This is a genomic window from Pigmentiphaga litoralis, from assembly GCF_048632615.1.
Lineage (GTDB): Bacteria > Pseudomonadota > Gammaproteobacteria > Burkholderiales > Burkholderiaceae_B > Pigmentiphaga > Pigmentiphaga litoralis_B.
Genome location: NZ_CP184480.1, coordinates 57,672 through 114,193 on the forward strand (window position 1 = coordinate 57,672; position 56,522 = coordinate 114,193).

The following is a 56,522-nucleotide window of genomic DNA, read 5'->3' on the forward strand; positions in this document are numbered from 1 at the left end:
ACTGCTGGAGCGGATGAGCCTCGCTCGGAGGAACTGCACCAGTAAGCCGGTTACTGATGGGGCAAACTTCGATGCAGATACTTTTGGCGGACAAGAGCTCCAACAGCTCAGGATCTTTGCCTGCCGCTGTCCCATGGCCAATGCGATCTGCGTCAAATAGCTCAACGGCCGTGCGGACGTTCTCCACGCGGCCTGTTTCACCAGCATGGATCGTGACTCCGAGTCCAAACTTATCTTTGGCATTCCGAAAAAGCGAAGGCAATTCCGCCGGATATGCGATTTCTTCGTCTCCAGCTAGGTCGAGCGCGATCACGTCTCTCGGCTCACCAAGGTCTTGGTAAGCCTCCAGAAGGCTAGCTAAACTAACTGCGCTATAGTCGCCTCGCGTCACTGTGAGGATCAAGCCCCGACGGATTCCATGGCGTTGTGCAGCTTCACCAGTTGTGACGATAAGACGCTCTAACGCCTGTGCGGGGGAACACTTTTGGAGCGTCGCAAGGTACAAAACGCTGCTTCGAAGTTCAACGAAGCGCACGTTGTTTTCCGCCAGGCCCTCTAAGACCGCGAGGGTCAGTCGATCAAGATTCTCGCGCTTCTTTGGAAGCAGTCGCAAAACTTGCCAAGGCCTCAAATACTCAGCCAAAGAGAGGCAGGGCGTTGTCCGGACGAGGTCTTGCGCAAAGTCAAACCCCGCTGGAAGCACGGTGCATTCGTCCGCGAGAATTTGTCGGATGGTCGACGTTGGAATCGCCCCGTTTAAGTGCACATGAAGTTCACCTCGGTCAGGCCCGCCCGCAACAACACCTTCATCTGCCTCCTCGACCGAGAGGGCATCGTCCAGCATCCCGGGTAAGTCAAGTTGCCGTTCAGCCAATCGTCGTCTCCACCTACTTATCAAGCGCTCCGCTCATCTCAGCTCGCGGGCCCTTATTTCGTGTCGTAACGGGTTCGGGAAAGCTGCTAAATGCCCAGGTCTAAGTGCGAAGGGAACCCACTTTAAATTTGTTGTGGTTATGGAACGCGCAGTGCCTATTGCGCGCCGTCAATTAGCAGCGGCTACACGCACTCGGCGTCACCAAAGGCCCAGAAGCAGCTCGACTCGAAGCAATAACTAGTACAAATGGTTCGCAGACGAAATTTTAGCCGCTAAAATTTTTCGGCGCGTAGGGAAGCTTTGGGACATAAACGCCAACTTAGTAGGTAGATACCGATAACCCTGTGCCCGCGCACAAAGTTCGAATACTGTCTTGATAGGGGATATCGGCATAAGGTGGGCCTTCCTTGCATCACTCCCGATTCAACAAGTTTGAAGAGCGCTTTAGCTGCTAAATTTCGTCCGCCGGATGCAAGTAGCGCTAGCGAAAAGTACCGTACATACTGATCAAGTATGTACGGTTAGAACCGATGAAATGCTTTATGCTTTAGACCGAGGCATAAGACGCGAAACGGCGAACCATAAGCTGCGAGAGCTATGAACTTCTTCCTACTGATAGCACGCCCTGTCACGGGTAAGGCCTGAGGCATGGTCATAGGGCGCCCCCTTCGTAAGCACAAGCTCGACGGCACGCCTTACTTCAGGCGAGAAAAGGTAGAGACTGAGATTCAAGCCATCGCTGGAATGAGTGCCGCAGAACTGGAGCGTCGTGCTGACCTATGGCAGGTTAGCGCCCCAGGGTACGTCTCCTCCGAAACGTTGCTGTACGTCGTGCGCAACGCGGCCCCCGGCGCCCACCGCGAGAAACTGACCGAGAAGCTTCTACTCCGTGTTGCCCGCCGAGTTCCCTCAGTCGCCAACGCCGACGGAAAAACGGTCTCGATGACCAGGATGAACATCCGCGAGGCCGTCCGCGATAACTTCGTTGACTTGCTACTCAGCGACCGAAACCAGTACGACGACCGCCTCGACTACTACGAAGTCAACTTCAATGGCGCGGTCGCGGCAGATCGTCGCGACGCCAACGACCGCCACTGGAAGCACGAAAACCGGACTGCTGAGCTTGAAACCGAGGACGGCGAGGTATCGGTGCAGGTTGAATCAGCAGTCGGTTACTCCACCCCATTCGACTCGGATGAACTCGACAAAAAAAATTACCGGCTTTTCCTAGATGAGGCGATTGAAAGCCTACCTGAGTTGCAAAGGAGGATCGTTGTGATGTGGCGCCAAGATATTCCCATTGAGTCCAATGACCCCTCGGTCGAGTCCATCAGTAAGGTCGTAGGGAAATCGGAGAAGACCGTCCGCACGCATCGTGACAAGGCCTTTGCGTCCCTGAAGCTGCGCCTTGAGCGCAAGGGGATGAGGTAATGGCTAAGCAGGCACAAATCACTGAGGGCGATGTGCTGAGGGCGTTCGCCATGGACTTTGAGCCAGGAACTGGTGTTCTGCAGCGATACCTCGCACAGTATCCCGGGCATTCCTTGGCCCTGGTAGACCTTTCCATGGAGCTCATGCGCGAGGTCGCTGACGATGGTCCGCCTGGTGCCACGGAGTTTGAACTTGTCGCGGCAGGCATGTCTCGGCTCCGGGAAACCGTGGTCACGCTGGAGGCACTGCAAGCTGGCCCTGCCAAGATTTTCACCGAGGCCATCGAAATGCTGGCTCTTCCCTTGCAGGTTGGCCTTGCGTTCAAAGAACGTCGAATAGTCGTCGCGACCTTGCCCCAGCGCATGGCCGCAAAGATGGCTGAGGCGCTGAAGACATCGACCGAGACGCTAATCTCGTATCTTGCGCTTCCTGCGATAGCCCCCATGGCTCGGGCAAGGAAGTCCACCGTCAGACCAACATCCCCTGAGAAGGTCTCCTTCGAAAAGGTTCTGCGAGACGCCGGCCTTGACGACCCGCACATTGCCGATCTGCTCCGTGAGGAGCAGCCATGGACCCTATAGAGCTGGGTCGGCAGCATGCTCGACGGCTACACGATGAGGCCGTGCTGCGCGGGGGTAATCCGTGGGTACCGTATAAATTCGCGGTCAGCATAGCCAAGAACCTCGGCATCAAGGTCGAGACCTGTGCTCCCGATAGTTCGCTGCTGGACGGTGGACGGGCCTCCTTTGACCCAGACATTCCCCTCATCATCCATGAGGCCAAAGGGTCGCTTTTCGACCAAGCATTTCTGGTTGCGCACGAAATCGGGCATGCACAACTTGGCGATGGCGAAGGGGAGCGCCAACCCACAAGCAATATCGACCCGGCCCGGACCTCGGAAGCCGCACCCATCGGAATGGACCGCGTTGTCGATTACAGCCGGCGGCAACGGCGGGAGGTCCAGATGGACCTCTTCGCGCGAGAGTTACTGCTCCCAAGACACGTGGTGATCGACCTGCACGTGGTGCAGGGCCACACATGTTCCACCATAGCAACTCGCCTTGGGGCTCCGTTTGAAGTCGTCGCGCAGCAGATGCTGGACGCCCTGCTGCTTCCCGCTTTCCCGGTCCCCGCCGCAGCAAACCTAGTCGAAATCCCCCTGAACAAGAAGCAGGAAACCGCCGCCACCCACCGCGGTGCCGCGTTTCTGCTCCAGGCCGGGCCAGGCACGGGCAAGACACGCACACTGGTTGCCCGCGTCGAAAGCCTACTCGACGAAGGCGTTGATCCCAGGCGAATCCTGCTACTGACCTTCTCGAACAAAGCCGCGGGTGAGATGGCCGAGCGGATCGCCCAAAAGCGCCCGCAGGAGGCAGCCGCGCTGTGCATCGGTACATTCCACAGCTTCGGACTAGACATCCTCAGGCGGTTCAACGACAGGTGCGGACTGTCCACGAACCCTCGGCTGATGGACCGTACTGAGGCCGTTGAGTTGCTTGAAAATGAGTTCCCGCGGCTCGGCCTAAAGCACTACCGAAACCTATATGACCCGTCGCAGACGGTAGCCGACATCCTGACCGCGGTCTCCCGAGCCAAAGACGAGGTCGCCAACCCGCAGACTTACCTCGCCCTGGCTCAGACGATGCGTGCGGCTGCGACCGACCCTGCAACTACCGAAGCAGTTGAACGGGTTGAAGAGGTTGCGAGGGTCTACGCGCGCTACGAGGAAATCAAGGCCGCCTCTGGATGCGTCGATTTCGGGGACTTGATCATGCAACCGGTTCTTCTGCTGGAGCGCGATGAAGCTGTCAGGACCCAGCTCCAGAGCGACTACGACCACGTGCTGGTTGACGAGTACCAGGACGTGAACCGAAGCAGCGTGCGGCTCCTGACGGCACTCAAACCCACCGGGGAGAACCTGTGGGTGGTCGGGGACGCCAAGCAGTCTATCTACAGGTTTCGGGGGGCCTCGTCGTTTAACATGGCTCGGTTCGGGCGCGAGGATTTCCCGGAAGGTATCCGAGACGACTTGGACATCAACTACCGCTCGACGTCAAAAATCGTAGGCGCCTTCTCTACCTTCGCGGCGACCATGAGCGCCGCTGATGGCCCCACCGCGCTTGAGGCTGACCGTGCCGCCGACTGCGCGCCACCTGAAGTCATCACGGTTTCCGAAGGCTCGCTCCTGACCTCGGCGCTGGCCGACAGCATCGAGCAATTCCGGGCAGCAGGCTTTCGGTACCGCGATCAGGCAGTTCTGTGCAGGGGCAACGACAGGCTGTCCGACACCGGGCAGGAGCTTGAGCGCGCCGGCGTGCCCGTGCTGTTCCTGGGCAGCCTCTTCGAGCGCACCGAGATAAAGGACCTTGTTGCGGTTCTCCTGCTCCTCGTGGACAAGCGTGCCATGGGCCTTGTTCGCACTGCCTGCTGGCCAGAGTTCGCAATGACGTTCGAGGACGTCATACGGGTGTTTGAGCACCTTCGAAGTACCGAAGCTCAGCCTGGCGCTTGGCGGGAAGGAGCGCCGGATGTCACTCCAGCCGGGCAGGCCGCGCTGGCTGATTTGAGTGCAGCGCTGAACGGTTTCGACGCCTCGTCACAACCATGGACAGTGCTTGCGACTCTCCTGCTCGACCGAACCAGGCTGCCCGCGCGCATCGCCTCGTCCGCCAGCGTCCTTGATCAGGCCCAGGGCATCGCCATCTGGCAGTTCATGAACTTCGCGCGAGTCCAGCCTAAGGGGCAAGGGCTTCCGATCCAGCGACTGGCCGACCGTGTGCGCAGGCTGCTCCGCCTCCGGGACGACAGGGACCTCAGGCAACTGCCCGCGGCAGCTCAGGGCATTGATGCCGTGCGCCTGATGACGATTCATGGCGCCAAGGGCTTGGAGTTTCCCGTGGTCCACATGGTGGGCGTGAATCAGGACTCCATCCCCGGCGCTATCCGACCCTCCAAGTGCCCACCGCCGACCGGTATGGTCACCGGAGGAGAGGGCAACCCGGACGAAATCGCACGGGCCGCGCACAACGAGGAGCAAGAGTGCCTTTTCTACGTGGCGATGTCTCGGGCGAGGGACCATCTAATGTTTTATGGCGCCACGGCGAAGTCCAACGGCACTTCTAGACCGCTGTCAAAGTTTCTTGACCGCATTGGTGCCGTTAGCCGGCGACTGGTCACGCCATTGACGGTCCTGCCTCCGGCCCCGGATGTCGCACCAATACCGCTGGTATTCTTCGGTACACCGCGCTTCAGTTCCGAGGCAGTCTCGCTCTATGAATCATGTGAGCGACGGTTCCTCTACACGCATCTGCTGCAAGTCGGCGGCCGTCGACGCATGAGCGCCTTCATGCTGATGCACGAGGCAATCCGGGAGGTCTATCGCAAGGTCGTCGCCCAAGAGGCTGCGTCGACCGGCCAATGCGAGGCGCTTCTCGCGGAGGCATTCGTCACCCAAGGGCTTCACGAACATGGGTACGTCGAGGACTATCGGGCCATTGCCAACACGATGTTGGGTTACTACTTGGATTCCCGGGTTGGTGCCGAGGTTGAAGCGCCCACCGCGCTGCGCATTACTTTTGACAACCACGAAGTGGAGGTCAGGCCTGACGAAGTCCTGATTCGCGACGGCGTTCGAACGCTGCGCCGGGTCAAGACCGGACACGCTTCGAGCCAGGAAGGCAAAGACGTAGGCGCCGCCGCATTCGTACTAGCGGCCCGTGCTGCCTTTCCAGATGCGGTCGTGGAGCTGGTTTCTCTGGCCGATGCCGAGGCAACGCCTTTGGTTTTTTCAGCCAAGGTGCTCAGCAACCAGCAGGTCAAACTTGGCAACATCCTGCGTGACATCCGCGGAGGAAACTTCCGGGCCAAGGCGTCAGACATGACCTGCCCTAACTGCCCGGCCTTCTTCGTGTGCGGCGCCGTGCCGCCAGGCACTCTCTCGAAAAACTTCTGAAGAAAGTTTACCGGCGACGGCCGGTGGGTCCGATTAAAGGGTTGTAAGCGAAAAAAACCTCGCCCCAGCAACCACAAGGACCTTATGAAACACCCTAATTTTGATGACGTTGGCGACGCGATCCGTGAGGACCGTCCTCTGCACGAGGCTGCCGCCTACCGCATTCGCTTTGGCTTAGAAGGCCTGAACTTCCGTCACATCGACGTGTCGGACCCGGTTCCCACCGGCAGGCAGATTCTCGACAGCGCCGGCCTCGACCGTCGCGCTGACTACCTGCTCTTCGCGCTCTTGGACTCGGGCGATTTCGAGGACGTCCGGCTGGATGAAATGGTGGACCTACGCGGCAAGGGTGCTGAGCGCTTCATCGCGTTCAAGTCCGACCGTGACTTCAAGTTCAAGCTGAACGACCGCCAGATGGCCTGGGGCCGCGACGAGTTGCCCGGCAGCGTTCTGTACGACTTGGCCGATCCGTCGTCCGACGAGGCTGTCTTTCTCGAGGTTCGGGGCGGTGAAGACCGGCTGATCGAACCCGACGACCGCATTAACCTCGCCGAACCCGGCATTGAGCGGTTCATCACTGCCCCGCGGCCGAACAAGGGCTACGTCATCGTGGTCAACGCCGTCGAGGAAACGGTGCCGTACAAGAATGTCACCTTTGAGCAGGTCGTCAAGCTATCCCATCCGAACGCGCCGGTGGAGACCAACGTCAAGTTCTCGATGACGTACCGCAATGCGGCCTCGCTCCCCCATGCCGGTGAACTCGGCGAGGGCGGCTCTGTGGAAGTCAAGAAGCATGGGAGCATCTTCAATGTCACGCGAACTGTTCAGTCTTAATCCGGACCTGGCCCGTCTCCGCTCCGAAGGCTACTTCGTCCGCATCGAGGGCAACCTCCTGGTGATGCGGGAGGTTCCCTACGTTGACGACCAGCGCCGCGTGCGCACCGGTACGTTGGTGTCTGGCCTGGACCTGGCCGGTGACCAGACCCGACGGCCTGAGACACACGTGATCCACTGGGACGGCGACTTCCCGTGCAACGCCGACGGCACGCCATTGCCTGCGATTTCGCATCAGTCGCCGAATACCAACCTGGGGTACGGCCTGACGGCGCAGCACAGCTTTTCCAACAAGCCTCCCGAGGGCTATCTGGACTACTACGCCAAGATGTCGACTTACGCGACCATTCTGGCGGGTCCAGCCGCAGTCCTGCAGCCTGGCATCAGCCCCCGGGTGTTCTGTGGCACCGATGACGATGAACAGATCAGCGTCTTCAACTACCTCGATACGGCCTCCGGACGGGTCGGCCTGGGAGCCTTGGCCGCTAAGCTGGAGAACGAAGTCATTGGCATCCTGGGGACCGGCGGTACGGGTGGCTACATCCTTGACCTGGTCGCGAAGACGCCAGTGAAGGAAATCCGGTTGTTCGACGACGATGACTTCCTGTCGCACAATGCATTCCGCGCGCCCGGGGCACCTTCGCTGGAGGAACTGCGGGACGCACCAAAGAAGGTCCGCTACCTTAAAGGCATCTACGAGCGGATGCATCGGGGCATCGTGGCGCACTGTGTGAAGTTGGAGGCGGCAACGCTTGGCCTTCTCGAGGGCATCACCTTCGCATTCATCAGCATGGATGCGGGCGAGGAGAAGCGTGCCGTGGTCGCGAAGCTGGAGGCCCTGGGCGTGTCGTTCATCGACGTTGGAATGGGCCTAGAACTCTCCAATGGCAGCTTGGGCGGCATCCTGCGGGTGACAACCAGCACGCAGGGGAAGCGCGACCATGTCCATGCTGGCCGCATCTCCTTCGAGGGTGGCGGTGATCGGGACGTCTACGCCTCCAACATACAGGTGGCGGACTTGAACGCATTAAATGCGTGCCTGTCGGTCGTGAAGTGGAAGAAGCTCCGTGGGTTCTACCGAGACCTGGAGAACGAGCACCACAGCACTTACACCACCGATGGCAACATGCTGCTCAATGGAGACCAGCCATGATGCGCGACCAGACCCTGGAGCATCGCTTTGTCCGCAACGTCCCGCGCGAGCTGGACCCCGGCGTGCTCTACATCGCGATGGAGTATGCGACGGCAGTCCACTCGTGTTGCTGCGGCTGTGGCGACCGCGTGGTAACGCCGTTTACGCCGACCGACTGGCGCATGACGTTCGATGGTGAATCCGTCTCGCTGCATCCGTCCGTGGGTAACTGGAATCAGAAGTGCCGATCGCACTATGTGATCCAGCGAAGCCGCGTGCTGGAGGCTGGCTCATGGACAAATGCGCAGATCGAAGCGGAGCGTCTTCGCGACAAGACGGCCAAAGCAGCGCATTACCGCGAGCAGAACGAGGTGCAGACAGGCAATTCTTGGCCGACGGAGGGGGCCGCATCTACGACTTCAGCTGCCCAAAAAATCTGGTCGCGCGTCAAGTCATGGTTCGTAAGTTTACGTTAAAAACATTGCCACACGTGCCCAAAGTCATTCTCCCGATCAGCCCAAATCGGTAGATACGGCTGCAGCCATCCGGATGTCGCGGGCGCTAACCCTGCCCATAGTACGCGGTAGACCCAGCTCGTGTACTCAACAGTCAGCAGTAGAAAATGCAATTGCTGGTCGGCAGAATGAACGGAGTCAGATGATTTCAGTGGGCATTCCGCACTGGCAGGCTGGAGCAAAGAGGGTGGGATGAAGGGAAACGTCGACGCGCTAACCTTCAGCACGATGATGGCCATTGACACGCTGCTGACCGCAAGCACACGGGCTCCTCGTTGAGCCGCATACCCAACGTTGTCAGCACGGTGCATTCCGCAGGTGATGATGGTCAACGGCACTCAGGAGCACAACGACAGGTTCGCCACCGGGCCTGATTTCGTCCTGGGCATCCAGCGCCTTCGGTCTACAACAGCTGGAACTATGTACCGCCCTTCCTGGCCGGAAGAGTAGGCAATTGGGGACAAATTTATCAACCGCTAGGAATTTTCACTTCGATAACTTCTCTTGCTGGAGCGCCCATGTAAATGCACCATCGCTGCAGCACCGGAAACTATCAAAATTCTAGCCGCTGAAGTTGATTTTTCTCGCGGCCAAGCCCAAATCACACCACCGAAACGTACCGTACATACTGCCCAAGTATGTACGGTCAACTAAACCGGGCAACAACTGGCTTCTTGCGCAATGGCGCTAATGGGTCCAAACATTACTCGCTAGCCTGGAAAGCCTGCGCAAAATCGCAGCTGGCTTGAGCTGCTTCCACCAGCATATCGATGACGGTGCTGTGTCGGTCGGCCTTGTGCGCGGCCGCAAAACTCACGTCAGGCACGGGTGTAGAAACTTGTAGTGGCTCGAGCATGCCCAAGTTGATCATAGGTTGAAGACACTCTTTCGGAAGATGCGCCACGCCAAGGCCTGACACCGTCATGCCGATGATGGCGACAAGGCTGTTGCTCACAATGTGATTCGCTGAGTTGATGCCCGCCGCGCAGAACCATTCCTCGTAAAGCAAACCCGTTACCGATCGGCCACCTTGCGTCGACACGCGTTGAGCCGCGATGTCATGCACGTTAAGGCTTTTCCCGCCAAGCAAACCAGGTTTGGACATCCATGCGTTGTGGACCTTGCCCACGGTCTTTTTGGCAATTCGGCTGTCTTCGAACAGGTCCGGGAGGATCGCAATATCAAGCTGATCGTGTAGCAACTTGTTCCGAAGACTGAAACTGTCATCGACGTCGGGTTCAAACAACGTCCTCGAAAACTGCGTCTCCACCGCTGTGACAAAACGCGGCAACCAAGTCATGGCGACCAACTCGGTGACTCCAATGCGCAGATGTTGTTCGGGCTGTTCAACCTGAGCGAATTTCTCCAGCGCTGCCTCGCGCCTCTCTAGAAGGTCCTTGGCGATAACGAACATCTCTTCGCCCCTTCTAGTCAGCCTCGATGCCCTGAGCGTGCGGTCAAACATGGGGGTACCGAACGCATCTTCCAACTCGAGCAAAGCTCGGCATTGCCGGCGTCGTGATCGATGGTGCAATACGCGACAGCGCCGAGATCGAGGGCTTGGGCTTTCCTGTATTTTGCGTCGGTACCTGCCCGAACGGCCCGACGAAAAATGTTGCAGGCCGCATTGGTCACCGCATTTCGATGGGCGGTGTCGCGGTCCATTCCGGTGACTTTATTCTGGCGGACGACGATGGCGTCGTGATAGTCGAGCGAGACGAACTGGCCGCATTGATTCCTCTGGCCCACGCAAAGGTTGCTGACGAAGCTAGGCGTCTCAAGTCGATCGCCATTGGCGCCACCGCAGCCACATGGCTCGACAAGGCGCTGCGCACGGCAGGCGTGCTGGCCGAGGGAGAGGCGCTTTGACTACCAGCCCTGATCCCGTCAGCCAAGAAACCATCGTCATCACCGAAGAAAAGATCCACCCTGATGCAGTGGACCTGCTGAAGGATTTCCGCCTTTGCTACACCGGCGCGCGGTTCACGCAAGACGAACTTGTTGGCCTGGTTCGGCTCGAGCAGCCGGTCGCCATCCTCTCGCGTTACGGAAAGATCAGCGAGCCGGTGCAGTCGGCATCGCAGAAGCTCAGGGTCATCGGCCGGCATGGCGTCGGCATGGACGCAATCGACCAGGTGGCAGCGCGCCGCCTTGGCATCAAGGCCATCCCCGCCGTGGGGTCCAACAGTCAAGCCGTCGCAGAGCTGGCCCTGGGGCTAATCCTGTCCTGCGCTCGCAAAATCAGCTGGCTTGACAAGCGCATGCATGAAGGCCACTGGGACAAGCAATCCTACATGGGCTTAGAGCTGTCCGGTGCCACGCTCGGCGTCATTGGTTGCGGCTCCATCGGCGGCCGCGTAGTCCGTTTTGCGCAGGCCATCGGCATGAATGTGGCCGTCTGCGACCCGTTCAAGCAAGCAAGTCAGCTGCCCGCCGGCACCACCAAGCTGGAGTTGGAAGAACTACTGGCCGCGAGCGACGTCGTATCCCTGCATTGCCCGCTAGACGCATCTACTCGCGGCCTGCTGGACGCCCGGCGCCTTGGCCTGCTGCGCAAGGGCGCCATCGTGATCAACACCGCCCGCGCGGGCATATTCGACGAAGCCGCCATGCGCGAGCGTTTGCATGCCAAAGAGTTGTTGTTGGGTCTCGATTGCTTTCTCGACGAACCGATCGACGCCGAATCGCCCTGGTCTTTCACCCCCAATGCAGTGCTGACGCCACACGTCGGCGGTACCACCAACGGCGGCCTGCGCGGCATGGCCGTATGCGCCGCAAGAAACATCCTCTCAGTGCTTCGGTCCGAACACGGATGAAAAGGCCTTGGCCCCGAAGTGAATGGTCCGACCCGTCGTAATGGTGGACTCCGGCCTTAAGGGGGTGCCGGATCAGATTCCGACATGCCTGAGGCCATGTGGGACCAATCGTTTCGACGTGCCGCTGGCATATCACGCCCAAGCGAGACGTGCCGCACATCATGCTCCGGCTCACGAACGTCAAGTAGGGAACACCTCACGCCACCCGATCTTTCCAGGGGCGTTTTTCCGTCCAAGATCGCAGCAGCGGAAATAATTCGGCCGTAGTGCTTCTAGGCATGTACGGCCGAGTCGTTCCAACCTAAGCTGTTGTTAGCGGTCTATCCAACCAGTTCCTATGAGTGGTAATTCGACATACGACGGGTACTTGGACCCTTGCAACAGCGAGATTTCCGAAGCCGTGGGGTTCTTGCCTGGTCCTTGCGGACCCACGAGGCCAGCAGTTTCTTCTGTGCCGCCGGCTACCGAGATGCGCAGTCGATGTCCCGCCTTGAAGACGTAAGACGTCGGCCAAATGTTGACCTCGTACTGTGTTGGCGTGTCTTGCGGCACGGCAGCTGGTGCCGCCCGGGATTTGGCGCGAGCAGCGTTCAGATACCCCGCTGTGACTTGACGGGCCGAGCCGTCCGGCGCGACATCAGACACCTCAACCACGAAGTCAGGATCAGCACCTTTCAATTGTGCCCAGAAATTTAGCTTTCCGTGACCTGTCACCTCCGTCGAGACGGTGAGCGGCGCCGAAGACCAAGTCAAAACTTTCTGCTGGATAGCATGCATGTCCTCTGTGGACCGACCATTAGTCGCACTCAACAGCGTGTGCAGGAAGGGACCGGCAGAGGGAGAATATGTGACCTTTGCGGATGCAAAGCTATCTCCTGCTGCCGGCGCCTGCGCAACGATGAGACCGTCGTTAACGCTGTTTATCGAACCGCTTTTGGCAGCATTCAGATAGAGCCTGACCCGCTGCTCGTCAGGGAGCGGCCAGTCCTTCTCATACCGCCACTTGTTTGGACCTTGCACGTAGAGTAGTGCTCGACCTCTCGCTGCGTCGCCGCGATCCAAGTCGCGCAAATACCGGTCAAGCCACAATGCCTGCTGTTCTCCATATGAAAAGGGAGCCAGGTCAGCGATGGCCGTGCCGTGGGCACTCGGACCCACAACCAACATTTTCTTGGCTGTCGCAGGCAAATCTTCGTAGGCCTTGATACTTGCGGGCGATATGTAGTCGTTCCATCCGCCCGTGATCATCACCCCGAGTCCACTTTGACCAATCTTTTTGTGATCAGCATCAAGTGTCGTGCGTTCTTGCCAGAACGCGTCGTAGTTCCGATGCTGGGAGGCGAGATCAAATTCAATGCCGGCACGAGCACGCCGGCCGGGGCCAGGCAACATACCGCCTGGATACCAAAGAACGTCGTAGCAATCGCCGCAAGCCACGTGGGGAATAATCGCTTTTAACGCTGGAGGTGCTTGCCGCGCCGTCTGCCATTGAACGATTCCAAGCAGTGAAGCGCCGATCATTCCGACCTTGCCGTTGCACCACGGTTGGCCAGCCATCCACTGAACAATGTCGTATCCGTCTGGCCCAAAATTGTCATAGAGGCCTAAGGTGCCTTGGGACTTACCAGATCCACGCAAGCTGGCATGCACTCCAGCGTACCCGCGGGCGGCCATTTCGAGCACCTGTGATTCCAGCCCAGGGGTATCGATTCCATAGCCGTTCGCCATCAATACGCATGGGCGTGGACCGTCCTGCACCCCTTGAGGCAGCAATAGCCTTGCATCAACGCGAATGCCGTCGCGCATTGGAATGGTCACCGAGTCAGTTTTGATGGCGAACCGCTCGGTAGAAGTAAGAAGAGTTCCAGGCCCTTCGACCCAGCTTCTCGATTGTGTGCCAGCGCCAACTGCGCCGACATCGTCAGTGCGGGGGCTGTCATCACTGTCTCCTCCGCAAGCCGCCAGTAACGCAGTCAGCAGAACGGTCGCCAGGGCGCCGCGGAATGGCACGTATTTCGGCCGCCACGTCATCGTTGATCGTGTAGTCATTGAGTCTCCTCCGATAATGGAACGCGGCCCGTATCCGCCATGCCGTGCGACATGTCGCGAGCCACGCGGGGAGCTGCACGTCCTATCGGCATGCGTGCCATGTATTTATCGACGTATCAACTCCGTGACGCGGATGATCCGTTCGTCGCTAGCGTTCGGGGAATTCGACTTTTCCTTATGGTGCGTTCGCGGCAGCCGAACGCCAAGGCACTGATCAGTCATGGATAGCGCCATTCCCAGCAAATCTGTTGCCGTCTCATACTGCATAACTTTCATTCGGACCGCTGCCGAACATAAGATTTTGGTAGCTTGGGTCGTGAAGAAATCTTCTCGGGCACCGTACTGCACAACGAAATGGCCGGCTGACAACCCCTCGTTCAAACGCCTCGGCTCCTTGGTGATCTGGCTCAAGCTCCAGTTCGAATAGCAGGCTGCCCGCAGCGGGCGCACAGCCCGGCCTGCCGTCTCCAGCGGCGCGGCCATCGAGTTCTTCCTCGCTTGAAATGCACGTTCGGCCCGGGCCTGAGGCAGGCCACCGGTCGGGCCGAGAATCTGCTCAACCTGGTGCCGTTCGCCCTGAACGTCTCAACTACCGATCCTTTCGCAATGCCAGAAGCCCTTGAGCGTGGCAACTCGTCAATGTCGACTGAAGTACCGCTCAGGCCTTCCGCATCAAAATTTTCTCAGCGCCTCGTCATGGTGCAGATGCTCCATAAGGGTGATTGGAAGCTTGTCCTCTATCAGGTGCCATCGGCACCTTGGACGTCTTTGAAGGCTGCCACAACTTCTGAGACGACACGATTGTCTTCGTCTGCACGGCGCCAGACCATGGCGATGCGACGAAAAGGCGCTTGGCGACCTAGAGGAATCACTTTTAGGCCATAGGCCTCCAATAGCGGCTGGCGCGGCTGCGGGACCACCGTCACCCCGAGGCCCAGCGACACCATGGAAACAATGGCGTCCATGGAGCGGAACTCCCACGTGGAATTCAGCTCTGGCATCAGCGTTCTTACGTGCCGCGCGGCAACCCGTCCACCCGAAAGACTAGTGTCATAAGCGATCCAGTCGTGGGCTGCCAACAGCGCGCGCGGCGTTGTTTCTTTGGCCCCAGCCGGCGCCAACATGACATACGGCTGGCGCCTCAGTTCGAGCCAGGACATCCGAGAAGAGCCGCCGTTCTCGGGTCGCACCAGGAGGGCAGCATCAATACGCCCGGCCCGCAGTTGCATCAGGAGTTCGTCCGTGTCGTTCAACGGCGGAACCTTGATGTCCAAGGCCGGATGCCGCTCACGCAGCAAGCGAAGCGCAGGCGGCAGCAGCTCACTTTGCATGCTCGTAATCACTCCAAGACGGAATCGTCCCTCGACAACACGGGTCCGATTGACCCGCAACGCATCAATGCGATTGCTGAAGTCGGTGGCAGCGTTGGCGATCTCTACGGCGAACTCAGTGGGACGCGGCACCCGCGTACTGCGGTCGAAAAGTGGCTGCCCGAAGAACTCTTCGAGCTGCTTGATCTGCAGGCTGACGGCACTTGGCGTGCAACCGACGGCAGCACCGGCAGCCGTGAAACTGCCATGCACCAGGATGGCCCGCAAGGTGTTCAACGCAGTCAAATTCATTGAGTTCTGCTCACAATGAAATCATGAATATATCAAAACAGCTCAATGAAGACAGGTTCAGAATTCATGTCATCGAGACGCTGACCGCCGTAGACCGGCATTCCGGGAACCCGTATGACCGACTCTTTATCCCTTCAGACCATCGACCTTCGCAGTGACACTGTCACGCTTCCCACCGAGGCGATGTATCGGCGCATGGCGACTGCACCGCTTGGCGACGACGGTCTCGACGGCGACCCAACAGCACAGGAGCTGGAAGGCTTTACTGCTTCTCTGCTGGGCAAGGCAGCGGGCCTGTATGCGCCCAGCGCGACGATGGCCAACCTGCTTTCCATCTTGGCTCAAGTGCCGCGCCAGGACGTCATCCTGACGGGCTCGAGCTCACACATCTACACGGCCGAGCGTGGGGCGGCAACCTTCACCGGCGCCTTCTACCAGCCAATTCCCGATCCGAACGGTGCATTGGACCTAGCGCTGCTCGAAGCCACCTTGGCATCGACCAAGGGCAACCTCAAACCGGCTCTGGTTTGCGCCGAGACCTCGCACAACAACGAAGGCGGGTCGGTAGCCTCGCTGGCGCACATGCAGCAGGTCCACCAGATCTCTCAACGTGGCGGCGTCAGTGTGCATCTGGACGGCGCGCGTATGTTCAACGCAGCAGTGGCCCTTGGCGTGGATGCTGCAACGCTTTGCCAGCATGCCGACACCGTTTCGGTGTGTTTGTCGAAAGGACTGAGCGCGCCCATGGGCGCTGTCCTGGTCGGGCCAAAGGAAACCATACAGCGTGCCCGTCTGTTGCGAAAGCTTATCGGCGCTTCGCAGCGGCAGGTCGGTATTGCGGCAGCCGCTGGACTCGAAGGTCTGCAGTCGATGGTAGGCCGGCTGGCCGACGACCACGAAAACGCCAAAGCGCTGGGCGAGGGCCTGTCTGGTGTCGCAGGCCTGCGCATCCGACAGCCTCAAACCAACATCGTGCAGGTCGATGTCTCAGGCACTGGCATGAACGCGAAGCAATGGGAAGCCGCGCTGCGAAATCGTCATGTGCTGGTGCGCCCTTGGGGACCAGCGCTGCTGCGCTGCGTAACCCACCGCCACATCGCTGCCGATTCTATCCAGACGGCCATCGAGGCATTCACCGCCGTCGCTCGCAACGCCGGTCCGATCTAAGCACCGGACTCTTTTCGGCTTCACTCATAAAGAAGGCACCATGGATAAAAAGATTAGTTTCGAAAAGCAGTCACCCAGCTTCTACTGCGGTGACGAACTGCACGCCATCAAGCAGGCCAAGCTGCAAAAAGCCCTGGAGGCCTCCGGCTTTGACGCTTTCTTGTTTTTCAAGGCTGAAGCGGTGCGCTATGTGACCGACTTCTATGTGAAAGGCTTCCGCCCTTTCCTGGAGCCGGAGTACGTCGCCCTGGTGGTCAAGGGCAAGCCCCCTGTTGTGGGCTACATCTCTGGCAGCGATGACTTGCGCATTCGCTTCAAGTCGGACATTGAGGACGCTCGCCGCTTGCCGCATGTCTCGAAGTGGCACGAGACCATCGAGAAGATGCTTTCGGATTACGGCGTGGCCAGCGGCCGCGTGGCGACCGACGTCATGCCGCACATGGTGTTCCGGGGTCTCAGCCAAGCGTTGCCTGCGTTGGAAATCGGCGATGTGACGCCCATGTGGTTGCAGCTGACCGCCGTGAAGCATCCTCTCGAGATCGAACTGATCCGCAATGCCGTGCGAGTGGCTGACCTGGGCGCGCTGGCGGCCATCCAAGCTGTTCGGCCGGGTGTGAGCGAGCACTCGATCTCCGCCGCGGCCGTCACCGCCATGCGCATGGCTGGCTCCGAATTCGAGCCCTTTATCCCGCTAGTGGCCTCGGGTCCTAACGCGTCCATGTTCGAACGCATCGCAACCGAGAAGATCATCGGCGAGAACGAGACGGTGATCCTCGACATCGGCGCAGTGGTTAAGGGCTACACCGGTGACCTCGGCCGCACGGTGCTCAGCAGCGGCACTGCAACCGAGACCCAGCGGGCCATCTACCGTGCCACATACGAGGCCCTGCAGGAGGCCAAGAAGATGATTCGCCCGGGTGTCACCGGCAAGGCCGTGGATGCGCGCGCCCGAGAGGTCATTGCCGATCACGGCTGGGGTGACTACGTCTACACCGGCAACACCGGCCACCAACTTGGCTACGGCCTGCACGGCGAGCCGCTGGTGGACCGCCGAGTGGATTTCGTGGTTGAGGAAAACATGGTCATGTGCCTGGAGCCGCGCGTGGTGCTGCCGGACCAGCCTCACGTTGGCGGCGCTCACCTCGAAGACGTGGTGGTCGTCACCGCCGACGGCTACGAACAGATCAATACCACCCCCCACGATGAACGCCTGCTAGGTTAATTCGTCTTGGCGATCAGGAGAAAAGCATGAACCGGTTTTCGAGTGTCCGTCGCAGTATCGTCACGGCCCTGGGGGCGTCTTCCTTGGCGGCAGCCCTGCCAAGGCTCGCAATGGCGCAAGGCGAGAAGCCCTTGCAAATAATGATCGGCTATCCACCAGGCGGCAGCACGGATGCGTTCGCGCGCCTGATCTCCATGCCGCTTCAGACCGCCTTGAATGGCCGTAGCGTGGTGGTACGCAACGTGCCCGGCGCGGGCGGGCAGATCGCCGCTTCGGCACTTCTGCGGGAAGGGGCCGACGGCTCGGCCGTCCTAGCCATCAACCAGCCCGATCTCAGCCTGGCGGTGGCACGCGGCAATGCTGGCTTCAAGCTGAGCGACTTCCGCACGATCATGGCGGACCTTCATGAACCGCGCGTCTTCCTCGTGAAGAACGACAGCGGCATTGATTCCTTTGCCAAATTCGTCAGCCAGGCGAAGGCAAGTCCCGGCAAACTGGCCATCTCCGTCACCGGCGGGTCGGCCCAGGAGACCATGGCGCAATGGTTAGTGGAGCAGTTGAAGATCGACGTGCTGGTAATTCCCTACAAGGGCGGTGGGGAAGCCATCAATGCACTGCTGGCCGGAGATGTCACGGCCAATCTCGGTGATGACTTCGTGCGCTCGAACATGCGGTCCAAGACCACTGCGCTTTTCATCGGGTCGGACAAAACAAGTCCGCGTTGGCCGGAGGCACCCACCCTGCAGAGCTTGCTGACGACCTATGGCGTGTGGATGTCCTCGCCGCATTTCCTTGCGCGCTACGGCGTTTATGTGGTGTCTGCGGCGTTCGCACAAAAGAATCCCAAGGCCTACCAGGAACTCCAGCAAGCCATGCTGGCCGCTCGCAGCGGGAGCGTCTTTACAAGCTATCTCCAACAAAACAATCTCAGCGACCTGTCGCTTGGCGCCGCAGGCGAGCCCTACGAGCCGGCCTTTGCCTCCGAAATGAACGAAATCAACAAGCTCAAACGTTGACGCGGAATCAATACGTTAGCGACATCGTTGGAGAATTTATGAGGTCAGAAATACAACGGGTCGCGATTGTCTTGGCGATCACCGTGTCGGTGATCGGAAATGCGCAGGCGCAGGCTTTCCCCAACAAGCCCATCAAGATGATTTCGCCCAGCCCGCCAAGCGGCACCGATACCACGGCTCGTCTTGTCACAGCCAACGTCACTGAGTTGACCAAGTGGGAATTTTTCGTCGACACCCGCCCTGGTGCAGGCGGCAACATCGGGTTGGCCGCGGGAGCAGCAGCGCCGGCTGATGGCTATACCTTAGTGATGGGCGAAACGAGCAATCTGACCGTCAACCAGTACCTGTACAAGTCGATGCCGGTGGATCAGGAGAAACAACTGGCACCGGTGGCCCTCATTGGGACGGGTCCTCTCGTGCTGGTCACGGAGGCAGGCAGGCCGTACCGGACTTTGAAAGACGTCGTCGAAACAGCCAAGAAAACTCCCCTGACTTACGCCTCCTTCGGCAACGGTACCGTTGGCCATCTCGTCAGCGAGGGCTTCCAAAAGCAAAGTGGCGCTAGGTTCCTTCACGTTCCCTACAAAGGCGCTGGTCCGGCTATGACAGACCTGCTGGAAAAGCAGGTCGACATCTACTTTGCGTCGTTGACAGCAGCGCTGCCTTTGGTTCAGACAAGCAAACTCTGGGCCTTGGCCGCGACATCGGCAACACGGGTTGGTGCTTTGCCAAATATACCGACGCTCATCGAGTCAGGTTATCCCGATTTCGACTACTACCTGTTCTACGGTGTTGTCGTGCCCGTCCGCACGCCAGCAGACGTGTCCTGACGCTTAGCCGCAATTTCGAGCGAGCGCTGCAAACCCCTGACCTGCAGAAGGCACTGTTGGAGCGATGGATTTTTGCGCAACCCGGCAATGCGGCAGCCTTCGGCACATTCCTTAACAAGGACCGGGTCAAGTGGCAGCGGATCGTCCGCGAGTCTGGCGCCACCGTTAACTGATAAACCTAACCAATCCAAACGTGATGCAATGAAGCCTTCAATGAAAAGAATCGCAGTTCTTGGTGCTGGGATTACTGGCGTGACTACCGCATATGCCTTGGCCTTGCGCGGTTTCGACGTCACTGTGCTAGAGCGTCATCGATATGCGGCAATGGATACGTCCTTCGCCAATGGTGGCCAACTCTCAGCTTCCAATGCCGAAGTTTGGAACCATAGCTCGACCGTATTGAAAGGCATCAGATGGATGTTCACTGCGGATGCGCCGCTGCTGATCAATCCCATGCCGAGCTGGCACAAGCTCTGTTGGTTCATGGAATTCATGGCAAACATTCCCCGTTACGAGAGCAATACTGTCGCCACGGCAAGGCTAGCCATTGAAGCTCGCAAACATCTTTTTTCTTGGGCAGAAGCCGAACAGATCGACTTCGACCATAAAAAAGAAGGCATTTTGCATATCTATCGTAAAAAAGAGAGCTTTGATCATGCCGTGCGTGTTTCCAAGCTACTGGCCGAAGGCGGGCTGGCGCGTCGGCAATTGAGCCCTTCTGAGATACGGGAAATCGAGCCGACATTGGCAGGCAAATACCACGGCGGGTTTTTCACCGAAAGCGATTCCACTGGCGACATTCACAAATTTACGCACGGTCTGGCCGCCGCAGCTAAAAAGCGTGGTGTGAAGTTCATCTATGGTGCTGAAGTTGTGCGGGCAGACGCTTCCGAGCAAGGCGTGAAAATCGCCTTTACTTCTGACGGCAAGGAAGAGCAGCTGCAGGCTGACGCCATGGTCGTTTGCGCTGGCGTCGGCAGCCGAAACATCGCGAAGACGCTGGGAGACCGCATCAATGTTTATCCGGTAAAAGGCTATTCAATCACCGTGAATTTGACCGACGAATTGAGCCAGAAGTCTGCTCCTCACGTGAGCCTGCTTGATGACGAGACCAAGTTGGTGACCAGCCGGTTGGGCTTGGACAGGTTCCGGGTCGCCGGGACTGCAGAGTTCAATGGTGTCAACCGCAATATTCGGATGGACCGAATCAAGCCGTTGGTGGATTGGGTCAATCAATGCTTTCCCAATGTAAGCACTCGCAGCGTCATTCCCTGGGCCGGCCTGCGTCCCATGCTTCCAAGCATGCTCCCGAAAGTGGGAAAAGGCATTCGACAACGCGTGTTCTACAACACGGGCCACGGGCATTTGGGCTGGACGCTCTCAGCAGCTACGGCAGAGCTCATCGCTGAGGCAATCGACTCTGCGTGGACGTCAGAAAAAATTTACCGATAGTTGATCGAGCTCGCTGCGTAACCTCCCAACGAGTTGATAGTTCATGAAAATGCGCCTTCTTAATGCGACTGTCTACGAGTGACTACGCTGTGTGTGGCAGATCTTGATGTTCAGAATCACATGGCGCTAGCCTAGGCCGTCCAGACTTCCTAGCGGCAGTCATTTATCGGCGGTGGCTGACCGGCGGCCCGCAATCTATATCAGTATTTAAACGCGGGGCGCGCCACATCTGCTTCGCGCCGTATGCAACATACGCGGGCGTTAACCTCAAGGCACATGCCGTTTGGCCAACCGTAGCTGTGGAACGGAACCGTGACTTGGCTATACGGCGGTTATGTCACCCCGCGCTAATATCGTGAACGAAAGCTACATCGGCCATTAAGGGGTAAACGCAAAACGATGACCTGCCCAGTCACGCCAAGGCGATAACTGCCTCGACTTCCACTTGTGCGCCTTTCGGAAGGGCCGAAACCTGATTGCAAGCACGAGCAGGGTAGAGCGCTACAAAAAAAAGAGCTGTAAACCGCATTCAGCTCCGCGAACTCGCTTGTGTAAAACGAAGACAGTCATCTCATCGCAATTTTCGCAGTTGATGGTGGGTCAGGCGGATTCGCAGATACCGGGCTATCAGCGGCCTGCGGCAGTCCGGTATGCATGGTGTTCGCCCGACGTGGCTAGACAAATAGGGTCTAACAGTGCACGTCGGCGCGCTGACTCAAGTCGCCTTATTTGCTGTCCTATAGCTAACGACCGCGTCGCGCTCCAGAGCGCAGATAATTGACCTGCGCTCTCAGTAAGAAAAAAATTTTGTTTGTAGCGCAAGTCGTTGTCTGTATAGGGTCAACCCACCGCCGATTTCGCCGCCAGCCGGAGATGTACAGCCCGCGTTGTGGGGCCCAAGAATCAAATCGAAGCTTGCTTGCACTCAAACCCCTAGCATCGCCAGCTTAAGGCATTCAACAAAAGTCCGACCTGCGGGTGACAGTCCCCCACGCGCGGAAGTCTGGATTTCTAAATATCGTTCATTGAACTCTCGATCGATGAATGGAATGCCAACTAATGTCCGTTCCGCAAGACGTCGACGAATAGACAGCTCTCCGTAGAACGCAATAACGCCGTCCCCTGCACCGGCAAGTCCAGCAAGTGAATCCATATTATTGCTGCAAAAAACTGCCTCATAGTTCAAGCCTTGCCGACTACAGCTTGCATCTATCAGTTGGCGCACGGAGCTTTCAGCTGGCGGTAAAGCCAAGGGATAAGCAACTACCTGTGAAAGGGCCACCTGCCGAAATTGCGCCAGAGGATGCTGAGGAGAAACTATGGCGAGAACTGGTCCCGGGTGCCGAAGCTCGACGATGATCTCAGGTTCTGGCATCACACTCAATGTGATGCCAACATCAGCATCTCCGTCTCTGATCTTGCGAGCGACCTCGCCGTGGAGACAGACTTCTAGGTCGACGCGAATTCCGGCAAAACTACGCCGAAACTGCGCTATCAACTCGGGCATAAAGTCGTGAACAAGCCCATCTACGCTTGCTACCCGCACGCGCCCGACTTTGACCCCGCGTAACGCATGAATATCTGTCGTGACGCGCTCAATTTCCTGCTGCACCCTTTTTGCGTGCGACGCAAGCAATTCACCAGCCGCATTCGGAATAAGGCCCCGGGCATGTCGGTCAAAGAGAAGCGTGCCGAGCTCTGCCTCCAGTCTCGCGATCTGCCGGCTTACCGCGGAGGGGACGACATTCAGTCTAAGTGCTGCTTCTTTGATCGAGCCAGTACGCGCGACCTCGAGAAAGTAACGCACCGCCGTCTCTTGAAGAATACGGTAGGACATATCGGCATCCTTGGAATGGGGTCGAATGCCGAATCGGCAATCGACAACTCGAATAATTGCTACGATTCGAACCCTGATAGGCCGTAAGATACAGCAAGCACTCCCGCCTCTGCAAAGACATGATCCTCCACTTCGATTAGTTATTGCTGTGCTCCGAGGAGGTTAAATGCATCGCCGATCGCCATATTTACCATCAACGTCAACGCACGCAGAATGACGGCACTTCACTATTTCAAAGTCCTAGGTGAGTAAATGGAAATCGATCGAGAATCTCTGATCCGATATATTGGCGGGCAAGACGTCGCCGATCAGATGGACCACGAAGGTCGGGCAGATGCAATAGAAGGTTTTCTTTCTAAGAAACTGGACGAGGTGCTAGCAGCGAAAATAGCCTACCCAGGCTCGCCAACGGCGGACGATATCAACGGAGATATCGAGACAAGAGACTTTCGCCGGGGAGTTGGCAAAATTTTTCGAGCAATCCCGGCTCGCATTGGCAATGACGAAGATATGAGTGGAATTAAGGTGAGCAAGCTATCACCGATGCCACCCGCACCGACACTGCAAGACTTCTTCAATTTTCGGTTCGCCCCCGCTGGGCATCTACTGCAGAGTGCTGCGCTAGCTCGAAGAAAGGGTGCTTCTGAAGAAGTGATTCTTGCGTGTCTGCTGCATGACGTCGGCAATTATCTGATGAAAGCCGATCATGGTTATTGGAGCGCGCAGCTGATTGAGCCGTACGTGTCGGAAAGAGTTTATTTTGCCGTGCGCTATCACCAAGCGCTGCGTTTTTTTGCCGATCCAGAATCAAATTACGAGTATCCCAAGCGCTACTACCGGCTATTCGGCGTTGACTATGTCCCGCCGGCCCATATCTTACGAGACTACTACTTCGCGGTTAACCATCCTTGGTACCAAGACGCTCGCCAGGTCACGCTCAATGACTTCTATGCGTTCGATCCAGACGCCATAATTTCAGTGCACGAGTTTGACGACATCATTGGACGGCATTTCAGACAGCCCGAGACTGGGCTTGGGAGGGATTCGAGCCCAACAAGTCATATGTGGCGAACACTAATAAATCCTGATAGCCCACTTTAGAGAGGCTGCAGGCATTGTTCAGGAGACAACCATTCAGTTGACGTAACTCAAATCGGGGTGCCTGCCATGCGAAACGAACAATATCCTCTTTTCCGATTTTTTTCGGCGTTTGGCTAGCGTTGTTGTTAGCCATGCCTGCAGTTCAAGCTGAAGAAACTAACTGGCCCACCCATACCGTAACAATCATCGTGCCCTTCCCAGCCGGGGGCAGTCAGGATGCAATTGCCAGAATGATGGCGAAGCACCTGGAAGATGCGTTGGGAAAGACCTTCGTAGTGCTGAACCGGGCCGGCGCCGCTGGGAATATTGGCACGCGTGCAGGGGTTAAGGCCAAATCAGACGGGTATACATTCGTTCTGTCGTCGTCTGGCCCCCTTGCTAATAATCGATTTCTCTACGACGACCTCGGCTACGACCCCTCCACTGACATCTCGCCTGTCAGCCTTGTTGGGCAGTTTCCTATGTTGATAGTTTCAGGGAAGCACACAGGAGTAGAGGATTTGCAGTCGTATGTCGCCAGTGCGAACAAGGCCCCTGGGTTGGACATCGGCACTCCCGGGCCTGGTTCCATGGGTGACTTGACCGCACGACTGCTCGAGTCAACGACTCAAACAAAGCTCCTTCTAGTCCCATATCAGGGCGGTGCTCCAGCAATGAACGCAGCCATCGCCAAGGAAATTGGTTTGGCAGTGGACGTAGTCAATGCGGCCACAGTAGGAATGATCAAAGACGGGCGACTGAATGCCGTTGCGATCACTTCACGTGAGCGATTTCCTGGCTTGCCGAACCTGAAGACTGCTACCGAGCAAGGATATCCGGGCTTATCCGCAAGCGTTCATTTTGCATTAGTAGGCCCGAAAGAAGTGGCACCTGCGATCATTGTCCGTCTAAACAGTGAAATCAACAGATTCCTCTCGCTACCGTCGACAATCGAAAAGTTTTACGCGCTCGGCGCCCAACCCATTGGTGGTTCACCTCAAGCTGTCACGGACATGATCTCTGACACGATTGCACGCTGGAAGTCTATTCTTCAGCAGGCTGCGTCTTCCAAATAACCTAACCCAATTTGTTGGATCATAGAATGATCAATCCTGTTGCGGGACCTCTGCCGTTCGGGCAGAAGCCAGAGTTCCAAGTTCCTAAAGGTGCGTGCGACTGCCACGTTCACATATTCGGGCCGTACCAGAAATATCCGCTGGGCGATTCGCGTAGCTACTCACCGCCAGAGGCTCCAGTAGAAATGTTGCTCGCCCTAATGGACAGCATGAGTCTCGATCGAGCTGTCGTCGTCAACGGAACGGCCTACAACCGAGACAGCCGCATTTTGTACGACGCGTTGCAGGGGCACAGAGACCGGCTACGCGGTATTGCAGTGCTGGATCCGGACACAACGACTGACGCGGAATTGGATCGGCTGCACGCAGCGGGGGTGCGGGGCATCCGCATCAACCTGTACAAGAAGGATGGAAAGCTTGCGTATCTCGGTGGCAGCGGCATGCAGGCGTTCGATGTTCTCGCTCCGCGCATTGCAGAGCGTGGCTGGCATGCTCAGGTCTGGATCAACGTTGCAGATCTCCCAGATTTGCACTCTCATTTTTCTAAAGTGCCCATCGATATCGTCGTCGACCACATGGGACGTTTTGTGCCCAGCGCAGGCGTAGAAGAGCGTGGTTTCAGACTGCTGTGCGATTTGGTTGCAGAGGGCAACCGCTATTGGACCAAGATTTCGGGTGCCGATCGTATGACCGAGACGGGGGCGCCCTATTTGGATATTGACCCATTCGCACGCGCTTTGATTGCCGCTAACCCAGACAGGCTGGTTTGGGCATCCGACTGGCCGCATGTCAACCACGCCGCCATGCCCTTGGACGTCGACTTACTCAACCTGGTATCGCGTTGGACTGACGATGAAGTCGTCATCCGTAAGATTCTGTCAGACAACCCGCAGAGGCTGTATGACTTTGATCCGGTCAGCTAGGCGAGTTTTGTCGGAAACGCATCTGGGATACTCATGAACTTAGTCAAAGCAAGACTTCTAATCGGCGGCGAGTTGGTTGACGCATCCGACGGCAGCGAAATGACCACGGTCAACCCAGCCAATGAACGCGTTATTGGCTTCGCCGCCAACGCTGGCGCTCAGGACGTTGCGGCTGCGGTTGGCGCGGGAGAGGCGGCATGGCCCGAATGGGCGAGCATCGGTGTCGACAAGCGTAGCAGCTACATGAGAGCGTTGGCTGCAGGTATTCGCTCGCGCAAACACGAAATCGCTAAGACAGAAACGCGGGACACAGGCAACCTTTTTACAGCTATGTTGGACGATGTCGAACGTGCAGCGGCGAGAATCGAGTTTTACGCCGGGCTCGGACATGCCATTACCGGAACCACGTACCCGGCGACCCCCACGCACCTCCACCTTTCCGAACGAGAGCCATTCGGGACGGTGGGCCGAATCGTCGCTTTCAACCATCCCTTCTATTTCCAGGCGTCGCGATTAGGTGCTCCCCTGATCGCTGGTAACTCGGTCGTAATGAAGAGCCCAGATCAAGCGCCCCTGTCGGGCGGAATACTGGCTGAGATTTGTCAGCAGACCTTACCTGCTGGCGTAGTCAACATCCTGAGCGGAAGCGGTTTGCGTACCGGAGACGCCCTCGTTCGGGATCCCCGGGTGAAACGTATCGGGTTTATAGGCTCGGTAAACACGGCCCTGGCAATTCAGCGGGCTGCTGCTGAGGTAAGCATCAAACACATCACACATGAACTTGGCGGCAAGAACATGATGGTCGTGATGGCCGACGCAGATGTCGAGAGAGCGGCTGACCTAGCAATCGCGGGCATGAACTTCGAGTGGCAGGGTCAATCTTGTGGTTCAACAAGCTGCCTCATGCTGCACGACGCTGTATACGATGCCGTGATGGCGCTGGTTGAGAAAAAAATCCGACGCATCAAGGTAGGTGACCCGTTCGATGCAGATTCTGGCATGGGGCCGCTCATCAGTGCAGCGCATTACGAAAAGGTAAATGCGGCAGTTGAGAAGGGTGTTGCGCAAGGTGCAACGCTATTGGTCGGAGGGGAGCGGCCCAAGGGAAGCGCTTTCGCCGCCGGGTATTGGATTGAGCCGACGCTTTTTGCAGACGTGACAGCCGAGCATGCGCTGAGCACAGAAGAAATATTTGGCCCTGTATTGAGCGTGATGCGATGGTCCAAACCTACAGAGATACTGGAGAAAGACAATCTCGCAACCCTCGGCCTTACTGCCTCCGTCATTGGTCGGGACGTAGGAGCAGCGATCGGCTTTGCACGTAGGCTAAGGGTCGGCTATGTGTGGATCAATTGCGTGGGGCCACACTATACCGGAGTCCCCTACGGCGGATTTAAAAACAGTGGTGTTGGCCGAGAAGAAGGGCTGGAAGAAATCATGGGTTACACCGATCTTAAATCGATAAATATCTTGATCCCCCCTCTGTCCTGAGCGTAAGTGTTTGTGGTGTAGAGTGTCATTCCAGCGCATTAGCAATGACTTTAAACCAGCGTGGTGACCACCTATAGCACTCGATAACCAATTGCGCGCTGGCCCTGACGGCACGCGTGCCGATTAGCCCGGCGGCCACGGCCTGACGAGTGGTCAGCGCGGCCCGCTTGGCATCGCCCGCCAGCCGTTCTGTGTCCTCCCTGATGAATTCTTCGAAGCGGCTCATGCGCGCCCTTGCCTCATCTGCCAGCGTCTGCTGGCCGAGCATGCAATGGGCGTCCGCAGCCGATGGCGGAAACGGCTGCCTGGGATACGCGATCTCCGTCGAGTAGCGGCGGGCGCTATCCCACAGTGTTCGCCAAACGGCGCCGCCGACGCCGGCCAGCGGCTCACAGGCAAGGCTTTCTCGGCAGGTAGGCGCGCTGCCTCGCGCTTTAACAGTGCTTCATTTGCAGCGATGGCGACTGTCAGCAGTGTCTGGTCGGCGGTCTTGGTCGGGAGACTGTTCACCGCCTCTATGAGCCGCTTGACGTTGTCGGCCTTGACGGTCTGCTCGGCCGCCGCCTTAGTCGGATTTTTCGACAGGTTCTCGCGCAGGCGCTCAATCCCGGCGGCTTCTTCGCCCATCAAGGTCGCCAGGGCCTCAACCTTCTTTGTGTCGGTAGTGGTCTTCAGCGCGGCGAGAGCCTTGCCCACTGCCGTGACAGCTTTCTAGGTTGGCGTCGCGAAGATTAGACTGCACGCTTTCTCTAGCTGCTTCTGCTCAGCCGCCAGAGCGTCCTTGACTGCCTGACACGCGGCGGCGAGTTCGTCCGGTACATCAAGGCCAAATGGCCAGAATGTGACTTCATTTTTCTCGCGGATATGCACGGCCGTGCAGTCGCTATCGAAGACGCTGGCTGCAGAAAGAATGGGGTGCGGGTGGGGGCTGTCCTGCCAGCGTTCTACCGGCTGCACGATGCCGCCAACACCGTAGGTCATGCCGGCGTTCGCGACCCGGGGCGCTTGGTTGTCATAGACATTGGCCTTGATCTCCCAGCGTGCTGCGCACGGGAGGCACGCTTCAGGATTTACGCATAGCCAGACTTGCCTGCACCGTTGTCACCGTAGATGATCGTGATGCCCTTCGGCTCAAAATCGAGCGTCTGACCGGGCGCGAGGTTGTTGGCGCCGCGATCGTCGGCGACGGATATCAACGTGAGCGCGGCACCTTCACCGGGCGTGGCGGGGAGATGCGCCTTCGTCAGTGGCACAGCGACAAGTTCACCTGCAGGCGCACCGTGGCCGACCTTGCACAGCTCGCCCAGCTGGGCGACATCCTCTTGGGTCAGGCCGCCCTGCGCGATGATCCGCCGCAGGGCGCCACGCTGCCAGGGCGGGCGATCTTGCGACCATTCCAGGATCGTTTCGAGAACCGTCTTCCGCGGCGTAGCGGGCTTTTGCATTCTTGTCCCTTCCGTGGCTTGATACCACCCTTCAGCCGGCGAGTTTGACACGTTCACCCGGCAGGCCCGCCTCCGGATGCCACCACAAAGCCGTAAACTATTTAAGCGCCAATCGAAAAGTACCGTACATACTGCTCAAGTATGTACGGTAAATACGGCGTGCCCATCTTGGGGCCTTGCTAACAATGTGCCGTCCAGGTGATAGGGCGTCAGCACCGTGCCGTTGGCGCGTTGCTGTTGCCAGACATAGCGGCCACCGGGCAGCGGAATGGTGAAGCGATCGCCGAATCCGCGCACGCCATTGAGCGTGCCGAAGTAGTGATCGAAGGACCGATTTTCCTGCATCAGGACCACAACGTGCTCGACGTCCTTGATGGTTCCGGTGACGTTGTTGGCCTCTATCGCGAGGGCTTTGCGGATGCTGGGCGGAAAGGCCGCGAGCGCGGCAGAGGCGAAGCCTGCCGTGCTGGCGGCTTTGATGAATTGGCGGCGTGATGTCATGGCAAGAAGCGGATGGGGTCAGGGCGCGCAGCGCATGACTGCTTGCGGCTGGGACGGTGTGGAGTCGGTCACGGTGCAGCGAACAGGTTAGGTTGGGGCCGATATCGTAAGGAAGGTGCGCGGAAAATAGAGGCGCGCCATGACGTCGAAGTGACACGACACTGACGGCAACATGAACGAAAAACTTCGGTGACGCCTCGGAGTTGAAGCATCGCCTTGGAATAAATCGACTGCGCCATTCGTCTATGTCTTCAAACAACCAAGGAATCTTATGAACTTACGTCCTCTGTTGGCCTGTTTGTGCGCCATGTTGGTGGCTGCCGGCCCGGCCTGGGCTGCATCCCCACTTAATGTTTATGGTCCAGGCGGCCCTGCTCCTGCCATGAAGGAGGCAGCAAAGCGCTTCGGCGCGCTCCACAACATTGAGGTAAATGTCACAGCGGGTCCCACCGGCCAATGGGTGATGCAGGCCAAACAAGATGCGGACGTGATTTTCAGCGGCGCGGAAAACATGATGAGCGACTTCGCCAAGGCACTGCCAGGCGCGTTTGATCTCAAGGATGCCGAGCCGCTGTACCTGCGACCCGCTGCCATCCTCGTGCGTCCCGGCAATCCGAAGCGTATCAGCGGATTTCGTGACCTCCTGACGCCTGGCGTCAAAGTGATGGCCGTTGCTGGCGCGGGACAGACCGGACTGTGGGAAGACGTTGCGGGTCGCACGGGCGACATCGCCGTAGTCCGAGCTTTCCGCAAGAATCTTTTGCTACCCGAGGCTGCCAACAGCGCCGAGGCCCGGCAGCGCTGGATCCAGCAACCTGACATCGACGCCTGGTTGATCTGGAACATCTGGCAGGTTTCTAATCCCGATCTGGCGCAACTGGTGGAGATGGACGAGCCCTTCCGCATCTACCGCGACGCCGGCGTCGTCATTACCGGTCGCGGTGCTGCAGAGCCTGAGGCAAAAGCATTTGTGGACTATCTGAAATCGCCGGCAGGGCAGGCAATCTTTGCGAAGTGGGGATGGAAGAAGCCTTGAGGCGCCGTTGCATCCCCAGCCTGCTAAGGCTTGTTTGAGGAGGCATTCGTACCGGGAGCCACTTGCTTCTCGGTTGTTGCCGCTTCATGCGAATGCTGGCTTCCCGTTGGATCGCTGATCTGGAACGTCTTGCCGTGCTGCCATCCGTCTGCCTCTGGATCGATGGCAGGCGAAGGGATGTCCGCGCGATCAGCTTTTTTCTTGGCGCTATCGATGCCGAATCGCTTGTCGCGTGCATCGACCATGGCTGGGTCGCCTTGACCGTCGGCAGTGAACCCCATCATCAATTGCGGGACTCCAAGCGGCAAAGTCTTATCAATGTCGGTGTGCCAGGTGTGCCATGTTTTGCCATATGTCCCGACCAGCTTTTTCATGAGTTCTTTCTCGGCCACTTCCGGTATCCCTGGCGCAAGAAGCTGGCCCGACTTGACCTCGTGGACATGACTATGCCAAAGGGCTTTTTCTTCGGCAGGTAACCCCTTGAATACGTTTGCACTGACGATGTATTCCACGCCCATGATCTTCGCGTCTTTGACGTTTCCGTCATAGATCACGCACTGGATCACATCGTCGTTAAGGATGGCGCAATAGTGATGCGCCTCCATCTGTACTTTCTGATTGCCGTTGTAAAAGTGAAATCCGTCGAGGTAAGCGTTCAGCGCGTCGACGGGCGGTTTGTCCTGTAATGCCACGGCGCCAGCCTCCAAGATTTTGGTGCTGGTCGATTTTTCGGCACCAGGTGCGGCGACATTCGATTGCGTTTCCTTGTTGCAGGCAGTCAATGCTACGACCGCCAGACATGATGCAACGGACAACTTGATAAGCGACATAGGTGCTCCTGAAATGACTATCGGATTTTGCCGCCCGACGGAACGGACTTGCTGCCCAGCAAGGTTCCGTTGATCGTCAGGCCATATAAGGAATCGTCGTCGTCGTGAAACGCCTTGCGCGTCGCGGCAACGGACTCTTTGAATCGAGGATCCTGGGGTCTTTCGTGTGCGTTCATGTAATACGCAACGTCCCACGCCTGCTGATTGGATAGCATCCCACCCTGGCCAAGGGGCATGTTCGCTTTGATGAATCCTGCTGCATTGCCCAGTTGATGCATGCCAGCCCCCCAATTGAATGACTCGGGGCCCCATAAAGGAGGGAATGCCCAATGGCCACTCGCCGATTTTTGACCCTGGCCCTCTGCGCCGTGACACAACGCGCAATTGTTGGCATACACCGCCTGGCCTCGAACGTAGTCGGCTTTCTGTGCCGGGGCCGGGAGTTTTGGATAGCCTTGACCTTCCAGCTTGACGCCAGTTGGAGCATTCGAAGCCAACCAGAACATATAGGTCTGCAAGGCGGTCATGACGGGATCGCCGGCATCGGGCGCCTTCCCGTTCATGCTGAATCGAAAGCATCCATCCAACCGTTCCGCCAACGTATTGACGTGGCCGTTCTTGCTTCGGTAGGCGGGGTAAACGACATAAGCAGCCCACATCGGAGCCGAGTTAGGCTTACGGCCTGCATCCAAGTGACAGCTCGCGCAATTGAGCTGATTGCCCACAAAGGCGCTCGCGTACTTCGACGTGTTGGTAAAGATTTTCTCGCCTTCGCGCACTATCTTTCCGAATTCGTTGTTCGGGATGTCTGCCACTGCCGGGGGCTGAAAGGCAGGCGCCTTTTTCGCTGGCTCTGCACTTAGCGTGGCGGTGCTGTAAGTCAAGCCCATCATTGCCAGGCAGCAGATACCTAGCACTGATGAAAACGAACTGGCGCACACCCGCGCGCCCTTGGTTAGCACTGTCATTTCTGGCTCCCGCTCACGGCCGCGCGGGCCGAAACTGGCAAGCCGGCGTAGTAGCTCGATACAGCTTCGATGTCCTCAGCGGACAATTGGTAGGCTACCGCCGGCATGAGTCCCAACGGCAATGGGGATCGTTTACCGGTTTGCCATGCCCGCAGTTGGGCTATTAGATAGTTCTTGCTTTGACCGGCCAGTGCGGGGAACGTGGTGCCCACGCCAGTACCTGCTGGTCCGTGGCACTGGTTGCACGCGGGTATGTTTTTGTCCCACGCACCTCGCGAAGCCAGCCACTCGCCTCGTTCGGTCACAGGCCTGTCGGAATCCGCTGCCAACGCAGCAGCGTCAAATGGGTGCGGCAACGCTGAAAAATAGACGCTGACCGCCTGCCGTTCGTCGGGCGTAAGTGCTTTGGCGATCGCCTGCATGACAGGGCTGGGTCGAACGCCGTCCGCAATGTCGTTCAGCTGTTTCAGGAGATATGCCGACCCCTGTCCGGCAAGGTAGGGAAAGCCAGCGGCAGCATTGCCTTCTCCTTTTGCGCCATGACAGGAAATACAGGCGGCAGCGCCATGGGCGCCACTCGAAGCAATACGTTGGCCTTCGGTGATAACAGTCTCGGCTGCATGCGACATAGCGACAGTCAACGGCCAACACAACAACGCAATCGATATGACAAATTTGCGATCCATACGTCCCCTCTGCCTTGATATCTTCGGGTCAACGCCCTGTTATGCATTCGGGATGCGCCATCGTTCAGCATGGCGCACATCGGCTTCTGCACTCCACGATCATGCGCGGATATACGTCCAGCCGTCCGATTGCATCTTTACCAAAGCCACTATGGCCCCCTCTTCCAACACCTTCAAGGGCTCGGCAGCCGTGCGGTTTATCTTTTTCAAGGTGTTCGGGCAGACGAGTGTCTTGCTGTCGGATACCGGATTCGGGTTATCCAGGGCCGCCGCCACGGCGTCTGCATTGATGACGATGGCAACACGCACCGTCGGATCGGCAGCGATCAGGTTGTTCAGGTTGCTGCGCGCACGGGTCAGTGCTGTGGCAGTTGGCGCATGCAGAACGACTTTCATCGCGTCCCCTTTGTTTTCCGGCGTCATTGAGCGCTCCTCAAAGTTTCCGCGTCTTTGAGCGCCGATTGCAGCATCTCCTCGACACTGGGATGGTAGAACGGCATGTCGAGCAACCCTTGCAACGTTTCTTTGCGTTGCACTGCCCATGCAAGAAGATGGGCCAGATGCTCGCCATGGCTGGCAACCAGACTGGCTCCCGTAAGAACGCCACTATCCCGATCGGCATAGATACGCACCAAATTATCTTCCGCGCCCAGGATCCGGGATCGACCGTTCCCACTACCTTGCGCGGTTCCAATCACCGTGCGTGCCATGTCCAACTTGTCGTACGGTGTTCCGACAGCGCACACATCAGGATCGCTGAACACGATCGATATGAAAATCCTGCGCCCAGGGAGTGCGTCTGCGTCGATCTGCCCTTCCAGGCATTGCAGCGCCGCGCGTGCTGCGATCAGACCTTCGTCGGCAGCTTCATGCATCAGGGGCCGCGCGGGTACCACGTCACCTGCAAAGAAGATGGGCAGCGATCCGCTTTGCAAATTTCGTTCCTGAATGACAGGGTTGCCACGTTCATCGATTTGCACCCCCGCTGAAGGCAAGTCGAGATTGCCCACGTTGGGCTTCCTACCCAGTGCGGCAAGCAGGACATCCACGTCGGCATAATTCGCGCCGCAGGTCATTCGCACGGCGTCGCCTTCAAGGGCGGTGTCGACCGGGGCACCCAACCACATTTTCAACTCACCCGCAAAATGCTCTTTAGCTCGCGTGTTCACCTCTGGATCGCGGATGCCGGCGATGGATTCCTGAACATCCGCGCTGACGACTTCCACCCCCAAACGCGTCAGCGCCAACCCCATCTCGAGTCCAATCGCGCCAAGTCCCAGGATGCCGATGCGGCGCGGCAAAGTCTCGAGTTCGAACAGTGTGTCGGTCGTCAGTAGACGGCTTTCCAGTTTCTTCAACGCGTCGGGCACCACAGGGTGGGACCCAGTTGCAACGATGAATGCCGAAGCAGAAATGAGACGACCGTCGACGTCGATGGTGGTCGGATTGACGAAACGGGCGTGGCCCATGATCAAACAATCTCCGGCCCCTTTACGCGTGCGCTGGGCTGCGCCTTCGGCCAGTTTGTCACGTGTCGCCCGCGCGTGACGCCAGAGACCATCGGTCACTTCGCGCTGCGATGGCAAGTCTGGAGCAAGGTGCCGAAGCACGTTTGCCTGGTGGCCCGCATGGAGCGCCGCCTTCGACGGCATGCAGCCCACTCGCGCGCAGGTCGTGCCCAGCGGTCCTCGGTCCACCAGAAGCACGGATCGTCCGCTTCGCTTGATTTCGTTGAATGCAGTCAAGCCTGCCGTACCTGCACCGATTACGACAATGTCGACATGGGTATGGGATGAATTCATGATCGTCTCCTCAACAGGGCGAAAATACTTTTACAGGGGGCCCATGATCTGCGGCAGCAAGGCAGGGGGTATGCCGGTGCGGGACTGCACCGCTCCCTTTTCGTCACGCCATACGACTGCTGGCGTGGCATGCAGGCCCCAGGTCGCCATGATGGCCTGATTGGCGTTCAGCTTTTCGCTGATCGCTGCCGGAATGCTCTTCAGCGGCGCAAGCCCTTTGCCCTCAAGTGGCTTGGGTTGGCCGGACTTCAGCATTTCAGTGGTCGATGCAACGTGGGCGCTTTCATGCGCCCGCAGGGCTGCAACCGGATCTGCGGCAGCCAGCAACGCGGCTGCTTTGCCTGGACTGGTTGGCGTCAGAATGCCGACGATGACATGGCGCAGTTGTACGCGTCCCGCATCGACCCAAGGACGAGCATCCGACCACAACTTGTTGCAGTACGGGCAATTTGGATCGGTGAAGACATAAACGACGCGGGGCGCATTGGCCTTGCCGTCGGCAATCCAGGCGCTTTGCTCGACCTGCTGCCACAACTTGGCGGACATGACGGGTGCAACGGCTTTCTGCAACGCCGCCTTGGTCACATCCTGCCCATCGACATCCAGCATGGTGCCGGCAATGACGTGCTTGCCGTCGGGGGTCAGGTACAGCGCAACCGGGCGTCCTCCGGCGTGTGCCGCCCAGCCTGTTAACCCTCCGGATGCAGGCATGGGGCCAACGACTTCAATGCCTTGGCCTTCTAGCGCGGTAATCACTGCGGGCTTGTCGGCGGCAACGCCCGGCAGGGGGGCAACAAATGCGCAGGTAGCGGTGATCGTCAACAGTGAGGCGATGCCATGGCGCATGACATTCTCCTTTAAGGTGTGGTCGGTACATCCCGGCGGATTCGGATGCCGGAAACATGGTGGGCAAGTGTCGCGGCTGACAGCTCGCCCAGGCGCGATGACTGCAGACGGCCATCGCGATCAAAGAACAACGTCACCGGAAGGCCACGTTGGCCGAAGAACTGCCCGGTTTTCATGCCGGGGTCCATCAGTACATTGCTCAGGACGAGGCCCAGGCTTCCAAGGTACTGTTGGACTTGCTCAATGGTTTCGCCCTGATTGACAAAGACGAAGTGCACGTCTGGATAGGTCTTCTGACCTTCATGAAGTACAGGCATTTCGCGGCGGCAGGGCGGGCACCAGCTTGCCCAGAGATTGATGACCGTGGGTTTGCCTCGGAACCCGTCCAGACTGCCCGGCGCCCCGGACTCAAGCCGGGTCAATGCGAGTTCCGGCAAGCGGACGACCGACGCTTGGTCCGCGACGTGTTGCGCGCCATAGGCGCTCAGCAACACCACGGTGCCCATAACCAAGCCTGCAACGAGCGGCTTGCGAACTTGGGGCCACCGATACATCGACCAGGCGCCATAGACCCATGCGCCTGCCAGGCCCGCCCAGGCATTCCAGCCGCCGTCACGGATATCGAGCATGCCTAGCCAGGACGTCAGATAGGCTTCATGGAACTGCAAGATGAAGACGAGGCGCGCGGCCACCAATCCTGCCACCAATACACCGTTGACGGGAACGTGCTCGAGAATGCCGAACCGGCGCGCAACCCATCGCGCTACCAGAGAGCCTGCCCCGACCGCCACCAAGAGAACAAGCAAGGAATACGGCAATACGAGCGGTCCGACCTGCAGGGCGTCAGTCATCGCTCGACTCCACTGCGTCCAGGCGTTGCAGGAAGGTCTCCGAATTGAAGGCACCTACCAGGCGCGCCGCGCGGGCCTCCTGTCCCTCGCCATCCACCAGCAAGACCGTAGGCGGGCCGAGGACTTGCCTGGTACGCATCAGCGCGCGTTGATCAGGGGTGTTTGCAGACACGTCCACACGGATCACGTCGACGCCTTCCAATGCGGCGCGAACGCGCGAATCGCCGAACACTTCCCGATCGATGACCTTGCACTCAACGCACCAGTCAGCCCAGAAGTCCACCACTGCGACGCGGCCGGCCTTCCCAGCATCGACGAGCCGCGTGCTCAGGTCTGCCGACGTCATCACGGTCATGGCGTCATGTGCGCGGTCGGCGCCAACCGCGGCGTCACTGCCTCGCGCCGCGAACTGTGCCAATGGGCGTAACGGTTCGGTTCCCCCCGAAAGCGCGCCAACCAGAAGTGCGGCGCTCCAGGCGCCAGCCAGCAGTCCCACGGTCATGACAACCACGCGTTGACGGACCGACGCCGTGGCCGACATCTGCCACACGGTGATGGCAAGCAGCAGAAGCAGGGCGCTCCACAAGGCAAGCGCTGCTTGAGCAGGTACCGCTGGCGTTACCGTCCAGACCGCCGTGGCCAGCAACGCGAAGCCGAAACCGTTCTTGACCCGGTCCATCCAGACGCCGGGCTTAGGCAGATATCCCGCGCCGACGGTCCCCATCAGGATCAGGGGCAAGCCCATGCCCAAGCCAAGAGAAAACAAGAGCAGAGCGCCTTCGACGACATTGCCGCTTTGGGCGATGTAGATAAGGGTTCCCGCCAGGGGCGCTGTCATGCACGGGCCTACCAACAAGGCTGACAGCACCCCCAGGCCTGCTGCGCTGCGGGCCGACCCGCCTTCACGTTGCCGACTGGCCCGATCGAGACGTTGCCGGATCCAGCCCGGAAGCTGCAGAGTGAACACCCCGAACATGGCCAACGACAAAATGAAAAAAATCGCGCCCATGAAGAGAATGGTCCCTTGGCTCATGAGCATCGACTGCAGATTCGCACCGGCCATCGCCGCACCCACACCCAGTGCTGCATAGGTCATCGCCATCGGGATCACGAACGAAAGCGACAGCACAAAGGCGCGGCGTGGTCTGGCATTGGCGCCGACCACCACGCTGGAAACGATGGGCATCATCGGGAGGACGCAAGGCGTAAACGCCAGAGCGACGCCCATTAGCAAAAACATCGGAATGGTCCATGCGAGTGAGCGTACGCTCAGCAGTGACGATACTTGTTGATCACTTTGTCCAATCAAGGAGCTTCTAGTGGTCGCATCCGCCGGAATCGAGGTGCCTGACACATCGGGAAGGCCGCTTCCGGAACCTGCTGCGCCCACCTTGATCGAGCGCGTCTGCGGGGGATAGCACAACCCGGCTTCCGCGCAACCTTGCCACGTCACGCCAAGCGTCTGGCCTGCGGCCGAGGGCACTCGGACGGTTGCTTGGGAGTGGTAGACCTGGACAGTGCCAAAAGTGGGGTCTTCTTTGACCTCCCCCGGTGGCTTGACGGCATCGATGGGGCGCTTCGACTGACCTGCCGACACTTCGATCCGATCCCGATACAGGTAGTAGCCAGGTGCGATATCCCATCCGAGCGTGACGTCGCCGTTTTCCGATACCACCGGAGCTCGCAACACGAAAGCCGCTTCCGGATTCAGAAAATCAGAGTCGGCAGCAGAGGTCATACCGGGCATACAGGCGATGCACGCCAGTGCGCATCGGAATAGCAACGAGAATAAACGCGCAGTCAAAGCACACCCCTTGCCTTGGCCAGCACAATCATGGCAACCACGACGCAGATCATTGCAAAGCCCCACTGCAGGGCGCGTGCGGGTATCCGGGGTGCGACCAGGCGTCCAAGCAACATCCCGGTCACGGTCGTGCCGATGAAGAGCCAAGACGTGGTGGACAAAGTGAGCCCTCCTGCGAACGCGCCTGCAACCGTCGCGGTCGAGATCAACGCGATCACCATGAGGGAGGTCGCGACGACGCCATTCATCGCGACATTACTGAAGTGCCTAAGCGCAGGCACGATGATAAAACCGCCTCCGACGCCCAGCATCCCTGTGAAGAGACCCGATACGGCGCCGATGGCGCCTAGCGTAAGCGCCGTGGCTGAGCTCCACACGAATCGCCCTGTCTCCGTAGACTGAATGCAGACTTTGCCGTCGGGCAGGGTGTCATCCGTATGCGCATCCGTTCGATAGGCCTGAAGCGCCATCCGAGCGCCAACGATCACCATCACGCCGCTGAACATCGTCAACAACCACACATTCGGAATGCGACCCGCGGCCCATATGCCGAGGGGGGCGGTCAATGCCCCGACGGCCGACATCAACAGGGCCGCTTTGTAACGCACTGTTTTGCGTCGTAGACCTTCAATCGCACCAAGCATCGAGGCAAGTCCAACTGCGACAAGCGCCACTGGCGTTGCTTCGGACATGCTGAATCCCAGGCCGACGACCAGTGCTGGAACGGCGAGGATGCCGCCACCGGCCCCTGTCAGGCCAAGAATGGAACCGATGATGAGACCGAGCAAGCTCGTGAGAAGCATGAAAAATCCTGGTTGTACGGCGGTCGACTGGTCTCGCCAATCACGGCTTGGTCATCTGATGATCAGCAGCCCGTGTAGGCAAGCTTCACTCTCTATATTACTTATGGAAATTAGCTTATCTCTAAAAAGCATATATGATTTAGTTTGGAACTGTCCAGGAGATGACAATGAAAGAGCCCAACCAAACGCGATTTTCAGTGCTTGTTGTAGGGGGTGGTGCCGGCGGCATCAGCGTTGCCGCTCGATTGAGGCGTGCCCATCCGGCCCTGGACATTGCCATCATCGAACCGGCGGCTTACCACTACTATCAGCCGGCTTGGACGTTGGTCGGAGGGGGAAAATACGCAGCCGAGGCGACGCGACGGTCAATGCGTGAGTGCATCCCCAAAGGTGTGACCTTGATCACCGCAAGCGTCGAGCGTTTCGAGCCGTCGTCGAACGCGGTTGTGCTCAATGACGGTGTCAGGCTGGATTACGAATGTCTTCTTGTTGCTGCGGGGATCGAGCTGCACTGGGACGGGATCAAGGGGCTACGCGAAACGCTCGGACAGAATGGCGTGACCAGCAATTACCGGTACGATCTTGCGCCGTATACGTGGCAGTGCCTGCAGGCCCTGAACGGAGGAGTTGCCTTATTCACGCAACCCGTTATGCCGATAAAGTGCGCGGGCGCACCGCAAAAAATCCTGTATCTGGCGGCTGATTTTTTCCGCTCGAAAGGACGAAAAGTCGCGGTGTCGTTTCTGACGCCGGGTGCATCAATGTTTGGCGTGCCGTTCTACGCCAAGGCGCTTGGCGAGGTCATGAAAGCGTACGGCGCCACGCCCCATTTCGGTCATGAACTGGTCGAGGTCGATGGTCCGGCACGCACGGCAACTTTCCAGACGACGGTCGACAACGTCAAGACACTGAAAACGATGACGTTTGACATGATCCATGTCGTCCCTCCGCAGCGGGCTCCGCAGTGTGTGAGAGAGAGCGAGCTGGCGGATGCTGCCGGATGGCTTGAAGTAGATGCAAAAACACTGCAGCACGTGCGTTATTCAAATGTGTTTGGCATTGGTGACTGCACGTCCACACCCAACAGCAAGACGGCGGCTGCGGTAAAGAATCAGGGGCCTGTGGTCACTGCAAACATAGCGGGATTTCTCGCCGGGCAGCAGCCGTCACGTCAGTACGACGGGTATGCCTCTTGCCCACTGACTACGTCCCGCAGCAAAGTGATGTTGGCCGAGTTCTGCTATGACGGGGCGATCACGCCCAGCTTTCCGATGGACCCGCGGGTGCCCCGCAAGGTGTATTGGTGGCTGAAAGCCAAGTTTCTGCCGTTCTTGTATTGGCGGATCGTGCTGACAGGATTGCCGTGGCCGGAGACCCATCGCAAACGGGCGTTCCCCGAAAAGGTTCCGCCCATCACGCCGTGACGCTGACGCAACCTGCCATGGCCGATAACTGACATTGAGGATGCAAGTCCATGAAACGCATTGACGACCGCTTTTATATTGCTGGCGAAGTTTCGCTGGAAGACATTGCGACGCTTCCTACGCAAGGCATCGCAGGCCTTGTGAACGCGCGGCCGGATGGTGAATCTGCGTCTCAGCCTGGGGATGCCGCCGAGCGCACTGCAAGCGAATCGGCGGGGTTGACCTACCACTTCATTCCCGTGAAGGTGGACGGCATCACCGAACAGGATGTGAAAGCGTTCGACGAAGCATTGGCGAAGACAGATGGCCCAGTGCTTGCACATTGCGGTTCCGGCCGTCGGGCGCTCATGTTGTGGGCGCTTGCGGAAGTCATCGCGAGGCGTCTTGAACCCTCGTTGGTAGGCGATGTCGGCGCCCGCGCGGGAGTGGATCTCTCAGGAGTCGAAGCCTGGTTGCGCGCCCATCGGCCAGACCTGCTGCGTCGCAGGCTTGCCCGCGTCCAAGGCTTCTATGAAGCACGTACGTCGTCGGTGCAATACGTCGTCAGCGATCCTGACACCCAACGCTGCGCAATCATCGACCCGGTGCTCGATTACGATGAGAAGTCTGGTTCAACGGCTACCCGTAGCGCAGATGCCATCCTTGCCTATATTCGACAGGCGGGTTTGACGGTCGACTGGATCCTGGATACTCACCCGCACGCCGACCATTTTTCCGCAGCGCACTACCTTAAGAACGTGCTGAAGTGCCCGACGGCAATCGGAACCCACGTCAAGAAGGTGCAGGCGCTGTGGAAGGATTTTTATCACTTGGGTGACGACTTTCGCTGCGACGGTTCCCAGTGGGATACGTTGTTCAACGACGGCGACCAGTTCAAGATCGGCAACTTAAATGTCCGTGTCATGCATTCGCCAGGACATACCCTGGCGTCGATCACCTATGTCGTGGAGGACGCTGCATTCATTCACGACACCCTGTTCATGCCGGACAGCGGCTCTGCCCGTGCCGACTTTCCGGGGGGTGACGCCGCGAAACTGTGGCACTCGATTCAGGCGATTCTTGCACTGCCGGGCGACACGCGGCTGCTGACGGGGCATGATTATCGCCCTGGCGGCCGGTCCGTGCGGTGGGAAAGTACGGTTGATGAGCAACTGCGAGACAACCGTCACGTTGCCAGATTGGATGAAGCTGCTTTCGTGTCGATGCGGCAGGAGCGGGACGCAACGTTGCCGATGCCCAAACTGATATTGCATGCGCTGCAAGTCAACATCCGCGCTGGCCAACTTCCGGAACCCGAGGCAGATGGCCATCGTTTTCTGAAGATTCCGCTCGATCGATTCAACGACGTTCCGTGGTAATGGTCCCGGGCGACATGTACAGGGGTAGCAATGCTTGACGCAGTTTTGCTGGCCAGAATCCAGTTCGGATTCACAGTCAGTTTCCACTTCATCTTTCCGGCGTTTTCGATCGGCCTGGCGAGCTACCTGATGGTTCTTGAAGGACTCTGGCTCAAGACTGGCAAGGGCGTCTACGCGAACCTGTTCCGCTATTGGCTGAAGATTTTTGCGCTGGTGTTCGGTATGGGCGTCGTGTCCGGCATTGTCATGTCGTATCAGTTCGGAACGAATTGGTCCGTGTTTTCGGACAAGGCGGGCCCTGTCATCGGGCCCTTGATGGCATATGAAGTGCTGACGGCGTTTTTCCTGGAAGCGGGTTTTCTTGGGGTCATGCTTTTCGGCATCAACAAAGTCGGTCCGCGCCTGCATTTTTTTGCGACATGCATGGTAGCGCTGGGCACGTTCATCTCGGCTTTCTGGATTCTTTCGGTCAATAGCTGGATGCAGACCCCAACAGGCTTCGAGATGGGCGCGAACGGCCAATTCCTTCCTGGCCCGAGCTGGCTGGACATCATCTTCAACCCCAGTTTCCCCTTCCGCCTAGTTCACACCACGATCGCGGCATATCTGACGACGGCGTTTGTGGTTGGCGCCGTGGGCGCATGGCATTTGTTGAAAGACTCGGCAAATCCCGGTGCGAAGAAGATGTTCTCGATGGCCATGTGGATGGCTGCAATTGTGGCTCCTATCCAGATCTTCGCGGGCGATATGCATGGCCTGAACACACTTGAGCATCAGCCGGCAAAGGTGATGGCGATGGAAGGCCATTACGACAGTCACCCTGACGGCGCACCGTTGATCCTGTTCGGGATTCCGAACAGCAAGGAAAAACGCATTGACTACGCCGTCGAAATTCCCAAGGCATCGTCATTGATCTTGAAGCATGATCCGAGTGCGCCGCTTGCGGGCCTCGATACCATTCCGGACGACCTCGAACCGCCAGTGGGCGTCGTGTTCTGGTCGTTCCGTGTCATGGTGGGACTCGGGTTCGCCATGCTGGGTCTCGGGTTGTGGAGTCTGCTGGCAAGGTACCGCAAACGTCTGTACACGTGGCCATGGCTGCATAGGGCCGCCGTCGCGATGGGGCCCAGTGGCTTCGTTGCTGTGATTGCAGGATGGATCACCACAGAGGTGGGACGCCAGCCCTTTACGGTGTATGGCCTGCTGCGCACCGTGGACTCTGTCGCTCCGCTTCAGGCGCCGGCAGTCGCAGCATCGTTAGTGGCGTTTATCGTGGTGTATTTCGCCGTGTTCGGCGCAGGCACCATGTACGTCCTAAAGCTGATGGCGAAAGCGCCCCAGGCTCATGAAACAGCGGATCCATCGGGAGGCTCTCCCGTCCGTGCGGCGGGCATCACGCCTGCCCCGGCTGTCGAGGGTGGGGTAGCGCCATGATGGATTTGACCGTGGTCTGGGCGGCAATCATTGTGTTCGCGATAGCCGCGTATGTGGTGATGGACGGCTTCGATCTGGGCATTGGAATATTGTTCCCAACGTTCAAGGTCGGCGGCGAGCGCGATCGGGCGATGAACAGTATCGCGCCGCTCTGGGATGGCAATGAGACTTGGTTGGTGCTGGGCGGTGGCGGACTGATGGCCGCGTTTCCGCTTGCTTACGCGATCATTCTGCCAGCACTTTATGCCCCCATCATTGCCATGTTGCTGGGTTTGATCTTCCGCGGCGTTGCCTTCGAATTTCGGTGGCGTGACCTTGGCCACCGAGGCATGTGGGACATCGCATTCAGCATAGGGTCTCTGATTGCGGCGTTCGCCCAAGGTGTGACGTTGGGTGCACTGCTGCAGGGAATCCGCGTCGAAGGCCGTGCCTATGCAGGCGGGTGGTGGGATTGGCTGACGCCGTTCTCTTTATTGACCGGGGCGAGCCTGGTGGTTGGCTACGCACTACTGGGAGCCACCTGGCTCATCTGGAAAACCGATGGGCCGACCCAGCAACACGCGCGTCGGCTGACTCGGATATTGGTCGTGCTGCTGATTGCCGCCATTGCTGCGGTGAGTCTGGCGACGCCATTCCTTGAAGGGCGTTATTACGCTCGATGGTTCAGTTGGCCTGGCGTTCTGGCTGCTGCGCAGATGCCGTTGTTGGTCGCTATCGCGGCGCTTGTGCTTTGGAAGGCTATCGAACGGCGTCGGCATTGGCTGCCCTTTCTCATGACGCTAATGCTGTTTGGCCTTTCCCTGGCGGGCCTGATCATCTCGATCTGGCCCAATGTCATCCCCGGACGGATTTCGATATGGGAAGCGGCTGCGCCTGAGCGAAGTCAGGTCTTCATGCTGGCTGGGGCGGGCGTGTTGATTCCGATCATCCTGATTTATACGGCCTGGGCGTATTGGGTGTTTCGAGGAAAGGTCGATGAAACCGGCTACCACTAGGGGCAATCTGAGTCGAAGGCTTGCCTGGTTTGTTGGGATCTGGCTTGCGAGTGTGTTGGCACTGTCTGCGGTGGCGTTTGCCATCCGTGCCGTTCTGCTCTGAGAGACCTGTCACTTGCTGCGAAGGCCGTCGTTGAGCTGATCGACTCTGGCACGCTACGGGTTTGTATCGGGGTGACTGGATGGTTTGGCTTTTTTGCGGCGCTCTAGAAGCTCGAACATGCCCATGCCGATCAACATCGATACGACGAACACGGCGGCCTTGGTCTCTCCCATCCCAAGCGCCACCAGTGCAGGCCCTGGGCAAAAGCCGGCAAGGCCCCAACCAATGCCGAATAGCACGCCGCCACCTACCAGTCGACGGTCAATCCCGCTGTTGTCGGGCAAATGCATATTGAGCCCGAGCAAGCTGCGTCGACGCCGTTTTGCAAGCGCAAACGCCACAACGCCGACAGCGATGGCCCCTACCATCACAAGCCCGAGCGACGGATCCCACGCACCGGCGACATCAAGAAACCCGAGCACTTTGGCCGGGTCAGCCATGCCGGACAGGATCAAGCCAAGGCCGAATATCAGGCCGGCCAGAAGAGAAGTGATGATGGACATGGTGCTGCCTCAGGCGAAGAGTAGGTGGCGAATGACATACACAGTGGCAACGCCAGTACTCATGAACATCAGCGTAGCCACCAGTGACCGCGGCGACATCCGCGACAAACCACACACACCGTGACCGCTGGTGCACCCAGAACCATACCGCGTGCCCACGCCAACCAACAGGCCCGCAACGACCAGCATGGCCCATCCGGCATCGATGCGTGGCCGCGGAACCGTGGCAAGCAAGGCGTAGATGAGGGGTGAACCTATCAGTCCCAGGACAAATGCCAGCCGCCAGCCGATGCCATCGCCCCCGGGTCGCAACAGTCCGCCGAGAATCCCGCTGATACCCGCGATGCGCCCGTTGACGAGCACGAAGACGGCTGTCGCCAAGCCAATGAGGACGCCACCTGCAAGCGCGGCGTAAGGGGTAAATGCCGTCCAGTTAACAATCATGCTTTCTTCCATGAATTAGAGGAGGCAAGGTAACTCGCCAGCGTAATAGTGTCCCACCGACAAAACACGGAATACATTCTGGTCCCCACATCGCCTGTTTGCTGCGGAAATTAGCGGGTCGTCAAAAGCGCACGCGCTCAATTTCGCACACTTTCGAGCGGCGCCAGCGTAAGTCTCTCAGCACTATTTCTACCAACGGCGGCGTTGATAGTCGAGTCAGATGCGTGGCAGCTATTCGTCCCCGGAACGTGCTTGTGAGCTGATCCAGGCGCTTCTGCCGATACGGAAACCCTAAAAGCATGTATCCGTAAGGCAGCGATCGCGGGGCCCGAAAGACACGTAAGCAGTAGCACCCGGTGGTCTGGTTCCGGCACAGCAATGCCAACGTATCTGCGTTGTCCAGAAATAATGCAGAAGAGGCGCAGAAATTTTAGCGGCTAAAGTCACTGCCCAAATCCATATCGGCCTAGGGAAAAGCACCGTACATACTGCCCAAGTATGTACGGTATGTGATAAGTCAGCGTCCCGTGGAGTGCTCCGTATGGAACAAGCAGTCGTCATCACCAGGCAACGCCTAGATGCTGTCGTCACGGGCTATACGGTCCTGTTTTTTCGCGCTGCCCGCATGACCAGCTCATGCAGGAGTTCGTAAGGTCTTCGTAAACTAATGCAGGCAAGTAGGCGACAGATTCACCTATTGTCGAGCCTAACTGCGTCCTTTTCCCGCTCCTACTTATACGCTTGGTAGACACTCGTCTTCCCATTCTTGCCGACAAGGAGAACCTCATAGGGAAATGAGCGACCTTGATATTCAGGACCATCCATCCCTGGGGCACCGAGTGGCATCGCCGGAACACTTAAGCCAACCGCCGCTGGCCGCTCGCGCAGGAGACGGCGAATTTCCTTGGCGGGCACATGTCCCTCCAAGGCATAGCCGTTGACGCTACCGGAGTGGCAAGAGCCGTATTGCTCCGGCATTGATAGCTTCCGACGCATCTCCGACGTATCACCAACGTCGTGAGCCACTACCTGAAAGCCGTTGCTCTGAAGATGCTTGATCCAATCTTTACAGCAGCCGCATTCCGGCGTCTTCCAGACGTCAATGGTCGTTGCGCTTTGCGCTATCGCCGAAATGGGCATAGCGAGCATTGTGACGAGCAAGGCTCTGCGAAGTGGGTTGTGAAACTCGGTAGCATGAGATTGAGAATGGTCCGACATGAACAGTTACTCCAAATGCAAGTTGCTCTAAGACCGGTAAGCGGCGGCGATAGGCGCCACTGACCAGAAAAAAACCATTCGGCCCACGCCTGTGCCCCCAACAAATCACAAGGGTGCCGACGGACTTAGCACGCCGAGCCAAGCGACCAAAAGTAGGATCAGAAGCGCCGCACCGGTTTCGAGGACCAAACTGCTCCGCAAGGCCTTTACTGCCGCGCGGGTATCACCACGATCAATCGATTGTTCGAGCCTCGGCGTGAGATGGTATCGGTTCGCCGCCGCGAGACCGAGCATGGCAAAAAATAGACAAAGCTTGGCCAAGAGAAGAAGGCCATATTGGCTCGAGACCAAAGGCGACAGCGAGAGCCCAACAGTCAGCCAGTAATTGACCGCGCCAGTAACGATGAGGGTGACAACGATAAGCGTGCCAACCATCGCAAAGCCGGCAAGAGCCCGGCTCAGCCCGACAAGCTGATCGAACGAGGGAGTCTTTGCTCGACGCAGGAGCATAGCGAACGCAGCTAAGGCTCCGACCCATACCGCCGCGGCAAAGAGATGCAATATATCCGCGATCAGGTGCGGGTATCTGCGCGCACCTTCGTCCATCGCACCGTGGCCACTCCATGCCACAGTAGCAAGTGCAATCGCGGCAAGGGCAGCGACAACGCCGTGTGATGAGGCCGTGTGTCGCTGAACCGCGAAGGTCACTATGACGATGGCCGAGAGGGCGACAACGCGAACAACCCATGCGATACCAACGTCGGTACCCATCAGAATCATTTCAAAGATGTGTTGGCTCAACTCGCTGAATTGCGTCACGCCACTCATCGCTTTGGCGAGTACCAGCATGCTGGAAGCGGATATAAGCAGACCTATAACCGCTGCCCCCAGAACGAACCGGCGCACGTTTAGTTGGGCATCGGACCGAGAAAGCAGTGTCGTCCGATTCATCAGCGCAAAAGCGGGGAGGCCTAGCAGCAACAGCAAATCGACATACAAGGCGAATCGTATGGCGATAGAGAGCCAATCATCCATTTCACTTCACGCTGAAAGTCACGCTGCCAGTCATTGGATGGGTGTCGCCAGAAACAGCCCGCCAGTCGACGCGATAGGTTCCGGTCGTCAACGGTTTGGCCGGTGTGATGACCATGGTCTGGGGATCAGCGCCTGGGGAAATGTTCGCGTTGACCGGCATTGGAGCGTGGGTCATGCCAGGCATGCCAGTCATCAGCAATTTCGCGCCGGAGAACTGTGCAACCAAGGCCTCAGAAAATTTCAGTTCGATCTTGGCCGGCGCCGCGACCTCGGCATTGGCATCGGGCGTCGACGAAAGGAGTTTTGGATGGGCTTGGGCGGCAGTCGCCATAAACATGCTGACCGCAATCGCTGCGGCGCTCAAAGAGATACGGACGATAGACATCGAATATTTCCTACAAAGAAAGAAGTGGGTCGCGTCGGTCACACGACAGCTGCGTCATCCGGCCGACGGTATAGCTAACGCATTAAAACCACATCCTGACACCCGCTAACAATCGCGTTTCGGTGGGGTTCCTCCCATCGGCCCGCTTGAAATCTGCTGTATTTCCATACGACCTGTTCCACGTCACTCCCACGTAGGGAGCAATTTCGCGTCGAACCTCGTAGCGGAGCCGGAGACCGAACTCGGTGCCCGATAGGCCAGAACCGATCTCTCGAGTCCGATCGTTTTGGCCGTAGAAGTTCACCTCGGCACTAGGTTGCAGAATGAGGCGATTGGTAATCAAGACGTCGTACTCGCCTTTCAGGCGTGCCGCCGTCTGCCCGTTTTCGCCTACGTAGGCTGTGGCCTCAGCTTCGAAGTTGTAGAGCGCCAAGCCTTGCAAGCCGAAGGCTGCCCAGGTCTGCGACTTTCCCGGCTTGAAGTCATGGCGAACACCGCCAACAACGTCCCACCAAGGACTGATTGCATGGCCCCAAAGTGCTTCCACTTCGGCTTCCTCAAGCTTCCCGTTCGATCGCTCTCCTTCGGATCGTAACCAGAGCCGGTTGATGTCCCCGCCAATCCAGCCGTTGAAGTCCCAGTTCAGCGCGTTACCGTCGCGGGCGTTCTGCCACTCAAGCCGATCAAGCAAGAAGAAATAGTTGATTGCCTTGTCGTGGACGGTATGTCCGTCTGAGTTGATGAACGCCGCGGTCCTGTCCGCCTCAGTCAAGGCCGGGATAGGCGTCCTGCTTTCCGTCACGGCCTTTGAAGGCGTCGACTGCGGTGCCGTGCCGTTCGGTGCCGGCATCGCGCTATGGTCCATGCCCGGCATCTGGGCCGCATGAGGACCCGCCTGTGCCAACACTGCCGGCGCCGCCCCGAAAGTCGCCCCGGCCAATAGCACGGCTGTCAGCCCCGCCTTGCTTTGCTTCAAGAATTGCATCTTCATCACCTCATTCCTCCACACGGACTTCACGGAACATCCCCATCTCCATGTGGTAGAGAAGGTGGCAGTGGTAAGCCCAGCGCCCCAAGGCATCGGCAGTCACCCGATAGCTCCGCTTTGAACCCGGAGGCATGTCGATCGTGTGTTTGCGAACCAAAAAGTTGCCTTGTTCGTCCTCAAGGTCGCTCCACATCCCGTGCAGGTGAATCGGATGGGTCATCATTGAGTCATTCACGAGAACAATGCGAACTCGCTCACCGTACTTGAGCACTACCGGCTTCGAATCGGAAAACTTGACTCCGTCAAACGACCAGGCGAATTTTTCCATATGACCGGTCAAATGAAGCTCAATAGTGCGACTCGGCTCGCGGCCATCCGGATCTTCGAAGGTGCTCCGCAAGTCAGCGTACGTAAGAACCCGGCGCCCATTGTTCCGCAGGCCGATGCCGGGATCATTGAGCTTTGGCGTCGGTGTCATCGTCTGCATATCCACCAGCGGGTTGTTTTTCTCGGATTCAGGATGTGTTTGCATCCCCGCCATGCCTTCCATTTTGCTGTGGTCCATGCCTTGCATGCCGGTCATGCCCTGCATCTGGCTGTGGTCCATGCCTTCCATCTTGCTGTGGTCCATACCCTGCATGCCGGTCATGCCCTGCATCTGGCTGTGGTCCATGCCTTCCATCTTGCTGTGGTCCATACCCTGCATGCCGGCCATGCCCTGCATCTGGCTGTGGTCCATGCCTTCCATCTTGCTGTGGTCCATACCCTTCATGCCGGTCATGCCCTGCATCTGGCTTTGGTCCATGCTTTCCATCTTGCTGTGGTCCATGCCTTGCATCCCGGTCATGCCCTGCATTGAATCTTCCGATGCAGCACCCATGCTCCCGTGGTCCATTCCGCCCATGCCCATGTCATCCATGGTCACTATGGGCCGAGGATCCAATGCGGGCACCGGTGCAGTCAGGCCTTCGCGAACGGCAAGCGTTCCGCGGGCGTAGCCTGTCCGATCCATAGATTGGGCAAAAATCGTATAGGCTTCCTCGCTTTGCGGTTCGACGATGACGTCATAAGTCTCCGCAACGGCGATGCGGAATTCATCCACACTCACTGGCTTAACGTACTGACCGTCGGAAGCGACAACCGTCATCTTCAAGCCTGGAATCCGAATGTCGAAGTAGCTCATCGCCGAGCCGTTGATGAAGCGAAGGCGCACGCGCTCGCCGGGCCTAAAGATGCCGGTCCATCCCCCATCGGGGGCTCTACCGTTCAGCAAATACGTGTAGGTGTACCCGCTGACGTCAGCAAGATCGGTGGGGTTCATCTTCATCTGCGCCCACATCTTGCGATCAGCAAAGGTGGCAGCCCAGCCCTTGCTGCGGACGTCGCTGAAGAAGTCGCCGACAGTACGTTTATTGAAGTTGTAGTAGTCAGATTGCTTCTTGAGCTTGCGTATCAGCGCTACAGGGTCTTCGTCGGTCCAGTCGGAGAGCATGACGACGTAGTCGCGGTCATACGTGAACGGCTCAGGATCCTTCGCATCGATCACGAGCGGGCCATAGACGCCCGATTGCTCCTGAAATCCCGAGTGGCTGTGATACCAATACGTACCGTTCTGGTTGACCTTGAACTTGTAGACATACATCCCATCAGGAGCGATCCCGTGGAAGCTCAAGCCGGGAACGCCGTCCATGTTCGCGGGAAGAATCAGGCCGTGCCAATGAATCGATGTTGTGTCGCGCAACTTGTTCCGGACACGCAGCGTAACCGTGTCACCTTCACGCCATCGCAGCAGCGGACCCGGAACGCCGCCATTGATTGTCATGGCTGTGCGAGAGGCGCCGGTAATGTTGATGGGCGCTTCCTCGATCTGAAGGTCGAACTCGGTCCCCGTCAGTACGTGCGGCAAGTCCGGCGCAGAGACAGCCCACACCGGGGAGCGCCACAGTCCTAATCCACCCATGACGCCAGTAGCGGCAAGTGCGGTCACGAAGGTCCGCCGCGAGTTTTTCATTTGCATACGTCGTAGTCCACCTTAGAGTGACCGCGCGGGGCCTGTCAGCCAGCGTGGTCTGTTAAGAAGACTGTAGCTAGCTGCGGCACACGGCAACCTGTCGGGAAGATTACGTTTTTGTAATCTAGCGCGCGCGGCGTACGCTAAAGCCAACTACCGTCCGCTGTCCGTTCGACGACGCAAAGGCTCGTCCCCCATGCATGCGCGCGATCGCCCGAACAATAGCGAGGCCGAGGCCATGGCCTTCCGCACGGCCACTTCGGGCATCATCGGTCCGGTAAAACCGATCGAAAATGCGTGGTAGCGCTTCTGGCGCGATGCCGGAGCCAGGATTGCTCACCCAAATCTCCGTCTCCCCAAGTTGCTCTGTGCAAGCAATCTCGATCACACTACCCGGGGGAGTTGCCTTGATGGCATTCGAGATCAGATTTGCGATCGCACGTCGCAACAGCCGGGGATTGGCGGCCACACGGGAATCATCGTTGGAGCGCAACAAAACGCCTGCCTCTTCCAAAGATGCTTCGTAGAACTCGTGCACCTTCGCGATCTCCTGTGCCACGCTGACCTCCTGAAGGTCACGCGCGAGTTCTCCGCCATCGGCGCGGGCAAGAAAAAGCATTTCATTGATCAGCGTCCTCAGTCCGTCTAATTCCTCCAGATTGGATTCGAGGAGGTCGCGAAGCTCCTGCATGGAGTGGGCCGATGACAAGACGATCTCCGTGCCACTGATAAGCGTCGCCAACGGTGTGCGTAATTCGTGCGCCACATCAGCATTAAAGCCTTCCATCTGCTGGTAGGCCGCTTGGACGCGACCCAGCATGCTGTTGAAAGTGCGCGTAAATTCCTTGAGTTCGCGGTCAATGCCGACCTCCGGAAGACGCACTGCAAGGTTGTCCGGTTGCACTTGCGCCGCCTGCGCAGAGAGTCGACGAAGCGGGGCCAAGGATCGCCGTACCGCCCACGCCGCTAAAGCCGCTGTTACGCCAATCCACACCACACAGATGAAAAGCAGGATAGTGACGAACTGATAGAGAAACTGCGCGCTTGGCCTCGTATCAGCGGCCACGATAAGAGTCGCCCTGGGAGATAAGACTCCCTGTAGGGGCTCTTGCTTGCCGCGCATGTCCACACCATCGCGGGTACGTAGGAAGATCTCGGTGCCTGATCCGCGCGACACGATTCGCGGTGTATCTCCGCCGTAAAGCGATTTGCCCTGCTCGCTCAAGACCCACACTTTGAGGTTCTCGTGTCCCACAAGGATGTCGTTCAGCTTGCCAATCAAATCATCGTGCAAGAGATCAGCTTCCGTATGCATGCTCGCCAGGTGTTGGATCAATTCGAGCTTGCCCGCGACCTCGGTCATCTCCTGGCTCTGCACCTCACGCTTGAGCGCCCAAAACAAAGTGCATCCAGCAATGGTCGACACCACCAGCGCGATGAGCCCCAGCAGCACCGTGAGGCGTACTTCGATAGACGCAATGCGCCAGCGGTTCATTGCTCTCTTACCTCTAAGACATAGCCCATTCCGCGGACGGTATGCAGCAGCTTTTGCTCGAATGGCTCATCGATCTTCGCGCGCAACCGTCGCACTGCGACATCGATGACGTTGGTATCGCTATCGAAGTTCATATCCCAGACCTGCTCGGCAATCATCGTCCGCGACAGCGCCTGCCCCTGGCGTCGAAGCATCAAAGCCAACAACGTAAATTCTTTGGCGGTGAGATCTAGTCGCGTGCCGGCTCGGTGCGCTTTGCGCCGAGTAAGGTCAAGCTCCAGATCGGCAAGTGTCAGCGTAGTCAACTCATGCACGCGGCCTCGGCGAAGAAGAGCATGGATGCGGGCAAGCAGCTCCGAGAACGCGAACGGCTTGACCAAATAGTCGTCCGCGCCTCCTTCGAGTCCACGCACTCGGTCTTCGACCTTGTCGCGTGCCGTCAGCATCAGCACTGGCGTGTCTTTCGACTTGCGTAACGCATTGAGCACTGCAAAGCCGTCCATGCCTGGCAGCATGACGTCCAGCACGACCAGGTCATAGTTCCCTTCAGTCGCCGCATGCATCCCGTCTTGGCCGTCACGACAGATATCAACCACGTAACCCTGCTCGCTGAGGCCTTTCTTCAGGTAGTCGGCAAGCTTATGTTCGTCCTCGACTACCAAAATTCGCATGATGCATCCTCCCTGAGTGTGCTTTCGATCGGCCGTATTTACAGCTCGTTTGAAGGTTCAACGGCGCGCTGTCTGTACCCGGAACGACTGATGCCATCGGACGCAAGTTTAACCACGTCGGCGCTGGTCTCGTCCGTGCCAAACCTTCCCATGTGGCAAGGTTTGGCACATCGTCGGCAGCACGACTCAGGATCAAAATTTCTCACAATTCCTCGGGTGGCTTATCGACTAGGGACGTTTAACCTTGCGTCCATTGGCACTGGCGCAGTTGGAGCTTACGACCAACCCGCGGTGTCGAGCGCCTTCCTGGAGGTCTGTATGAACGCACCGAACACATCGTCACAGCCGACGGTTCGACCTGCACATGATGATGATGATGTGCGTGGAGTACCGCTGAAAGATCCCGTATGTGGGATGGCAACGGATCGAACATCACCGCATCACGCGACCGCCGATAACCAGGAATATTTCTTTTGCAGTGAACGCTGCGAGAGCAAATTCTTGGCTGACCCAGATCGATATACAAAGTCCCATTTACCTTTGGCGCCAGGGCGTGATCCTGCGGAAAAGTTGCATGGGTCGGGACCAGAGCCGGTACTCGCCCCGGCCGCAATGGACGTGATCTACACCTGCCCCATGCACCCCGAGATACGGCAGGACCACCCTGGAACATGCCCAAAATGCGGTATGGGACTGGAACCGGTGCTACCGCTTGAGGATGACGAAAACCCCGAGCTGTTAGATTTCCAGCGCCGATTTTGGTGGACGCTCCCGTTTACGGTGGCAGTTTTGTTCCTGGCCATGGTCGGTCATCAATTTGGCCTCATGGACATCGGAACACAGACATGGGTGGAGTTGCTGCTGACACTGCCGGTCGTGGGGTGGGCCGGCCTGCCATTCTTTCAAAGGGGATGGCAATCAGTAATCAATCGCAGCCCAAACATGTGGACGCTCATTGGTCTGGGTACCGGAGCGGCGTTTGCGTATAGCGTTGTCGCGACCATTGCTCCAGGCGTTTTTCCCCAATCTTTTTTTTCGATGGGACGCGTCGGCGTTTATTTTGAGGCGGCAGCGGTAATCATCTCCCTGACGCTGCTAGGCCAGATGCTTGAGCTGCGAGCACGATCGCACACCTCTGCGGCTATCAAGTCGTTGCTTGGACTGTCCCCCAAGACCGCGCGTAGATTGAAAGACGACGGGAATGAAGAGGATATTCCGATCACGCATGTGCACGTTGGCGACCGCTTACGCGTTCGGCCCGGCGAGAAGGTACCTGTAGACGGTGTCGTACTCGAAGGTCAGAGCTCGGTGGATGAATCGATGTTGACGGGGGAGCCCATGCCTGCCGCTAAGCGGCAGGGCGACAAGCTCATTGGAGCTACGCTCAATACAACAGGAGCGTTGATCATGCGCTGCGAACGTGTCGGCGCCGAGACGATGCTTTCGCAGATAGTGCAGATGGTCGCGCAGGCCCAACGCTCAAAGGCCCCGATGCAACGTCTTGCTGACGGGGTCGCAGGTTGGTTTGTGATCGGGGTCGTCGTCATTGCGCTTCTAACTTTCTTTGCATGGGGCCTTTTTGGTCCGGAGCCGAGCTGGGTGTTCGGGCTTATTAACGCGGTGTCGGTGTTGATCATTGCGTGCCCTTGCGCCCTGGGGCTTGCTACTCCCATGTCGATCATGGTCGCGACCGGACGTGGTGCGAGTCAGGGCGTGCTATTTCGGGACGCAGCTGCAATCGAGAATCTTAGGAAGGTCACTACGTTGATTGTCGACAAAACAGGAACATTGACTGAGGGCCGTCCTGCGTTCGAGCGCGCCATCCCGAGTGACGATTTCACAGAACATGACGTGTTGCGCATGGCCGCAAGTTTGGACCAAGGAAGTGAGCATCCTTTGGCGAGCGCAATCGTCCGAGAAGCGAATCGCCTACAACTTTCATTAGAGCCCGCGCAAGATTTTGATTCTGCTTCGGGAATCGGCGTGCGGGGCGTAGTTGCTGGCCATCTGCTGGCCCTGGGTAACACGGTGTTGATGAACCAGCTTGGTATCTCAGTCGAGCCTTTATCCGTCGAAGCAGAGCGACTAAGAGGTGAAGGGGCAAGCGTGATGTATTTGGCAGTGGATGGTCGTTTGTCCGGCCTTCTTGCTGTCTCGGATCCCATCAAGGCCAGCACGAGGGAGGCGTTAACTGACTTGCGAGGCACAGGCATGCGAATCGTGATGGCCACTGGAGACGGAGAAACCACTGCACGTGCTGTAGCCACAAAGCTTGGAATTGAAGAGGTACATGGGGAGGTCAAGCCATCCGATAAGCTCGCTCTCGTCGAAAAGCTGCAGGACGAAGGGCAGATCGTGGCGATGGCAGGAGATGGTATCAACGATGCGCCTGCCCTGGCTCAGGCCAACGTTGGGATAGCCATGGGAACAGGTACGGATGTCGCGATGAATAGTGCTCAGATCACCTTGGTGAAGGGAGATCTTCGTGGCATTGCGATCGCTCGCAATCTTTCGAACGCGACGGTGAGTAATATGAAGCAGAACCTGTGGTTTGCGCTTTTCTATAACGGACTTGGTGTTCCACTTGCAGCCGGAGTGCTCTACCCGTTTACGGGTTGGCTGCTCTCGCCCATGATCGCTGCGCTCGCAATGAGCCTTAGCTCGGCATCAGTGGTTGGCAATGCATTGCGTTTGCGCAACCAGCGTTTGCTGTCTGGCGAGAAGCTTAGTACGGGAGCGACCTAAGAGCAGGAAAGCGTCCCTTGTGCTTTTCGATGCGGCGGTGGGCAACATGGAGCAAAACTTGGGTTTCGCGCTTTACTACAAACGGCTTGGCATTCCTCACGGGGCCGATTTGCTTTAGCCATCACCGACTTGTGATAACCCGCCGCGCGTGGCGGGATTTTTCAATGTTCTTTATGTATCTATTAGGAGAGAGTCATGCAACGCGACCAAGCCACGCCGATGAAGATGGGCTATGACAGGTTTGCGGCAATGATCGCTGTATCTACCGCGTTGATGTATGGAATGATGTTCTTGAATGTCTATGAGGTTGGACACCTAGAGTACAGTCAGACTCGTATGTGGATGGCGTTTGTAATGGGGGCCGCGATGGCCTTCGTAATGATCATTTTTATGTGGGGAATGTACAAAAATCGACGAATGAATTGGCTTATTGTCAGCGGCAGTATTGTCGTATTTGCAGGGGCTCTTTGGCTTGTCCGGAGTCAGCAGACGGTCGATGACGTTTCATATATGAAAGCCATGATTCCCCACCACTCCATTGCAATTTTAACGAGCGAGCGGGCACATATAAAAGACCAGCGTGTCAGGCATTTAGCGGACGGGATTATCAGGGCACAAGTGAAAGAGATAGAGGAAATGCAGGCGCTCATTGCTGAGCTAGAAAATACTCCACCACCGAGCGACACCCAAGATTTGATGAGCTATCGACAACGTAATGCCCCTGCGCCGCTGCCGGAATGAGGTGAAATAAACGATCGTAGTTGACCTCGCCTTAATAAGTACGACCATTGTCAGCGGAGTGACGCGCAAGCGCTCGGAACT

General features: G+C 58.1%; 52 protein-coding genes and 3 pseudogenes (1 of these 55 only partly in view). 25 read left to right on the forward strand and 30 right to left on the reverse strand.

Annotation, left to right across the window (positions count from 1 at the left end):
- Window positions 1-874, reverse strand: the 5' portion of a protein-coding gene (locus ACNANG_RS25990) for an adenosine deaminase family protein (RefSeq protein WP_420227708.1). It extends 170 nt beyond the left edge of the window; 874 of the gene's 1,044 nt are visible here — the first part of the coding sequence; its start codon is at window positions 872-874; its stop codon lies off the left edge, out of view.
- A 648-nt stretch (window positions 875-1,522) separates the two neighbouring features.
- Between ACNANG_RS25990 and ACNANG_RS25995 the strand changes: the two genes are divergently transcribed.
- From ACNANG_RS25995 to ACNANG_RS26020, 6 genes are all read left to right on the forward strand, one after another.
- On the forward strand, window positions 1,523-2,305 hold the full coding sequence (locus ACNANG_RS25995) for an RNA polymerase sigma factor (RefSeq protein WP_407792374.1): 783 nt from the start codon (window positions 1,523-1,525) through the stop codon (window positions 2,303-2,305).
- Window positions 2,305-2,886, forward strand: coding sequence for a hypothetical protein (locus ACNANG_RS26000; RefSeq protein ID WP_407792375.1), 582 nt, complete (start codon window positions 2,305-2,307; stop codon window positions 2,884-2,886). The genes ACNANG_RS25995 and ACNANG_RS26000 overlap by 1 nt, the downstream gene beginning before the upstream one ends.
- Complete coding sequence (locus ACNANG_RS26005) at window positions 2,874-6,257, forward strand: UvrD-helicase domain-containing protein (RefSeq protein WP_407792376.1); 3,384 nt, start codon at window positions 2,874-2,876, stop codon at window positions 6,255-6,257. Before ACNANG_RS26000 ends, ACNANG_RS26005 begins: the two co-directional genes overlap by 13 nt.
- A gap of 84 nt (window positions 6,258-6,341) precedes the next feature.
- Complete coding sequence (locus tag ACNANG_RS26010; RefSeq protein ID WP_407792377.1) at window positions 6,342-7,091, forward strand: multiubiquitin domain-containing protein; 750 nt, start codon at window positions 6,342-6,344, stop codon at window positions 7,089-7,091.
- A complete protein-coding gene (locus ACNANG_RS26015) occupies window positions 7,066-8,244 on the forward strand; it encodes a ThiF family adenylyltransferase (RefSeq protein ID WP_407792378.1) in 1,179 nt (392 codons plus the stop codon). Before ACNANG_RS26010 ends, ACNANG_RS26015 begins: the two co-directional genes overlap by 26 nt.
- Entirely contained in the window at window positions 8,241-8,699 is a 459-nt protein-coding gene (locus tag ACNANG_RS26020; protein ID WP_407792379.1) for a DUF6527 family protein, read from the forward strand. Before ACNANG_RS26015 ends, ACNANG_RS26020 begins: the two co-directional genes overlap by 4 nt.
- A 742-nt stretch (window positions 8,700-9,441) precedes the next feature.
- Here the strand turns inward: ACNANG_RS26020 and ACNANG_RS26025 are convergent.
- Window positions 9,442-10,152 carry a substrate-binding domain-containing protein gene (locus tag ACNANG_RS26025; protein ID WP_420227709.1) on the reverse strand — a complete coding sequence of 237 codons (711 nt, stop codon included), beginning with the start codon at window positions 10,150-10,152 and terminating at the stop codon, window positions 9,442-9,444.
- Window positions 10,153-10,235: 83 nt separating this feature from the next.
- Here ACNANG_RS26025 and ACNANG_RS26030 point away from each other — a divergent pair.
- Both ACNANG_RS26030 and ACNANG_RS26035 read left to right on the forward strand, forming a co-directional pair.
- Window positions 10,236-10,607, forward strand: a pseudogene (locus tag ACNANG_RS26030) (RraA family protein); the annotation flags it as partial.
- Window positions 10,604-11,554: an NAD(P)-dependent oxidoreductase gene (locus ACNANG_RS26035; protein ID WP_407792381.1), complete on the forward strand. Its 951-nt coding sequence runs from the start codon at window positions 10,604-10,606 to the stop codon at window positions 11,552-11,554. The pseudogene ACNANG_RS26030 and the gene ACNANG_RS26035, both read left to right, overlap by 4 nt.
- Window positions 11,555-11,866: 312 nt before the next feature.
- Here ACNANG_RS26035 and ACNANG_RS26040 read toward each other — a convergent pair whose 3' ends face one another.
- The 3 genes from ACNANG_RS26040 to ACNANG_RS26050 form a co-directional block, all read right to left on the reverse strand.
- A complete protein-coding gene (locus ACNANG_RS26040) occupies window positions 11,867-13,603 on the reverse strand; it encodes a CocE/NonD family hydrolase (protein ID WP_407792382.1) in 1,737 nt (578 codons plus the stop codon).
- A 105-nt stretch (window positions 13,604-13,708) separates the two neighbouring features.
- Window positions 13,709-14,086: a hypothetical protein gene (locus ACNANG_RS26045; RefSeq protein WP_407792383.1), complete on the reverse strand. Its 378-nt coding sequence runs from the start codon at window positions 14,084-14,086 to the stop codon at window positions 13,709-13,711.
- 257 nt (window positions 14,087-14,343) lie between these two features.
- The gene (locus tag ACNANG_RS26050) at window positions 14,344-15,225 is read right to left on the reverse strand and encodes a LysR family transcriptional regulator (protein ID WP_407792384.1); all 882 of its coding nucleotides are present in this window, start codon (window positions 15,223-15,225) and stop codon (window positions 14,344-14,346) included.
- A 114-nt stretch (window positions 15,226-15,339) separates the two neighbouring features.
- On the opposite strand from ACNANG_RS26050, the gene ACNANG_RS26055 reads away from it, so the two are divergent.
- From ACNANG_RS26055 to ACNANG_RS26075, 5 genes are all read left to right on the forward strand, one after another.
- Entirely contained in the window at window positions 15,340-16,392 is a 1,053-nt protein-coding gene (locus ACNANG_RS26055; RefSeq protein ID WP_407792385.1) for a threonine aldolase family protein, read from the forward strand.
- A gap of 40 nt (window positions 16,393-16,432) precedes the next feature.
- A complete protein-coding gene (locus tag ACNANG_RS26060) occupies window positions 16,433-17,614 on the forward strand; it encodes a M24 family metallopeptidase (protein ID WP_407792386.1) in 1,182 nt (393 codons plus the stop codon).
- A gap of 26 nt (window positions 17,615-17,640) precedes the next feature.
- A complete protein-coding gene (locus ACNANG_RS26065; protein WP_407792387.1) occupies window positions 17,641-18,630 on the forward strand; it encodes a tripartite tricarboxylate transporter substrate-binding protein in 990 nt (329 codons plus the stop codon).
- Between the two features lie 71 nt (window positions 18,631-18,701).
- Complete coding sequence (locus ACNANG_RS26070; RefSeq protein WP_420227710.1) at window positions 18,702-19,460, forward strand: Bug family tripartite tricarboxylate transporter substrate binding protein; 759 nt, start codon at window positions 18,702-18,704, stop codon at window positions 19,458-19,460.
- 213 nt (window positions 19,461-19,673) lie between these two features.
- The gene (locus tag ACNANG_RS26075) at window positions 19,674-20,912 is read left to right on the forward strand and encodes a D-amino acid dehydrogenase (RefSeq protein WP_407792389.1); all 1,239 of its coding nucleotides are present in this window, start codon (window positions 19,674-19,676) and stop codon (window positions 20,910-20,912) included.
- 412 nt (window positions 20,913-21,324) lie between these two features.
- On the opposite strand, the pseudogene ACNANG_RS26080 reads toward ACNANG_RS26075, so the two are convergent.
- A pseudogene (locus ACNANG_RS26080) lies at window positions 21,325-21,460 on the reverse strand (Rid family hydrolase); the annotation flags it as partial.
- 377 nt (window positions 21,461-21,837) lie between these two features.
- Window positions 21,838-22,749 carry a LysR family transcriptional regulator gene (locus tag ACNANG_RS26085; protein ID WP_407792390.1) on the reverse strand — a complete coding sequence of 304 codons (912 nt, stop codon included), beginning with the start codon at window positions 22,747-22,749 and terminating at the stop codon, window positions 21,838-21,840.
- Between the two features lie 252 nt (window positions 22,750-23,001).
- Between ACNANG_RS26085 and ACNANG_RS26090 the strand changes: the two genes are divergently transcribed.
- The 4 genes from ACNANG_RS26090 (at window position 23,002) to ACNANG_RS26105 (ending at window position 27,319) form a co-directional block, all read left to right on the forward strand.
- The gene (locus tag ACNANG_RS26090) at window positions 23,002-23,850 is read left to right on the forward strand and encodes an HD domain-containing protein (RefSeq protein WP_407792391.1); all 849 of its coding nucleotides are present in this window, start codon (window positions 23,002-23,004) and stop codon (window positions 23,848-23,850) included.
- 131 nt (window positions 23,851-23,981) lie between these two features.
- Window positions 23,982-24,905: a Bug family tripartite tricarboxylate transporter substrate binding protein gene (locus ACNANG_RS26095; protein WP_407792392.1), complete on the forward strand. Its 924-nt coding sequence runs from the start codon at window positions 23,982-23,984 to the stop codon at window positions 24,903-24,905.
- Window positions 24,906-24,931: 26 nt separating this feature from the next.
- Window positions 24,932-25,828 carry an amidohydrolase family protein gene (locus tag ACNANG_RS26100; protein ID WP_407792393.1) on the forward strand — a complete coding sequence of 299 codons (897 nt, stop codon included), beginning with the start codon at window positions 24,932-24,934 and terminating at the stop codon, window positions 25,826-25,828.
- A 33-nt stretch (window positions 25,829-25,861) separates the two neighbouring features.
- Window positions 25,862-27,319 carry an aldehyde dehydrogenase family protein gene (locus ACNANG_RS26105; protein ID WP_407792394.1) on the forward strand — a complete coding sequence of 486 codons (1,458 nt, stop codon included), beginning with the start codon at window positions 25,862-25,864 and terminating at the stop codon, window positions 27,317-27,319.
- Between the two features lie 25 nt (window positions 27,320-27,344).
- On the opposite strand, the gene ACNANG_RS26110 is transcribed toward ACNANG_RS26105, so the two are convergent.
- The 5 genes and pseudogenes from ACNANG_RS26110 to ACNANG_RS26130 all read right to left on the reverse strand — a co-directional run.
- Window positions 27,345-27,545, reverse strand: a complete 201-nt coding sequence (locus tag ACNANG_RS26110; RefSeq protein WP_407792395.1) for a hypothetical protein — start codon at window positions 27,543-27,545, stop codon at window positions 27,345-27,347.
- Window positions 27,542-28,015: a hypothetical protein gene (locus ACNANG_RS26115; RefSeq protein WP_407792396.1), complete on the reverse strand. Its 474-nt coding sequence runs from the start codon at window positions 28,013-28,015 to the stop codon at window positions 27,542-27,544. The genes ACNANG_RS26110 and ACNANG_RS26115 overlap by 4 nt, the downstream gene beginning before the upstream one ends.
- Window positions 28,016-28,030: 15 nt before the next feature.
- Entirely contained in the window at window positions 28,031-28,300 is a 270-nt protein-coding gene (locus ACNANG_RS26120) for a hypothetical protein (protein ID WP_407792397.1), read from the reverse strand.
- An 89-nt stretch (window positions 28,301-28,389) separates the two neighbouring features.
- Window positions 28,390-28,764 carry an ATP-binding protein gene (locus tag ACNANG_RS26125; RefSeq protein WP_407792398.1) on the reverse strand — a complete coding sequence of 125 codons (375 nt, stop codon included), beginning with the start codon at window positions 28,762-28,764 and terminating at the stop codon, window positions 28,390-28,392.
- A 186-nt stretch (window positions 28,765-28,950) separates the two neighbouring features.
- Window positions 28,951-29,265, reverse strand: a pseudogene (locus tag ACNANG_RS26130) (alkaline phosphatase family protein); the annotation flags it as partial.
- 271 nt (window positions 29,266-29,536) lie between these two features.
- On the opposite strand from ACNANG_RS26130, the gene ACNANG_RS26135 reads away from it, so the two are divergent.
- Entirely contained in the window at window positions 29,537-30,301 is a 765-nt protein-coding gene (locus ACNANG_RS26135; protein ID WP_420227711.1) for an extracellular solute-binding protein, read from the forward strand.
- A gap of 23 nt (window positions 30,302-30,324) precedes the next feature.
- On the opposite strand, the gene ACNANG_RS26140 is transcribed toward ACNANG_RS26135, so the two are convergent.
- The 9 genes from ACNANG_RS26140 to ACNANG_RS26180 form a co-directional block, all read right to left on the reverse strand.
- The gene (locus tag ACNANG_RS26140; protein WP_407792399.1) at window positions 30,325-31,131 is read right to left on the reverse strand and encodes an OBAP family protein; all 807 of its coding nucleotides are present in this window, start codon (window positions 31,129-31,131) and stop codon (window positions 30,325-30,327) included.
- 17 nt (window positions 31,132-31,148) lie between these two features.
- Window positions 31,149-32,021: a c-type cytochrome gene (locus tag ACNANG_RS26145; RefSeq protein ID WP_407792413.1), complete on the reverse strand. Its 873-nt coding sequence runs from the start codon at window positions 32,019-32,021 to the stop codon at window positions 31,149-31,151.
- A 74-nt stretch (window positions 32,022-32,095) separates the two neighbouring features.
- The gene (locus ACNANG_RS26150) at window positions 32,096-32,785 is read right to left on the reverse strand and encodes a c-type cytochrome (protein ID WP_407792400.1); all 690 of its coding nucleotides are present in this window, start codon (window positions 32,783-32,785) and stop codon (window positions 32,096-32,098) included.
- A 99-nt stretch (window positions 32,786-32,884) separates the two neighbouring features.
- Entirely contained in the window at window positions 32,885-33,208 is a 324-nt protein-coding gene (locus ACNANG_RS26155) for a hypothetical protein (RefSeq protein ID WP_407792401.1), read from the reverse strand.
- The gene (locus ACNANG_RS26160; protein ID WP_407792402.1) at window positions 33,205-34,587 is read right to left on the reverse strand and encodes a dihydrolipoyl dehydrogenase; all 1,383 of its coding nucleotides are present in this window, start codon (window positions 34,585-34,587) and stop codon (window positions 33,205-33,207) included. The genes ACNANG_RS26155 and ACNANG_RS26160 overlap by 4 nt, the downstream gene beginning before the upstream one ends.
- 30 nt (window positions 34,588-34,617) lie before the next feature.
- Window positions 34,618-35,433: a thiol:disulfide interchange protein DsbG gene (gene dsbG / locus ACNANG_RS26165; RefSeq protein ID WP_407792403.1), complete on the reverse strand. Its 816-nt coding sequence runs from the start codon at window positions 35,431-35,433 to the stop codon at window positions 34,618-34,620.
- Between the two features lie 11 nt (window positions 35,434-35,444).
- Window positions 35,445-36,284, reverse strand: a complete 840-nt coding sequence (locus ACNANG_RS26170; protein ID WP_407792404.1) for a redoxin family protein — start codon at window positions 36,282-36,284, stop codon at window positions 35,445-35,447.
- Entirely contained in the window at window positions 36,277-38,154 is a 1,878-nt protein-coding gene (dsbD, locus tag ACNANG_RS26175) for a protein-disulfide reductase DsbD (protein ID WP_407792405.1), read from the reverse strand. Before dsbD ends, ACNANG_RS26170 begins: the two co-directional genes overlap by 8 nt.
- Window positions 38,085-38,891 carry a sulfite exporter TauE/SafE family protein gene (locus ACNANG_RS26180; protein ID WP_407792406.1) on the reverse strand — a complete coding sequence of 269 codons (807 nt, stop codon included), beginning with the start codon at window positions 38,889-38,891 and terminating at the stop codon, window positions 38,085-38,087. The genes dsbD and ACNANG_RS26180 overlap by 70 nt, the downstream gene beginning before the upstream one ends.
- 161 nt (window positions 38,892-39,052) lie before the next feature.
- Between ACNANG_RS26180 and ACNANG_RS26185 the strand changes: the two genes are divergently transcribed.
- The 5 genes from ACNANG_RS26185 to ACNANG_RS26205 are packed head-to-tail and all read left to right on the forward strand — an operon-like array spanning window position 39,053 to window position 44,205.
- A complete protein-coding gene (locus ACNANG_RS26185) occupies window positions 39,053-40,315 on the forward strand; it encodes an NAD(P)/FAD-dependent oxidoreductase (protein ID WP_407792407.1) in 1,263 nt (420 codons plus the stop codon).
- A gap of 50 nt (window positions 40,316-40,365) precedes the next feature.
- Window positions 40,366-41,673: a bifunctional sulfur transferase/dioxygenase Blh gene (gene blh / locus ACNANG_RS26190; protein ID WP_407792408.1), complete on the forward strand. Its 1,308-nt coding sequence runs from the start codon at window positions 40,366-40,368 to the stop codon at window positions 41,671-41,673.
- A 30-nt stretch (window positions 41,674-41,703) separates the two neighbouring features.
- Window positions 41,704-43,107: a cytochrome ubiquinol oxidase subunit I gene (locus ACNANG_RS26195; protein WP_407792409.1), complete on the forward strand. Its 1,404-nt coding sequence runs from the start codon at window positions 41,704-41,706 to the stop codon at window positions 43,105-43,107.
- Complete coding sequence (gene cydB / locus ACNANG_RS26200) at window positions 43,107-44,102, forward strand: cytochrome d ubiquinol oxidase subunit II (protein ID WP_407792414.1); 996 nt, start codon at window positions 43,107-43,109, stop codon at window positions 44,100-44,102. Before ACNANG_RS26195 ends, cydB begins: the two co-directional genes overlap by 1 nt.
- A complete protein-coding gene (locus tag ACNANG_RS26205; protein ID WP_407792273.1) occupies window positions 44,083-44,205 on the forward strand; it encodes a DUF2474 family protein in 123 nt (40 codons plus the stop codon). The genes cydB and ACNANG_RS26205 overlap by 20 nt, the downstream gene beginning before the upstream one ends.
- A gap of 53 nt (window positions 44,206-44,258) precedes the next feature.
- On the opposite strand, the gene ACNANG_RS26210 is transcribed toward ACNANG_RS26205, so the two are convergent.
- The 9 genes from ACNANG_RS26210 to ACNANG_RS26250 form a co-directional block, all read right to left on the reverse strand.
- Window positions 44,259-44,708 carry a DUF6691 family protein gene (locus ACNANG_RS26210; RefSeq protein WP_407792274.1) on the reverse strand — a complete coding sequence of 150 codons (450 nt, stop codon included), beginning with the start codon at window positions 44,706-44,708 and terminating at the stop codon, window positions 44,259-44,261.
- Between the two features lie 9 nt (window positions 44,709-44,717).
- Window positions 44,718-45,152 (reverse strand): YeeE/YedE family protein, encoded by a 435-nt coding sequence (locus ACNANG_RS26215; protein ID WP_407792415.1) that lies wholly within the window; start codon window positions 45,150-45,152, stop codon window positions 44,718-44,720.
- Between the two features lie 729 nt (window positions 45,153-45,881).
- The gene (locus tag ACNANG_RS26220; protein ID WP_420227698.1) at window positions 45,882-46,370 is read right to left on the reverse strand and encodes a DUF411 domain-containing protein; all 489 of its coding nucleotides are present in this window, start codon (window positions 46,368-46,370) and stop codon (window positions 45,882-45,884) included.
- 105 nt (window positions 46,371-46,475) lie between these two features.
- Window positions 46,476-47,405: a copper homeostasis membrane protein CopD gene (gene copD / locus ACNANG_RS26225; protein ID WP_407792276.1), complete on the reverse strand. Its 930-nt coding sequence runs from the start codon at window positions 47,403-47,405 to the stop codon at window positions 46,476-46,478.
- A gap of 1 nt (window position 47,406) precedes the next feature.
- Window positions 47,407-47,790, reverse strand: coding sequence for a copper homeostasis periplasmic binding protein CopC (gene copC / locus ACNANG_RS26230; protein WP_407792277.1), 384 nt, complete (start codon window positions 47,788-47,790; stop codon window positions 47,407-47,409).
- Window positions 47,791-47,872: 82 nt separating this feature from the next.
- The gene (locus tag ACNANG_RS26235) at window positions 47,873-48,775 is read right to left on the reverse strand and encodes a copper resistance protein B (protein ID WP_407792416.1); all 903 of its coding nucleotides are present in this window, start codon (window positions 48,773-48,775) and stop codon (window positions 47,873-47,875) included.
- A 10-nt stretch (window positions 48,776-48,785) separates the two neighbouring features.
- A complete protein-coding gene (locus tag ACNANG_RS26240) occupies window positions 48,786-50,795 on the reverse strand; it encodes a copper resistance system multicopper oxidase (RefSeq protein ID WP_407792278.1) in 2,010 nt (669 codons plus the stop codon).
- A gap of 118 nt (window positions 50,796-50,913) precedes the next feature.
- Window positions 50,914-52,284, reverse strand: coding sequence for a heavy metal sensor histidine kinase (locus tag ACNANG_RS26245; protein WP_407792279.1), 1,371 nt, complete (start codon window positions 52,282-52,284; stop codon window positions 50,914-50,916).
- On the reverse strand, window positions 52,281-52,955 hold the full coding sequence (locus ACNANG_RS26250; protein WP_407792280.1) for a heavy metal response regulator transcription factor: 675 nt from the start codon (window positions 52,953-52,955) through the stop codon (window positions 52,281-52,283). The genes ACNANG_RS26245 and ACNANG_RS26250 overlap by 4 nt, the downstream gene beginning before the upstream one ends.
- Before the next feature lie 318 nt (window positions 52,956-53,273).
- Here ACNANG_RS26250 and ACNANG_RS26255 point away from each other — a divergent pair, with 318 nt between their 5' ends.
- Together ACNANG_RS26255 and ACNANG_RS26260 are read left to right on the forward strand one after the other, a co-directional pair.
- On the forward strand, window positions 53,274-55,700 hold the full coding sequence (locus ACNANG_RS26255; protein ID WP_407792281.1) for a heavy metal translocating P-type ATPase: 2,427 nt from the start codon (window positions 53,274-53,276) through the stop codon (window positions 55,698-55,700).
- 225 nt (window positions 55,701-55,925) lie between these two features.
- Window positions 55,926-56,441, forward strand: a complete 516-nt coding sequence (locus ACNANG_RS26260; protein ID WP_407792417.1) for a DUF305 domain-containing protein — start codon at window positions 55,926-55,928, stop codon at window positions 56,439-56,441.
- Window positions 56,442-56,522 lie beyond the last annotated feature (81 nt).

Bases quoted from the DNA above. Each gene is read 5' to 3' on its own strand.
- ACNANG_RS25995 (WP_407792374.1), top strand. From the start codon at position 1,523: ATGGTCATAGGGCGCCCCCTTCGTAAGCACAAGCTCGACGGCACGCCT.
- ACNANG_RS26000 (WP_407792375.1), top strand. From the start codon at position 2,305: ATGGCTAAGCAGGCACAAATCACTGAGGGCGATGTGCTGAGGGCGTTC.
- ACNANG_RS26005 (WP_407792376.1), top strand. From the start codon at position 2,874: ATGGACCCTATAGAGCTGGGTCGGCAGCATGCTCGACGGCTACACGAT.
- ACNANG_RS26010 (WP_407792377.1), top strand. From the start codon at position 6,342: ATGAAACACCCTAATTTTGATGACGTTGGCGACGCGATCCGTGAGGAC.
- ACNANG_RS26015 (WP_407792378.1), top strand. From the start codon at position 7,066: ATGTCACGCGAACTGTTCAGTCTTAATCCGGACCTGGCCCGTCTCCGC.
- ACNANG_RS26020 (WP_407792379.1), top strand. From the start codon at position 8,241: ATGATGCGCGACCAGACCCTGGAGCATCGCTTTGTCCGCAACGTCCCG.
- ACNANG_RS26025 (WP_420227709.1), bottom strand. From the start codon at position 10,152: ATGTTCGTTATCGCCAAGGACCTTCTAGAGAGGCGCGAGGCAGCGCTG.
- ACNANG_RS26040 (WP_407792382.1), bottom strand. From the start codon at position 13,603: ATGACTACACGATCAACGATGACGTGGCGGCCGAAATACGTGCCATTC.
- ACNANG_RS26045 (WP_407792383.1), bottom strand. From the start codon at position 14,086: ATGGCCGCGCCGCTGGAGACGGCAGGCCGGGCTGTGCGCCCGCTGCGG.
- ACNANG_RS26050 (WP_407792384.1), bottom strand. From the start codon at position 15,225: ATGAATTTGACTGCGTTGAACACCTTGCGGGCCATCCTGGTGCATGGC.
- ACNANG_RS26055 (WP_407792385.1), top strand. From the start codon at position 15,340: ATGACCGACTCTTTATCCCTTCAGACCATCGACCTTCGCAGTGACACT.
- ACNANG_RS26060 (WP_407792386.1), top strand. From the start codon at position 16,433: ATGGATAAAAAGATTAGTTTCGAAAAGCAGTCACCCAGCTTCTACTGC.
- ACNANG_RS26065 (WP_407792387.1), top strand. From the start codon at position 17,641: ATGAACCGGTTTTCGAGTGTCCGTCGCAGTATCGTCACGGCCCTGGGG.
- ACNANG_RS26075 (WP_407792389.1), top strand. From the start codon at position 19,674: ATGAAAAGAATCGCAGTTCTTGGTGCTGGGATTACTGGCGTGACTACC.
- ACNANG_RS26085 (WP_407792390.1), bottom strand. From the start codon at position 22,749: ATGTCCTACCGTATTCTTCAAGAGACGGCGGTGCGTTACTTTCTCGAG.
- ACNANG_RS26090 (WP_407792391.1), top strand. From the start codon at position 23,002: ATGGAAATCGATCGAGAATCTCTGATCCGATATATTGGCGGGCAAGAC.
- ACNANG_RS26095 (WP_407792392.1), top strand. From the start codon at position 23,982: ATGCCTGCAGTTCAAGCTGAAGAAACTAACTGGCCCACCCATACCGTA.
- ACNANG_RS26100 (WP_407792393.1), top strand. From the start codon at position 24,932: ATGATCAATCCTGTTGCGGGACCTCTGCCGTTCGGGCAGAAGCCAGAG.
- ACNANG_RS26105 (WP_407792394.1), top strand. From the start codon at position 25,862: ATGAACTTAGTCAAAGCAAGACTTCTAATCGGCGGCGAGTTGGTTGAC.
- ACNANG_RS26110 (WP_407792395.1), bottom strand. From the start codon at position 27,545: ATGAGCCGCTTCGAAGAATTCATCAGGGAGGACACAGAACGGCTGGCG.
- ACNANG_RS26120 (WP_407792397.1), bottom strand. From the start codon at position 28,300: ATGACCTACGGTGTTGGCGGCATCGTGCAGCCGGTAGAACGCTGGCAG.
- ACNANG_RS26125 (WP_407792398.1), bottom strand. From the start codon at position 28,764: ATGCAAAAGCCCGCTACGCCGCGGAAGACGGTTCTCGAAACGATCCTG.
- ACNANG_RS26135 (WP_420227711.1), top strand. From the start codon at position 29,537: ATGAACTTACGTCCTCTGTTGGCCTGTTTGTGCGCCATGTTGGTGGCT.
- ACNANG_RS26140 (WP_407792399.1), bottom strand. From the start codon at position 31,131: ATGTCGCTTATCAAGTTGTCCGTTGCATCATGTCTGGCGGTCGTAGCA.
- ACNANG_RS26145 (WP_407792413.1), bottom strand. From the start codon at position 32,021: ATGGGCTTGACTTACAGCACCGCCACGCTAAGTGCAGAGCCAGCGAAA.
- ACNANG_RS26150 (WP_407792400.1), bottom strand. From the start codon at position 32,785: ATGGATCGCAAATTTGTCATATCGATTGCGTTGTTGTGTTGGCCGTTG.
- ACNANG_RS26155 (WP_407792401.1), bottom strand. From the start codon at position 33,208: ATGACGCCGGAAAACAAAGGGGACGCGATGAAAGTCGTTCTGCATGCG.
- ACNANG_RS26160 (WP_407792402.1), bottom strand. From the start codon at position 34,587: ATGAATTCATCCCATACCCATGTCGACATTGTCGTAATCGGTGCAGGT.
- dsbG (WP_407792403.1), bottom strand. From the start codon at position 35,433: ATGCGCCATGGCATCGCCTCACTGTTGACGATCACCGCTACCTGCGCA.
- ACNANG_RS26170 (WP_407792404.1), bottom strand. From the start codon at position 36,284: ATGACTGACGCCCTGCAGGTCGGACCGCTCGTATTGCCGTATTCCTTG.
- ACNANG_RS26180 (WP_407792406.1), bottom strand. From the start codon at position 38,891: ATGCTTCTCACGAGCTTGCTCGGTCTCATCATCGGTTCCATTCTTGGC.
- ACNANG_RS26185 (WP_407792407.1), top strand. From the start codon at position 39,053: ATGACAATGAAAGAGCCCAACCAAACGCGATTTTCAGTGCTTGTTGTA.
- blh (WP_407792408.1), top strand. From the start codon at position 40,366: ATGAAACGCATTGACGACCGCTTTTATATTGCTGGCGAAGTTTCGCTG.
- ACNANG_RS26195 (WP_407792409.1), top strand. From the start codon at position 41,704: ATGCTTGACGCAGTTTTGCTGGCCAGAATCCAGTTCGGATTCACAGTC.
- cydB (WP_407792414.1), top strand. From the start codon at position 43,107: ATGGATTTGACCGTGGTCTGGGCGGCAATCATTGTGTTCGCGATAGCC.
- ACNANG_RS26205 (WP_407792273.1), top strand. From the start codon at position 44,083: ATGAAACCGGCTACCACTAGGGGCAATCTGAGTCGAAGGCTTGCCTGG.
- ACNANG_RS26210 (WP_407792274.1), bottom strand. From the start codon at position 44,708: ATGTCCATCATCACTTCTCTTCTGGCCGGCCTGATATTCGGCCTTGGC.
- ACNANG_RS26215 (WP_407792415.1), bottom strand. From the start codon at position 45,152: ATGATTGTTAACTGGACGGCATTTACCCCTTACGCCGCGCTTGCAGGT.
- ACNANG_RS26220 (WP_420227698.1), bottom strand. From the start codon at position 46,370: ATGTCGGACCATTCTCAATCTCATGCTACCGAGTTTCACAACCCACTT.
- copD (WP_407792276.1), bottom strand. From the start codon at position 47,405: ATGGATGATTGGCTCTCTATCGCCATACGATTCGCCTTGTATGTCGAT.
- copC (WP_407792277.1), bottom strand. From the start codon at position 47,790: ATGTCTATCGTCCGTATCTCTTTGAGCGCCGCAGCGATTGCGGTCAGC.
- ACNANG_RS26235 (WP_407792416.1), bottom strand. From the start codon at position 48,775: ATGCAATTCTTGAAGCAAAGCAAGGCGGGGCTGACAGCCGTGCTATTG.
- ACNANG_RS26240 (WP_407792278.1), bottom strand. From the start codon at position 50,795: ATGCAAATGAAAAACTCGCGGCGGACCTTCGTGACCGCACTTGCCGCT.
- ACNANG_RS26245 (WP_407792279.1), bottom strand. From the start codon at position 52,284: ATGAACCGCTGGCGCATTGCGTCTATCGAAGTACGCCTCACGGTGCTG.
- ACNANG_RS26250 (WP_407792280.1), bottom strand. From the start codon at position 52,955: ATGCGAATTTTGGTAGTCGAGGACGAACATAAGCTTGCCGACTACCTG.
- ACNANG_RS26255 (WP_407792281.1), top strand. From the start codon at position 53,274: ATGAACGCACCGAACACATCGTCACAGCCGACGGTTCGACCTGCACAT.
- ACNANG_RS26260 (WP_407792417.1), top strand. From the start codon at position 55,926: ATGGGCTATGACAGGTTTGCGGCAATGATCGCTGTATCTACCGCGTTG.